Annotated in this window: 57 protein-coding genes and 1 riboswitch (2 of these 58 cut by a window edge); of the genes, 39 read left to right on the forward strand and 18 right to left on the reverse strand. The window is 60.2% G+C overall.

Going from position 1 to position 55,363, the window contains the following annotated elements:
• The 4 genes from ACIQWS_RS14560 to ACIQWS_RS14575 form a co-directional block, all read left to right on the forward strand.
• On the forward strand, positions 1-417 hold the 3' end of the coding sequence (locus tag ACIQWS_RS14560) for a branched-chain amino acid ABC transporter substrate-binding protein (protein ID WP_223613735.1). 699 nt of this gene lie to the left of the window's left edge; 417 of the gene's 1,116 nt are visible here — the last part of the coding sequence; its start codon lies off the left edge, out of view; it ends in the stop codon at positions 415-417.
• A 169-nt stretch (positions 418-586) separates the two neighbouring features.
• Complete coding sequence (gene pyc / locus ACIQWS_RS14565; protein ID WP_403180419.1) at positions 587-4,042, forward strand: pyruvate carboxylase; 3,456 nt, start codon at positions 587-589, stop codon at positions 4,040-4,042.
• A 203-nt stretch (positions 4,043-4,245) separates the two neighbouring features.
• Positions 4,246-5,028, forward strand: coding sequence for a DeoR/GlpR family DNA-binding transcription regulator (locus tag ACIQWS_RS14570; RefSeq protein WP_346307154.1), 783 nt, complete (start codon positions 4,246-4,248; stop codon positions 5,026-5,028).
• A gap of 38 nt (positions 5,029-5,066) precedes the next feature.
• Positions 5,067-6,245, forward strand: a complete 1,179-nt coding sequence (locus tag ACIQWS_RS14575) for an MFS transporter (protein WP_223613732.1) — start codon at positions 5,067-5,069, stop codon at positions 6,243-6,245.
• Between the two features lies 1 nt (position 6,246).
• Here the strand turns inward: ACIQWS_RS14575 and ACIQWS_RS14580 are convergent, their stop codons facing one another.
• Complete coding sequence (locus ACIQWS_RS14580) at positions 6,247-7,368, reverse strand: patatin-like phospholipase family protein (RefSeq protein ID WP_223613731.1); 1,122 nt, start codon at positions 7,366-7,368, stop codon at positions 6,247-6,249.
• Complete coding sequence (locus ACIQWS_RS14585) at positions 7,368-8,147, reverse strand: 3-hydroxybutyrate dehydrogenase (RefSeq protein WP_223613730.1); 780 nt, start codon at positions 8,145-8,147, stop codon at positions 7,368-7,370. Before ACIQWS_RS14585 ends, ACIQWS_RS14580 begins: the two co-directional genes overlap by 1 nt.
• 216 nt (positions 8,148-8,363) lie before the next feature.
• On the opposite strand from ACIQWS_RS14585, the gene ispG reads away from it, so the two are divergent.
• Positions 8,364-9,620, forward strand: a complete 1,257-nt coding sequence (gene ispG, locus ACIQWS_RS14590) for a flavodoxin-dependent (E)-4-hydroxy-3-methylbut-2-enyl-diphosphate synthase (RefSeq protein ID WP_403180426.1) — start codon at positions 8,364-8,366, stop codon at positions 9,618-9,620.
• 2 nt (positions 9,621-9,622) lie between these two features.
• Here the strand turns inward: ispG and ACIQWS_RS14595 are convergent, their stop codons facing one another.
• Positions 9,623-10,540 (reverse strand): polyprenyl synthetase family protein, encoded by a 918-nt coding sequence (locus tag ACIQWS_RS14595; protein ID WP_346307156.1) that lies wholly within the window; start codon positions 10,538-10,540, stop codon positions 9,623-9,625.
• Between the two features lie 170 nt (positions 10,541-10,710).
• Between ACIQWS_RS14595 and mtgA the strand changes: the two genes are divergently transcribed.
• The 3 genes from mtgA (at position 10,711) to ACIQWS_RS14610 (ending at position 12,298) form a co-directional block, all read left to right on the forward strand.
• Positions 10,711-11,448 carry a monofunctional biosynthetic peptidoglycan transglycosylase gene (gene mtgA / locus ACIQWS_RS14600; RefSeq protein ID WP_403181022.1) on the forward strand — a complete coding sequence of 246 codons (738 nt, stop codon included), beginning with the start codon at positions 10,711-10,713 and terminating at the stop codon, positions 11,446-11,448.
• Positions 11,449-11,626: 178 nt separating this feature from the next.
• Positions 11,627-11,809 (forward strand): 50S ribosomal protein L32, encoded by a 183-nt coding sequence (gene rpmF, locus ACIQWS_RS14605; protein ID WP_008121851.1) that lies wholly within the window; start codon positions 11,627-11,629, stop codon positions 11,807-11,809.
• A gap of 84 nt (positions 11,810-11,893) precedes the next feature.
• On the forward strand, positions 11,894-12,298 hold the full coding sequence (locus ACIQWS_RS14610; RefSeq protein WP_105734368.1) for a hypothetical protein: 405 nt from the start codon (positions 11,894-11,896) through the stop codon (positions 12,296-12,298).
• A 63-nt stretch (positions 12,299-12,361) separates the two neighbouring features.
• Here ACIQWS_RS14610 and ACIQWS_RS14615 read toward each other — a convergent pair whose 3' ends face one another.
• Both ACIQWS_RS14615 and phaR read right to left on the reverse strand, forming a co-directional pair.
• Entirely contained in the window at positions 12,362-12,799 is a 438-nt protein-coding gene (locus ACIQWS_RS14615) for a heme-binding protein (protein ID WP_223613726.1), read from the reverse strand.
• A gap of 90 nt (positions 12,800-12,889) precedes the next feature.
• Positions 12,890-13,501 carry a polyhydroxyalkanoate synthesis repressor PhaR gene (gene phaR / locus ACIQWS_RS14620; protein ID WP_105734372.1) on the reverse strand — a complete coding sequence of 204 codons (612 nt, stop codon included), beginning with the start codon at positions 13,499-13,501 and terminating at the stop codon, positions 12,890-12,892.
• Between the two features lie 273 nt (positions 13,502-13,774).
• Between phaR and ACIQWS_RS14625 the strand changes: the two genes are divergently transcribed.
• From ACIQWS_RS14625 to ACIQWS_RS14650, 6 genes are all read left to right on the forward strand, one after another.
• On the forward strand, positions 13,775-14,959 hold the full coding sequence (locus ACIQWS_RS14625) for an acetyl-CoA C-acetyltransferase (RefSeq protein WP_403180438.1): 1,185 nt from the start codon (positions 13,775-13,777) through the stop codon (positions 14,957-14,959).
• Between the two features lie 130 nt (positions 14,960-15,089).
• A complete protein-coding gene (gene phbB / locus ACIQWS_RS14630; RefSeq protein WP_105734374.1) occupies positions 15,090-15,815 on the forward strand; it encodes an acetoacetyl-CoA reductase in 726 nt (241 codons plus the stop codon).
• A 682-nt stretch (positions 15,816-16,497) separates the two neighbouring features.
• Positions 16,498-19,554, forward strand: a complete 3,057-nt coding sequence (locus tag ACIQWS_RS14635) for a helicase-related protein (RefSeq protein WP_346307842.1) — start codon at positions 16,498-16,500, stop codon at positions 19,552-19,554.
• Positions 19,555-19,568: 14 nt separating this feature from the next.
• A complete protein-coding gene (locus tag ACIQWS_RS14640; protein ID WP_223613723.1) occupies positions 19,569-19,973 on the forward strand; it encodes an RNA-binding S4 domain-containing protein in 405 nt (134 codons plus the stop codon).
• Between the two features lie 327 nt (positions 19,974-20,300).
• Positions 20,301-20,639 carry a ferredoxin FdxA gene (fdxA, locus tag ACIQWS_RS14645; protein WP_105734377.1) on the forward strand — a complete coding sequence of 113 codons (339 nt, stop codon included), beginning with the start codon at positions 20,301-20,303 and terminating at the stop codon, positions 20,637-20,639.
• 352 nt (positions 20,640-20,991) lie between these two features.
• A complete protein-coding gene (locus tag ACIQWS_RS14650) occupies positions 20,992-21,600 on the forward strand; it encodes a CarD family transcriptional regulator (protein WP_223613722.1) in 609 nt (202 codons plus the stop codon).
• A gap of 50 nt (positions 21,601-21,650) precedes the next feature.
• Here the strand turns inward: ACIQWS_RS14650 and ACIQWS_RS14655 are convergent, their stop codons facing one another.
• The 4 genes from ACIQWS_RS14655 to thiB all read right to left on the reverse strand — a co-directional run bounded on the left by ACIQWS_RS14655 (position 21,651) and on the right by thiB (position 26,724).
• Positions 21,651-23,078: a M48 family metalloprotease gene (locus ACIQWS_RS14655; RefSeq protein ID WP_346307849.1), complete on the reverse strand. Its 1,428-nt coding sequence runs from the start codon at positions 23,076-23,078 to the stop codon at positions 21,651-21,653.
• Between the two features lie 242 nt (positions 23,079-23,320).
• Positions 23,321-24,073, reverse strand: a complete 753-nt coding sequence (gene thiQ / locus ACIQWS_RS14660; protein ID WP_403180447.1) for a thiamine ABC transporter ATP-binding protein — start codon at positions 24,071-24,073, stop codon at positions 23,321-23,323.
• A complete protein-coding gene (gene thiP, locus ACIQWS_RS14665) occupies positions 24,066-25,700 on the reverse strand; it encodes a thiamine/thiamine pyrophosphate ABC transporter permease (RefSeq protein WP_403180450.1) in 1,635 nt (544 codons plus the stop codon). Before thiP ends, thiQ begins: the two co-directional genes overlap by 8 nt.
• Before the next feature lie 4 nt (positions 25,701-25,704).
• Entirely contained in the window at positions 25,705-26,724 is a 1,020-nt protein-coding gene (gene thiB, locus ACIQWS_RS14670) for a thiamine ABC transporter substrate binding subunit (RefSeq protein WP_403180453.1), read from the reverse strand.
• A 44-nt stretch (positions 26,725-26,768) separates the two neighbouring features.
• Positions 26,769-26,885: riboswitch (TPP riboswitch) on the reverse strand.
• Positions 26,886-27,042: 157 nt separating this feature from the next.
• On the opposite strand from thiB, the gene ACIQWS_RS14675 reads away from it, so the two are divergent.
• The 5 genes from ACIQWS_RS14675 (at position 27,043) to ACIQWS_RS14695 (ending at position 30,805) form a co-directional block, all read left to right on the forward strand.
• Positions 27,043-27,240 carry a hypothetical protein gene (locus ACIQWS_RS14675; RefSeq protein ID WP_223613719.1) on the forward strand — a complete coding sequence of 66 codons (198 nt, stop codon included), beginning with the start codon at positions 27,043-27,045 and terminating at the stop codon, positions 27,238-27,240.
• Positions 27,241-27,294: 54 nt separating this feature from the next.
• Positions 27,295-27,921, forward strand: coding sequence for a thiamine diphosphokinase (locus ACIQWS_RS14680; RefSeq protein ID WP_403180457.1), 627 nt, complete (start codon positions 27,295-27,297; stop codon positions 27,919-27,921).
• A 103-nt stretch (positions 27,922-28,024) separates the two neighbouring features.
• Positions 28,025-28,315, forward strand: a complete 291-nt coding sequence (locus tag ACIQWS_RS14685) for a hypothetical protein (protein ID WP_223613717.1) — start codon at positions 28,025-28,027, stop codon at positions 28,313-28,315.
• Between the two features lie 144 nt (positions 28,316-28,459).
• Positions 28,460-28,831: a YMGG-like glycine zipper-containing protein gene (locus tag ACIQWS_RS14690; protein WP_223613716.1), complete on the forward strand. Its 372-nt coding sequence runs from the start codon at positions 28,460-28,462 to the stop codon at positions 28,829-28,831.
• A gap of 156 nt (positions 28,832-28,987) precedes the next feature.
• Positions 28,988-30,805 (forward strand): ABC-F family ATP-binding cassette domain-containing protein, encoded by a 1,818-nt coding sequence (locus ACIQWS_RS14695; RefSeq protein ID WP_403180462.1) that lies wholly within the window; start codon positions 28,988-28,990, stop codon positions 30,803-30,805.
• Positions 30,806-30,835: 30 nt separating this feature from the next.
• Here the strand turns inward: ACIQWS_RS14695 and ACIQWS_RS14700 are convergent, their stop codons facing one another.
• Both ACIQWS_RS14700 and ACIQWS_RS14705 read right to left on the reverse strand, forming a co-directional pair.
• Positions 30,836-31,201, reverse strand: a complete 366-nt coding sequence (locus tag ACIQWS_RS14700; protein ID WP_223613714.1) for a cell division protein ZapA — start codon at positions 31,199-31,201, stop codon at positions 30,836-30,838.
• 27 nt (positions 31,202-31,228) lie between these two features.
• The gene (locus ACIQWS_RS14705) at positions 31,229-31,501 is read right to left on the reverse strand and encodes a DUF4164 domain-containing protein (RefSeq protein WP_223613713.1); all 273 of its coding nucleotides are present in this window, start codon (positions 31,499-31,501) and stop codon (positions 31,229-31,231) included.
• A 296-nt stretch (positions 31,502-31,797) separates the two neighbouring features.
• Between ACIQWS_RS14705 and tkt the strand changes: the two genes are divergently transcribed.
• The 6 genes from tkt (at position 31,798) to ACIQWS_RS14735 (ending at position 38,535) form a co-directional block, all read left to right on the forward strand.
• A complete protein-coding gene (gene tkt / locus ACIQWS_RS14710) occupies positions 31,798-33,783 on the forward strand; it encodes a transketolase (protein WP_403180469.1) in 1,986 nt (661 codons plus the stop codon).
• A gap of 67 nt (positions 33,784-33,850) precedes the next feature.
• Positions 33,851-34,858 (forward strand): type I glyceraldehyde-3-phosphate dehydrogenase, encoded by a 1,008-nt coding sequence (gene gap / locus ACIQWS_RS14715; protein WP_105734389.1) that lies wholly within the window; start codon positions 33,851-33,853, stop codon positions 34,856-34,858.
• A 226-nt stretch (positions 34,859-35,084) separates the two neighbouring features.
• On the forward strand, positions 35,085-36,278 hold the full coding sequence (locus ACIQWS_RS14720; RefSeq protein ID WP_346307244.1) for a phosphoglycerate kinase: 1,194 nt from the start codon (positions 35,085-35,087) through the stop codon (positions 36,276-36,278).
• 178 nt (positions 36,279-36,456) lie between these two features.
• Positions 36,457-37,482 (forward strand): class I fructose-bisphosphate aldolase, encoded by a 1,026-nt coding sequence (locus tag ACIQWS_RS14725; RefSeq protein WP_223613710.1) that lies wholly within the window; start codon positions 36,457-36,459, stop codon positions 37,480-37,482.
• 79 nt (positions 37,483-37,561) lie between these two features.
• On the forward strand, positions 37,562-38,320 hold the full coding sequence (locus ACIQWS_RS14730; RefSeq protein WP_403180477.1) for an SGNH/GDSL hydrolase family protein: 759 nt from the start codon (positions 37,562-37,564) through the stop codon (positions 38,318-38,320).
• A complete protein-coding gene (locus tag ACIQWS_RS14735) occupies positions 38,317-38,535 on the forward strand; it encodes a helix-turn-helix domain-containing protein (RefSeq protein ID WP_403180480.1) in 219 nt (72 codons plus the stop codon). Before ACIQWS_RS14730 ends, ACIQWS_RS14735 begins: the two co-directional genes overlap by 4 nt.
• A 252-nt stretch (positions 38,536-38,787) precedes the next feature.
• Here ACIQWS_RS14735 and ACIQWS_RS14740 read toward each other — a convergent pair whose 3' ends face one another.
• Positions 38,788-38,952: a hypothetical protein gene (locus ACIQWS_RS14740; protein WP_223613708.1), complete on the reverse strand. Its 165-nt coding sequence runs from the start codon at positions 38,950-38,952 to the stop codon at positions 38,788-38,790.
• A gap of 137 nt (positions 38,953-39,089) precedes the next feature.
• Between ACIQWS_RS14740 and ACIQWS_RS14745 the strand changes: the two genes are divergently transcribed.
• The 4 genes from ACIQWS_RS14745 (at position 39,090) to ACIQWS_RS14760 (ending at position 42,763) form a co-directional block, all read left to right on the forward strand.
• On the forward strand, positions 39,090-41,000 hold the full coding sequence (locus tag ACIQWS_RS14745; protein WP_403180484.1) for a propionyl-CoA synthetase: 1,911 nt from the start codon (positions 39,090-39,092) through the stop codon (positions 40,998-41,000).
• Between the two features lie 129 nt (positions 41,001-41,129).
• On the forward strand, positions 41,130-41,426 hold the full coding sequence (locus ACIQWS_RS14750) for a DUF1127 domain-containing protein (RefSeq protein ID WP_403180487.1): 297 nt from the start codon (positions 41,130-41,132) through the stop codon (positions 41,424-41,426).
• 27 nt (positions 41,427-41,453) lie between these two features.
• Positions 41,454-42,050, forward strand: coding sequence for a DJ-1/PfpI family protein (locus ACIQWS_RS14755; protein WP_403180490.1), 597 nt, complete (start codon positions 41,454-41,456; stop codon positions 42,048-42,050).
• A gap of 5 nt (positions 42,051-42,055) precedes the next feature.
• Positions 42,056-42,763, forward strand: a complete 708-nt coding sequence (locus tag ACIQWS_RS14760) for a YafY family protein (protein WP_223613704.1) — start codon at positions 42,056-42,058, stop codon at positions 42,761-42,763.
• Here the strand turns inward: ACIQWS_RS14760 and ACIQWS_RS14765 are convergent.
• Together ACIQWS_RS14765 and ACIQWS_RS14770 are read right to left on the reverse strand one after the other, a co-directional pair.
• Positions 42,760-43,296 carry a GNAT family N-acetyltransferase gene (locus ACIQWS_RS14765; RefSeq protein WP_403180495.1) on the reverse strand — a complete coding sequence of 179 codons (537 nt, stop codon included), beginning with the start codon at positions 43,294-43,296 and terminating at the stop codon, positions 42,760-42,762. The two genes, ACIQWS_RS14760 and ACIQWS_RS14765, sit on opposite strands and share 4 nt — an antisense overlap.
• Before the next feature lie 86 nt (positions 43,297-43,382).
• A complete protein-coding gene (locus ACIQWS_RS14770; RefSeq protein ID WP_223613702.1) occupies positions 43,383-44,078 on the reverse strand; it encodes a DUF1013 domain-containing protein in 696 nt (231 codons plus the stop codon).
• Positions 44,079-44,304: 226 nt separating this feature from the next.
• Here ACIQWS_RS14770 and ACIQWS_RS14775 point away from each other — a divergent pair, with 226 nt between their 5' ends.
• Positions 44,305-46,506, forward strand: a complete 2,202-nt coding sequence (locus ACIQWS_RS14775; protein WP_403180500.1) for an esterase-like activity of phytase family protein — start codon at positions 44,305-44,307, stop codon at positions 46,504-46,506.
• A gap of 59 nt (positions 46,507-46,565) precedes the next feature.
• On the opposite strand, the gene ACIQWS_RS14780 is transcribed toward ACIQWS_RS14775, so the two are convergent.
• A complete protein-coding gene (locus ACIQWS_RS14780) occupies positions 46,566-47,570 on the reverse strand; it encodes an NAD(P)H-quinone oxidoreductase (protein WP_403180503.1) in 1,005 nt (334 codons plus the stop codon).
• A gap of 93 nt (positions 47,571-47,663) precedes the next feature.
• Between ACIQWS_RS14780 and ACIQWS_RS14785 the strand changes: the two genes are divergently transcribed.
• The 3 genes from ACIQWS_RS14785 (at position 47,664) to ACIQWS_RS14795 (ending at position 49,524) form a co-directional block, all read left to right on the forward strand.
• Positions 47,664-47,849, forward strand: a complete 186-nt coding sequence (locus tag ACIQWS_RS14785) for a DUF1192 domain-containing protein (RefSeq protein ID WP_403180506.1) — start codon at positions 47,664-47,666, stop codon at positions 47,847-47,849.
• A 105-nt stretch (positions 47,850-47,954) separates the two neighbouring features.
• The gene (locus ACIQWS_RS14790; RefSeq protein WP_223613698.1) at positions 47,955-49,196 is read left to right on the forward strand and encodes an MFS transporter; all 1,242 of its coding nucleotides are present in this window, start codon (positions 47,955-47,957) and stop codon (positions 49,194-49,196) included.
• A 64-nt stretch (positions 49,197-49,260) separates the two neighbouring features.
• Positions 49,261-49,524, forward strand: coding sequence for a helix-turn-helix transcriptional regulator (locus tag ACIQWS_RS14795; protein ID WP_223613697.1), 264 nt, complete (start codon positions 49,261-49,263; stop codon positions 49,522-49,524).
• A gap of 119 nt (positions 49,525-49,643) precedes the next feature.
• Here ACIQWS_RS14795 and ACIQWS_RS14800 read toward each other — a convergent pair whose 3' ends face one another.
• Positions 49,644-49,823, reverse strand: coding sequence for a YdcH family protein (locus ACIQWS_RS14800; protein ID WP_105734402.1), 180 nt, complete (start codon positions 49,821-49,823; stop codon positions 49,644-49,646).
• A gap of 226 nt (positions 49,824-50,049) precedes the next feature.
• Here ACIQWS_RS14800 and ACIQWS_RS14805 point away from each other — a divergent pair, with 226 nt between their 5' ends.
• From ACIQWS_RS14805 to ACIQWS_RS14825, 5 genes are all read left to right on the forward strand, one after another.
• Positions 50,050-50,253 carry a YdcH family protein gene (locus ACIQWS_RS14805; protein WP_008128260.1) on the forward strand — a complete coding sequence of 68 codons (204 nt, stop codon included), beginning with the start codon at positions 50,050-50,052 and terminating at the stop codon, positions 50,251-50,253.
• A gap of 95 nt (positions 50,254-50,348) precedes the next feature.
• Positions 50,349-50,846: a 5-(carboxyamino)imidazole ribonucleotide mutase gene (purE, locus tag ACIQWS_RS14810; protein ID WP_223613696.1), complete on the forward strand. Its 498-nt coding sequence runs from the start codon at positions 50,349-50,351 to the stop codon at positions 50,844-50,846.
• Position 50,847: 1 nt separating this feature from the next.
• Positions 50,848-51,921: a 5-(carboxyamino)imidazole ribonucleotide synthase gene (locus tag ACIQWS_RS14815; RefSeq protein WP_346307256.1), complete on the forward strand. Its 1,074-nt coding sequence runs from the start codon at positions 50,848-50,850 to the stop codon at positions 51,919-51,921.
• 168 nt (positions 51,922-52,089) lie between these two features.
• Positions 52,090-52,215 carry a type B 50S ribosomal protein L36 gene (ykgO, locus tag ACIQWS_RS14820; RefSeq protein WP_091880250.1) on the forward strand — a complete coding sequence of 42 codons (126 nt, stop codon included), beginning with the start codon at positions 52,090-52,092 and terminating at the stop codon, positions 52,213-52,215.
• Positions 52,216-52,314: 99 nt separating this feature from the next.
• Positions 52,315-52,902, forward strand: a complete 588-nt coding sequence (locus ACIQWS_RS14825) for a hypothetical protein (RefSeq protein WP_403180514.1) — start codon at positions 52,315-52,317, stop codon at positions 52,900-52,902.
• 55 nt (positions 52,903-52,957) lie between these two features.
• Here ACIQWS_RS14825 and pyk read toward each other — a convergent pair whose 3' ends face one another.
• Together pyk and ACIQWS_RS14835 are read right to left on the reverse strand one after the other, a co-directional pair.
• Entirely contained in the window at positions 52,958-54,394 is a 1,437-nt protein-coding gene (gene pyk, locus ACIQWS_RS14830) for a pyruvate kinase (protein ID WP_223613694.1), read from the reverse strand.
• Positions 54,391-54,942 carry a DUF1036 domain-containing protein gene (locus tag ACIQWS_RS14835; RefSeq protein WP_403181027.1) on the reverse strand — a complete coding sequence of 184 codons (552 nt, stop codon included), beginning with the start codon at positions 54,940-54,942 and terminating at the stop codon, positions 54,391-54,393. The genes pyk and ACIQWS_RS14835 overlap by 4 nt, the downstream gene beginning before the upstream one ends.
• Positions 54,943-55,070: 128 nt before the next feature.
• On the opposite strand from ACIQWS_RS14835, the gene ACIQWS_RS14840 reads away from it, so the two are divergent.
• Positions 55,071-55,363, forward strand: partial view of an N-formylglutamate amidohydrolase gene (locus ACIQWS_RS14840; RefSeq protein ID WP_403180519.1) — the 5' portion only. It continues 502 nt past the right edge of the window; the window shows 293 of its 795 coding nt (coding positions 1-293); its start codon is at positions 55,071-55,073; its stop codon lies off the right edge, out of view.

Raw genomic sequence — 55,363 nt, forward strand, 5'->3', positions numbered from 1 at the left:
CAGCTGGCTGATCAGGGCCTGAAGGTCAAGTTCATCTCCGGCGACGGCATCGTTACCAACGAGCTCGCAGCGATTGCCGGCGACGCCGTGGTTGGTACACTCAACACGTTCGGTCCCGATCCGCGCAACAACCCGGCCAACAAGGAACTGGTCGAGAAGTTCCGCAAGGCCGGTTTTGAGCCGGAAGCCTACACCCTCTACGCCTATGCAGCCGTGCAGGCCATCGTCGAAGCAGCAACCGCTGCCAAGTCGAATGATCCTGAAACCGTTGCCAAGGCTCTGAAGGGAAAAGGCCCGTTCAAGTCGGTTCTCGGCGATATCTCCTTTGACGAAAAGGGCGATCCGAAGCTTCCAGGCTACGTCATGTACGAATGGAAGAAGGACAAGGACGGCAAGTACACCTACATCCAGCAGTAAGCCTTTCCGCTTGCTATCTCATGCGAAATGCCCGGCTCTCATGCCGGGCATTTTGCCGTTGGACATTTCACCGTCTTGTGATCAAATGCATTGTTTGCAGTGCAGCAATCGCCCCGCCAATAGGGTTTTACCACTCATATTGCCTGTATGAGATTTCGGAGTTTTCGCCTTGCCTATCAAGAAAATCCTCGTCGCCAATCGATCAGAAATCGCCATCCGTGTTTTCCGCGCCGCCAACGAGCTTGGCATGAAAACCGTGGCGATATGGGCGGAGGAAGACAAGCTGGCGCTGCACCGTTTCAAGGCGGATGAGTCCTATCAGGTCGGGCGCGGGCCGCATCTGGCCAAAGACATGGGGCCGATCGAAAGCTATCTGTCGATCGAGGAAATCATCCGCGTGGCAAAGCTGTCGGGCGCCGACGCCATCCATCCGGGCTATGGCCTCTTGTCCGAAAGCCCGGAATTTGCCGAGGCCTGCGGTGAAGCCGGAATTATCTTCATCGGACCGAAGCCGGAAACCATGCGCCGTCTCGGTAACAAGGTTGCTGCCCGCAATCTCGCCATCGAGATCGGCGTTCCGGTCGTGCCGGCAACCGACCCGCTGCCCGACGACATGGACGAGGTGAAGAAGCTTGCCGAGACGATCGGCTACCCCGTCATGCTGAAGGCATCCTGGGGCGGTGGCGGGCGCGGCATGCGCGCCATCTTCTCGCCGGATGATATTGCCCGTGAGGTTACCGAGGGCAAGCGCGAAGCCAAGGCCGCCTTCGGCAAGGATGAAGTCTACCTTGAAAAGCTGGTGCAGCGTGCGCGCCACGTCGAGGTGCAGATTCTTGGCGATACGCACGGCAATGCGGTGCATCTGTTCGAGCGCGATTGTTCGATCCAGCGCCGCAACCAGAAGGTAGTCGAGCGCGCGCCGGCGCCTTACCTCAACGAGGCGCAGCGCAAGGAGATTGCCGATTACGGCCTGAAGATTGCCGCGAAAACCGCTTATATCGGTGCGGGCACCATCGAATTCCTGATGGATGCCGACACAAACCAGTTCTATTTCATCGAGGTCAATCCGCGTATTCAGGTGGAACACACGGTGACCGAGGAAGTCACCGGCATCGATATCGTCAAGGCGCAGATCCGCATTCTGGAAGGCGCGACGATCGGAACGCCGGAATCCGGCGTTCCCGCGCAAAAGGATATCAAGCTGAACGGCCACGCGTTGCAGTGCCGCATCACCACGGAAGATCCCGAACAGAACTTCATTCCGGATTACGGCCGTATCACCGCCTATCGCGGCGCAACCGGTTTTGGCATCCGGCTGGACGGCGGCACCGCCTATTCGGGCGCGGTCATCACCCGCTATTACGATCCGCTTCTGGAAAAGATCACGGCGTGGTCGCCGACGGCCGACGAGACGATCCAGCGTATGCACCGCGCCTTGCGCGAGTTCCGTATCCGCGGTGTTGCCACCAACCTGACCTTCCTTGAAGCCATCATCACCCATCCGAAGTTTGCCGATAACAGCTACACGACGAAGTTCATCGATACGACGCCGGAGCTGTTCGCACAGGTGAAGCGCCAGGATCGCGCCACCAAGCTTCTGACCTATCTGGCCGACGTCACCGTCAATGGCCATCCGGAAACCAAGGGCCGTGCCACGCCACCGGCTGAAGCGGCGCTGCCGCGGGTGCCGTTCATTGAGACACCGATCCCGGATGGCACCAAGCAGCTGCTGGATCAGTTGGGGCCGAAGAAGTTCGGCGAATGGATGCGCAATGAAAAGCGTGCCCTGTTCACCGATACGACCATGCGCGACGGCCATCAGTCCCTGCTGGCAACGCGGATGCGCACCTTCGATATCGCCCGGGTGGCCGGCACCTATGCGCGTGCCTTGCCGCAGCTGTTCTCGCTGGAGTGCTGGGGCGGCGCGACGTTCGACGTGGCCATGCGCTTCCTGACGGAAGATCCATGGGAGCGGCTTGCGGAAGTGCGCGAAGCGGCACCGAACATCCTGTTGCAGATGCTTCTGCGCGGCGCCAATGGTGTGGGCTACAAGAGCTATCCCGACAATGTGGTCAAGTATTTCGTGCAGCAGGCCGCCCGCAACGGCGTCGATGTGTTCCGCGTGTTCGACAGCCTCAACTGGGTCGAGAACATGCGCGTCACCATGGATGCGGTGCTGGAAGAGGACAAGCTGTGTGAAGCCGCCATCTGCTACACCGGCGATATCCTGAATTCCGCCCGGCCGAAATACGACCTGAAATATTATGTCGATCTGGCGCAGGAAGTGGAAAAGGCCGGCGCGCATATCATCGCGGTCAAGGACATGGCCGGGCTGCTCAAGCCGGGCGCTGCGAAGGTGCTGTTCAAGGCATTGCGCGAGGCGACCGACCTGCCGCTGCATTTCCACACGCATGACACGTCGGGTATCTCAGCGGCAACCGTGCTTGCCGCCGTGGATGCGGGTGTCGACGTGGTCGATGCTGCCATGGATGCCCTGTCCGGCAATACCTCGCAGCCCTGTCTCGGTTCGATCGTCGAAGCCCTCAAGGGCACGGAGCGCGATCCCGGGCTTGATCCGGAATGGATCCGTCGCATCTCGTTCTATTGGGAGGCGGTCCGCACGCAATATGCGGCATTCGAAAGCGATCTGAAGGGGCCGGCATCGGAAGTCTATCTGCACGAGATGCCAGGCGGCCAGTTCACCAACCTGAAGGAACAGGCACGCTCGCTCGGCCTTGAAACACGCTGGCACGAAGTGGCGCAGGCCTATGCCGACGTCAACCAGATGTTCGGGGATATCGTCAAGGTCACGCCGTCATCCAAGGTCGTGGGCGATATGGCGCTGATGATGGTCAGCCAGGATTTGTCCGTCGCCGACGTGAAGAACCCGGACAAGGATATTTCCTTCCCGGATTCGGTGGTTTCGATGATGCGCGGCGATCTCGGCCAACCGCCGAAGGGCTGGCCCAAAGATATTCAGAAGAAGATCCTGAAAGCAGAGAAGCCATTCACCGATCGGCCCGGCTCACTGCTGGCACCGGCCGATCTCGTGGCCGAGCGCAAGGACATTGAGGAAAAGCTGGAGCGCAAGGTCAGCGACCAGGAATTTGCCTCCTATCTGATGTATCCAAAAGTGTTCACCGATTTTGCCGTGACGCACGGCACTTACGGTCCGACGAGTGTGCTGCCGACACATGTCTATTTCTACGGGCTGGCGCAGGAAGAGGAAGTTTTCCTCGATATCGAGCGTGGCAAAACCCTGGTTGTACGCAATCAGGCGGTGGGTGAACCGGATGAGAAGGGCATGGTTACCGTGTTCTTCGAAATGAACGGCCAGCCGCGCCGCGTGAAGGTGCCTGACCGCACCCGTGCGGGCAGCGTCGGTGTCCGCCGCAAGGCAGAGCTTGGCAATGACAAGCATGTCGGTGCGCCGATGCCGGGCATTGTGTCCACGGTCGGCGTCTCGGTTGGCCAGAAGGTCAATGCGGGTGACGTGCTCCTTTCCATCGAGGCGATGAAGATGGAAACGGCGTTGCGTGCCGAACGCGACGGGACGCTGGCTGAAATTCTGGTCCGTGCCGGTGACCAGATCGATGCCAAGGATCTGCTCGCCGTCTACGAGTAAGCGCCATCCGGTCCGCATAGCCCGCCGCGTCGTGCCCTTGAGTTCAATCTTGGGCACGGCGGGATGGATTTGTGCTGATGCCTGTTTGTGCGCATATCGGCATAAACAGGCATTGAATAGTGCGCATATACGAAGTATGGTCGGGTCGTTGAATTCCGCAGCCGATGCGGAATGCGAGCGCGCACGTGCAGGGTATTCCTACAATGACCAAAGACCTGTCGCCGGAAGAGCGGAAGAGCATGATCCTCAAACGGGTCAATGAATCCGGCCGCGTCCTGGCGAATGCCGTTGCGACGGAATTCGGTGTGTCGGAAGATTCCATACGCCGGGATTTGCGCGAATTATCCGAAGCAGGGCTTGTCCAGCGCTTCCATGGCGGTGCAGCGCGCAGCAGTTCGAGCTTTCGCAGCTTTCAGCAGCGCGCCAAGGATGAAACGGCCGGGAAAAAGGCGGTTGCCGCTGTTGCCGCTGAACGAATTGCCCCGAATGCCACCATGCTTCTCGATTCGAGCACGACGGTGCTTGAGTTTGTGCGCGCCCTTCCGGTCAACCTGCAGATGCGCATCATCACCAGTTCGCCGGATATTGCCTCGGCCGCTCTCGACCATCCCCTGTGCGAGGTTATCCTTCTTGGTGGCACGCTGAATCGTTTCACCCGCAGCGTCATCGGGCAGTCGCCGCTTGCCGAAGTGCAGCTCATGCACGTCGATTACTGTGTGCTCGGCGCCTGCGCCATCGACGAGAGCCTGACGCTACGCGCCGAGAACTACGAGGACGCGCATCTGAAACTGGCCATGAGCAAGGCGAGCAATGAAGTGATGCTGCTAGCCACGGCTGAAAAGCTGCTGAAGCAGGCGCCCTTTGCCATTGCGCCCATCTCGGCCATATCGACGCTGATTACCGACAGAACCGCCGACCCGTCGATTGTTGAGCGGATTCGCAGCGTGGGTGTCGAAGTCGTCATCGCCGACAGACGCGGTGCGTGATGTCCATCCTGTCCGAAATTCAAGCTGGTGATAAAACTATGGATGCCTCCCTCTACAGGAAGAAAGCCGTCTATGGCCGCTGGGCCGTTGCCAGCGCTTTCTTTTTCAATGGATTTCTGATCGGCAGCTGGGCGCCGCAGATCCCCGTCTTCATGACGCGCCTGCACATCAGCGAGTTCACGCTCGGCCTGATGATCCTGGTGTTTGGCCTTGGTGCCCTGGCGGCGATGCCCTGGTGCGGCTACCTCATCGGCCGGTATGGGTCGCGCGCGGTGGTCAAGGGCTTTGCCGTCTTCTGCAGTTTTTCCCTGCTCCTGGTGGCGCTGGCTCCGAATGTTTACATCGCGGCGCCCGCGCTTTTTCTCTTTGGCGCCGTCATCGGCGGCATGGATGTGGCCATGAACGCCAATGCCGTCGAGGTGGAGAAAAAACTGTCCCGCGCCGTCATGTCATCCTCACACGGGTTCTGGAGCCTTGGCGGCTTCGCCGGCGGCGCCCTCGGCGGCTTGCTGATCGAAGCACAGGGTCATCTGGTTCACGCGGCGGTGGTCACCGCCATTGCGGTTGTTCTGGGGCTTGCCGCGTTCCGCTACATGATCACTGAAGATGCGCCGGTGGTGCATGAGAAAAAGGGCAAGCTGGCTTTCCCCACCAATCCGCTGATTTACCTGATCGGCATCATGGCGCTTTTCTCCATGGTTCCCGAAGGCTCTGTGCTTGATTGGGCGGCTCTCTACCTCAAGCAGGAGCGCGGTGCCGATATTGCCACGGCCGGATTTGCCTTCGCCGCATTTTCGGGAACGATGTCCGTCATGCGCTTTCTCGGCGACGGCGTGCGCAACCGCTTCGGTGCAGTTAAGACATTGCGCATTTCCGCGCTCATTGGTGCATCGGGCATGCTGGTTGCAAGCCTTGCGCCAAGCCCCTGGATCGCCATTCTGGCCTTTGCGTTTGCAGGGCTGGGCATCGCCAATATGGTGCCCATCGCCTTCTCGGCTGCGGGCAACCAGAAGGGAACGTCTTCGGGCGTTGCCCTCAGCCTCGTCACGCTGATGGGCTATTCGGGCATTCTGGTCGCGCCCTCGGCCATCGGCTTTGTCGGCGGGCGCACGGGTTTCGGTCCGGTCTATATGGTGCTCGCCTGCCTGCTCGTGGTGGTGTTCCTGATGGCCAATCTTGCCGCCAGCGCCGACCGCAACGAAAACCCGGGCACCTGATCTATGCCCGGCGGCTTGCCGCAACCGCCGGTTTCTTGCGCTGCAGCAGAAAGTCGGTCACCCTCCGTCCGGCCTTGTGGGCTTTCAATCCGACATTCATTTCGGGAGAAAGTTCACCGGAGAGATCGAGTGTCGCGTGTTCGCCCACCGCATCGAAATGCTCTTCCAGCCAGTCATCGGCTGCGGCCTGGCCGAGGTCGCGCAGATATTCGAGGAAGGCCCATTCCGCGTTGATTTTCGATGAGGCCGCAAGGCCGGCCAACGCCACATCGGCATCGATACGGTGCATGCGGATATGCTTGTATTCGCCGTGTTCGATCCGGCCTGCATCGATCAGCGAATTGACGAAGGCAATCGAACGGAACTCACGCAGCAGCGCCGCATTGAAGGTGATCTCGTCGATACGGTCGGTGATTTCGCGGGCGGTCTTCGGCGCGCCGCGCCGTTCGATCGGGTTGATCTGGATAAGCAGCAGATCTTCGCTCTTGGTCGAATAGAAGAAGGGATAGAGCGCCGGGTTGCCGCCATAGCCGCCATCCCAATAGGGTTCACCTTCAATCTCCACGGCCTGGAAAATATAGGGCAGGCACGCGGATGCCATCACCACATCGGCATTGAGCTCCGACTGGGAAAAGACCCGCAGGCGGCCGCTTTCCACATTGGTCGCCGAGATGAACAGCTTGAGCGCCGAGCAGGCTTTCACCCGGTCGAAATCAATCTCACGCTCGACCACATCCCGCAGGGGGTTGAGGTTGAACGGGTTGAACTCGTAGGGGGAAAACATGCGCGAGAACTGCTCGAACAGATTGTACCCGACGCCGTTCTCGACGGACCAGTTGCCGAAAAAGCGGTCCCACGGCGTGCGCTGAACCGGGCTGAACTGCCCGGTGCGGCCCACCGCCCGCCAGAACTCATAGAGCTTTTCGCGGGCGCCATCGGGTCCGTTGCGGCTCCAGCCATCAGCCAGCGCGACAGCATTCATGGCACCGGCGCTGGTGCCGGATATGCCCTCGATGGTCAACCGGCCATCTTCCAGAATGCGGTCGAGAACACCCCAGGTGAAGGCGCCGTGCGAGCCGCCGCCCTGCAGCGCGATGTTGATGACTTTGGGTTTGTGGTTCATCACTGCGCCGTCCAGCCGCCATCGACGGAGATGGATGTACCGGTGATCTGCGCCGCCGCATCGCTGGCGAGAAACACCACCGTTGCGCCGATCTGGTCGACCGTGGCGAATTCCTTGGTCGCCTGCCTGTCCAGCATGACTTCGCGGATGACGGTTTCGCGGTCCATGTTGTGCGCTTTCATCTGGTCGGGGATCTGAGCCTCGACGAGCGGTGTCAGCACATAACCGGGGCAGATGGCGTTGCTGGTGATGTGTTTTTCCGCCACCTCAAGCGCTACGGTTTTGGTCAGCCCGAGAATGCCGTGCTTGGCCGCCACATAGGCCGACTTGAACGGCGATGCGCGCAGGCCATGGGCCGAGGCGATATTGATGATGCGGCCCCATCCGGCCTTCTTCATATAGGGAAGCGCCGCAGCGGTGGTGTGGAACGCCGAGGTCAGGTTGATGGCGATGATCGCATCCCATTTTTCCGTCGGGAATTCGTCGACCGGCGCGACAAACTGGATGCCGGCATTGTTGACCAGCACATCGACGCTGCCGAATGCGGCGGCTGCCTGGTCGATCAGGGCACGGCATTCGTCACCCTTGGACATGTCGGCCTTGATATAGGCGACGCCGGTGGAATGCTGTGCGGCGATCTCCTTGGCAAGATCGTGGTCTTCCGGGCGGTCCGTGAAGGAATTGATCACCACATTGTAACCCGCCGCTGCGAGGGCGTGGGCGGAACCCAGTCCGATGCCGGAGTTGGAACCTGTGACGACTGCGGTCTTCTTGGCCATGAGAAACTTCCTTTGGTTTAACAACCGTGTTGAAGGCGTCTGGAATATATTGCATTGCAGCAAGATTACCAGCTTTGGAACGTGAACACTTTGTCATACGGTTCACTGTGGCGTGATCGCGAAGAGCATTTGCTTTGAATTTGCCGCGTTCATGTCACATGGTGTTGACACAAGGCGTTCCCTGCGCCACGTGAAGGGAATATCTGGAGTTTGACAATGTCTGACTATTATTCGCAGCCCTTTGCCCGCCGCGCCTCCGTTGGCGTCGATGTGGGCGGGGTCATGGTTGGCGGAGGCGCACCCGTCGTCGTGCAGTCGATGACCAATACGGATACAGCCGATGTGGACGGCACCGTTGCACAGGTGGCAGCGCTTTCCCGCGCGGGATCGCAGATCGTCCGTATCACCGTTGACCGGGATGAATCCGCTGCCGCCGTGCCGAAAATCCGCGAAAGGCTGGACCGGCTTGGCCTGAACGTGCCGCTGGTTGGCGATTTCCATTATATCGGTCACAAACTGCTGGCGGACCATCCGGCCTGCGCCGAAGCGCTGGCGAAATACCGCATCAATCCGGGCAATGTCGGCTTCAAGGACAAAAAGGATGCGCAGTTCGGCGCCATCATCGAAATGGCGATCCGCTATGACAAGCCGGTGCGCATCGGCGTCAACTGGGGCTCGCTCGATCAGGAACTGCTGACGGCACTGATGGACCAGAACCATGCGGCGGGCGCGCCCCTGACGGCGGAACAGGTCACCCGGGAAGCCATTGTCCAGTCGGCGCTGATTTCCGCGCAGCTGGCCGAAGAAATCGGCCTGCCGCGCTCCAAGATTATCCTTTCGGCCAAGGTCAGCCAGGTGCAGGACCTGATCGCGGTTTATGCGGAGCTGGCGCGGCGCTGCGATCATGCGCTGCATCTCGGCCTTACCGAAGCCGGCATGGGCTCCAAGGGCATTGTCGCTTCCTCGGCAGCGCTCGGCATCCTCCTGCAGCAGGGTATCGGGGATACGATCCGCATATCGCTGACACCGGAACCGAACGGTGACCGGACACGGGAAGTGCAGGTGGCGCAGGAATTGCTGCAGACCATGGGCTTTCGCCAGTTCATTCCGATTGTCGCGGCCTGTCCCGGTTGCGGGCGGACCACATCCACCGTGTTTCAGGAATTGGCGCAATCGATCCAGAGCGATATTCGCGACAACATGCCGGTCTGGCGCGAGAAATATCCCGGTGTCGAAGCGCTCAATGTCGCGGTGATGGGCTGCATCGTCAACGGGCCGGGCGAATCCAAGATGGCGGATATCGGCATTTCACTGCCGGGAACCGGCGAAACGCCGACGGCTCCGGTCTTTGTCGACGGCAAGAAAGTGGCGACCCTGCGCGGTGCGGGCATTGCCAAGGAATTCCAGAAGATGGTTGCCGATTATATCGAAAACCGCTTCGGCCAGGGTGCAGGCTCGCACGCGGCCGAATGATTCTAGCTCTGCCGCTCGGCGATGAACCGTGCGGCCTGCTTGAGCAGGGCAGCCTTTTCGCCGAAGGGCGCAAGCAATTCCTCGGCCTGTGCCACCAGCCCGCTCAACTGGCGCTTGGTCCAGTCGATCCCGTGCAGTGAAACCAGCGTGGCCTTGCCCGCCGCCGCATCCTTGCCGGTGGCTTTGCCCATATGGGCAGCATCGGCGGTAACGTCGAGCAGATCGTCGGCCAGCTGAAAGGCAAGACCAATGGCCGAGCCATATTCCGCCAGCCGTTCGCGATCCCGGGAATTGGCATTGCCGATCATGGCACCGGCCTCGCAGGCGAAACGGATCAGCGCGCCGGTTTTCATGGCCTGCAGGCGGATGATGCCGGCCTCGTCAGGCTTGACCTTTTCCGCTTCCAGATCGAGCGCCTGGCCGCCGGTCATGCCGCCGATACCGGCAGCGCGTGCCAGTGCCGTCACCAGTGCAACCTTGGCGCTAGGATCAAGTTCCGTCGCCTCGGCAGCAATCAGTTCGAACGCGTAGGTCAGGAGGCTGTCCCCCGCAAGGATGGCGGCCGCCTCGTCGAACTTGCGATGCACCGTCGGCTGGCCGCGGCGCATATCGTCATTGTCCATGGCCGGAAGATCGTCATGCACGAGCGAATAGCTGTGGATGCATTCCAGCGCCGCCGCTACCCGCAAAGCCGCGGGGGTGTCGGCACCGAAGAGAGCGGCGCTTTCCAGGACGAGGAAGGGGCGTAGACGCTTGCCGCCATTGAGAACGCCGTGCCGCATGGCTGCCATGAGGCGGGGCGGACGGCTGATCTCACCGTCTTGCGGCTGATCCGAGAGCAGGCCCGTCAGCAACGTTTCCACCGAGGCGGCGCGATGCAGCAATGTCATCTGAAACAGGGAAGTGTCTTGATCTGTCATCATGATCTGGCAATGAACGAAAAATCGGCGCCCGGTCAATGATTAGATGCGCTGCTTTTGCATTTTTGCCTTGTTGTCATTGTGAACATGGCCGGAATGGCATGGAAATGGTTCCCTTTGGCGGATGGTTGCTCTATGTCCATGATGGGCTTTCAACGCAGGCGGCGGGTGTGACACGGGTTCTGGTCAGAAACAAAAGAGGCGGAGGCTATCTGGTCAGTCCGGGCGGCTCGCCTTTGGGGCGCATCGTGCGCTACCTGATTCTGACGGGCATCCTCCTGATGATGATCCCCATCATCCTGCTCAGCCTGTACCGGCTGCCGTTCGTGCATCCCGTTTCCACCTTGATGGTGAAGGACCTCGTGACTTTTTCCGGTTATGACCGGCGCTGGGTGTCACTGGACGAGATTTCCCCGGTGCTGGTGCATTCCGTCATGATGTCAGAGGATGCGCGGTTCTGCTTTCATTCCGGCGTCGACTGGGATGCGATGAACCTGGTTGTGTCCGATGCGATGGATGGCGAGCAGACGCGCGGTGCGTCGACGATCACGATGCAGACCGCCAAGAACCTGTTCCTGTGGAACAGCCGGTCTTTCATCCGCAAGGGCCTGGAAATGCCGCTGGCGATGATGACCGATCTGATCCTGACCAAACGGCGGGTGATGGAAATCTACCTGAATATTGCCGAGTGGGGCCCGGGCATCTACGGCATCGAGGCGGCGGCGCAGCATCATTTCAAGGTGAGTGCGGCAAGGCTGACACCGCGGCAGGCAGCCTTTCTCGCGGTGACCCTGCCCAACCCGATCGCGCGCAATCCGGCGCGGCCGGGGCAGGGGTTGCAAACGCTGGCAAGGCTCAATGAACGGCGTGCGCGGGGCGCCGGTGCGTATATTGGTTGTGTCAAATAGACCCTCTATCGGCGCAAATCCCGGCATATCGGCATTTGCGACAAAAAATATGCGACTCATGCTGGTCAAAAGCTCTCAAGCCGTGTATAGCCCCAGCCGAACTTTCCGGAATTTTGTCCATTGTGACAGGCTCGATCGGGCCAGCGCCGGATTTTGACTGATTACTGGAGCAGGAACAATGGCTGTACCTAAAAGAAAAACTTCTCCGTCGAAGCGCGGCATGCGCCGTTCCGCCGACGCGTTGAAGGCCCCGACTTACGTCGAAGACAAGAATTCAGGCGAACTGCGCCGTCCGCACCATGTCGATCTGAAGACCGGCATGTATCGCGGCCGTCAGGTTCTGACGCCGAAAGAAGGCTGATCCCTTCCTGGATTTCGTGATAAAGAGGACCGGCCTTGTGCCGGTCTTTTTTTGTTTATGACATGCTGATGGGAGACAGATGCCGTGATTTCCAATATTCCATTGATGATCGTGCCGCTTGTCGTGTTCAATCTGGTGGTTGCCGGATTGACGGGTATCGGCGGCGCCGATCCGTGGGCAACGCAGCTCTATTCCATGCAGATGCTGTCGGGCGGCGTATGGCGGATGACACTGGGCGACCTGATGATCGTGCTGTCGCTGGCGTTGCTGTTCTTCGAGATCATGAAGTCAACGCGCACGAGCAATGCCTCGGTGGTTGACCATCTCCTTTCGACCTTCGTGTTCGTGGCATTTCTGGTGGAATTCCTGCTGGTTCCCAGCGCCTCGCATTCGCTGTTCTTCATTCTGATGGCGATGGCTTTTTTCGATATTCTGGCGGGATTCACCGTTTCGCTGCGCTCTGCCGGGCGCGACGTCAACTTCCGCTGACATCATGCAAAACCCCCGGCAGAGGAGGCCATCTGCCGGGGTTTGATGTTGCTGGGCCGATGATCAGCTCTGGCCGCCGTCGGCGATGAAACCGGCCGCCTGAATACCGGCGATCGCTGCAATCTCGTCATTGTCGGAAGTGTCGCCGGTGATGCCGACCGCGCCGAGAAGCTCCCCCTTGGCATTCTTGATGAGAACGCCGCCTGCCACCGGGATGACGCGCCCGCCCGACGCCGCCACCAGCCCTTCGACGAAGTGCGGGCGTTCCTTGGCGAATTTTTCAACGGTGCGCGAGCCGGTGCCGATGGTCAGGCCGCCGAACGCCTTGCCGAAGGCGATCTCGAAGCGCAGCAGGGAAGCGCCGTCCTGTTTCTGGAAGGCCTTGAGGTGGCCGCCGGCATCGAGCACGGCCACCGAGAGCGGACGCATGCCGGCCTCGGTGCCCTTGGCAAGCGCTGCCTTGATGATGGTGTTGGCTTTGGAAAGTGAGAGTTGGGCCATGGTGTCCTCTTGGGTTCGTATGGTCATGGAATGCAAAAGCCGATCCGCCGCGCGAGCCGGATATTCAGTCAAAAACGGATGTGGCCTGGATTATTTGTCGAGGGAGTCCAGCTTGCGCTGCATGGCGGCGATCTGCTCTTTCAGTTCGTCCAGCCCGGTATCCTTCTTGGCGGTTTCGGCGGCGGGTGTTTCGTCGGCCTCGGCCGCTCCGGCCGTCTTGTTCAGCGGGAATGGCGTGAACATGCGCATGGCGTGCTGCAGCATTTCGGTGTTGCGGCGAACCTGCTCCTCGACGAGCTTGACCGGCGCACTGATGTTCATCATGTCGATCGGCGATTTGCCGAAGGCGGCCGAAAGCTGCTCGCGCATGCGCTCCTGTTCCTTGGCAAAGGCACTCATGGACTGTTCGAGGAATGTTGGCAGCACCACCTGCATCTGGTCGCCGTAATAGGCGATGAGCTGGCGCAGGAACGGAATCGGCAGCATGTTCTGCCCATCCTTGTTTTCCAGCTCGAAGATGATCTGGGTCAGGACGGAATGGGTGATGTCTTCTCCGGTCTTGGCGTCCTGAACGGTGAAATCCTCATTGCGCTTCACCATCTCGGCGAGATCTTCCAGCGTCACATAGGTGCTTGTGCCGGTATTGTAGAGGCGCCGGTTGGCATATTTTTTAATGACGACGTCGCCGGTTTTTGCTGCCATCAGAGAACTCCCCAACTCATGTCATCAGACTCAAATGGTCTGAATTTGCGTGCCCGCTTACTGATATATCCACGAGGATAGGGGGAAAGCGGCACAAATCAAAGTGATTTGTGCGCCGCATCCATCGCGCAGATCATTCTCGCCTTTCTCTGCCTTGCAGGCGATAAATTTGGCTTCGCGGCGAATGCCCCTTGTCAAACTGCCGCAGGGAGGGAATTCTGTTCGGGAAGCCAAGCTGAATGAATTCAGCATCTCAATGATAAGGAGACGTCTATGACCCAATCCATCGTTATCGCCAGTGCAGCGCGAACCCCCGTGGGGTCGTTCAACGGTGCTTTTGCCAACGTCCCGGCCCACGAACTCGGCGCTGCGGTGATCAAGGAAGTGCTGAGCCGCGCCGGTGTCGATGGTGCCGATGTCGATGAAGTGATCATGGGCCAGGTGCTCAGCGCCGGCGAAGGGCAGAACCCGGCCCGCCAGGCCGCCATGGAGGCAGGCATTCCGCAGGAGGCGACAGCCTGGGGGCTCAACCAGCTTTGCGGCTCCGGTCTGCGCGCCGTGGCCCTCGGCATGCAGCAGATCGCAACCGGTGATGCCGATATCATCGTGGCGGGCGGACAGGAATCCATGTCGATGGCGCCGCATTGCGCGCATCTGCGCGGCGGCGTGAAGATGGGCGATTTCAAGATGATCGATACGATGATCAAGGATGGCCTGACCGACGCTTTCCATGGCTACCACATGGGCAATACGGCCGAGAACATCGCCCGCAAGTGGCAGTTCACCCGCGAAGACCAGGACAAGTTCGCCCTTGGCTCCCAGAACAAGGCGGAAGCCGCGCAGAAGGCGGGCAAGTTCAAGGATGAAATCGTGCCGTTCACGGTCAAGACCCGCAAGGGCGACGTGATCGTTGCGGATGACGAGTATATCCGTCACGGCGCGACACTCGACTCCCTAGCCAAGCTGAAGCCTGCTTTCGACAAGGAAGGCACCGTTACCGCAGGCAATGCCTCCGGCCTCAATGATGGTGCGGCTGCCGTGGTGCTCATGAGCGAGGACGAGGCCAAGCGCCGCAACGTCAAGCCGCTGGCCCGCATCGTTTCCTGGGCAACGGCCGGTGTCGACCCTGCCATCATGGGCACGGGTCCAATCCCCGCGTCACGCAAGGCGCTGGAGCGGGCCGGATGGAAGGTGGAGGACCTTGATCTGGTCGAAGCCAACGAAGCCTTCGCGGCGCAGGCGCTTTCCGTCAACAAGGATCTCGGGCTCAATCCCGACATCGTCAATGTCAATGGCGGTGCCATCGCCATCGGTCATCCCATCGGCGCATCCGGTGCCCGGGTGCTCAACACGCTGCTTTATGAATTGAAGCGCCGCAACGGCACAAAGGGCCTTGCCACGCTGTGCATTGGCGGCGGCATGGGCATTGCCCTGTGCGTTGAGCGCGTCAAGGACTGATCTGCAAGAATGAGCACGGGTTCGGCGTTTGTCGAACCCGTGTTCCGGCAGCACTAAATTTCCAGGCTGCTGCCACGTCTCTTTTTCAACAACACTAACTTTGATCCAACATGAATTAGGGAGGGGAAATATGACCAAAACGGCAATCGTTACGGGCGGAACACGTGGTATCGGCGCAGCCATATCCGTGGCCCTGAAAGCGGCAGGGTACAAGGTCGCGGCAAATTACGCGGGCAATGACGACGCGGCGAAGAAATTCACGGAAAAGACCGGTATTGCCACCTACAAGTGGGATGTTTCCAACTATGAAGAGTGCGCTGCCGGTATTGCCAGGATCGAGGCCGATCATGGTCCCGTCGCCGTGCTGGTCAACAATGCGGGCATCACCCGTGACGCCATGTTTCACAAGATGACCCCAGGCCAATGGGGCGAAGTGATCAACACCAATCTGACCGGCCTGTTCAACATGACCCATCCGGTATGGACGGGGATGCGTGACCGCAAATTCGGCCGCGTGATCAATATTTCCTCGATCAACGGACAAAAGGGCCAGGCCGGGCAAGCCAATTATTCCGCGGCCAAGGCCGGGGATATCGGCTTTACCAAGGCGCTGGCGCAGGAGGGCGCGCGCGCCGGCATTACGGTCAATGCCATCTGTCCCGGTTATATCGGCACGGAAATGGTGCGGGCCATCGACGAGAAGGTGCTCAACGAGCGCATCATTCCGCAAATCCCGGTCGGACGTCTGGGCGAACCGGAAGAAATCGCGCGCTGCGTGGTGTTCCTCGCTTCTGACGATGCCGGCTTCATCACCGGCTCGACGCTGACAGCCAATGGCGGGCAGTATTTCAGCTGATCCGAAGCAAATCAAAAGACGCCGCGGGCTGGAAACAGCCGGCGGCGTTTTCGTTTTGTGCGGCGGCGCTTCCCGATATTCGCGGCCAAAGGTTAACGGCGTTTCCTGAATCTTGTCCTATTTCCTGCCCATGCGTTCGGGGATTGGTGCGACTCCCGCGCCTTCAGCACAAGATGTAGCCGTGAACAAAACAGGAAAGTGGACAAAGCGCTGATTCGTCGCTGATTCGTTCTTCCTTTGATCGGAGTGTTAATGAAACGGCGCCCCCGAGCCTTGGATTCCTTAACTAACTATAAGGAAATATTGCGATTTTCTTAACAGAGAAAAAAATCGTTGACGGCGGACTGCCCGCTTTTGCGCGGAAAAGCCAAAGGTTAACGGCGGTGGACCGATTCGTTGAAATCCTGTTCCCGCTGATTCAGCATCTTGTGCGACTCGAACCCGGGAAAGCTAGATGTGGCCGTGAACAAAGCAGGAATCTGATCCTATAGCTGATTCGTCGCTGATTCGTTCTGCTCGCGTTCTGTTTCTTAATGGAACACTCCGTGAATCGGTTCGCAATTGTTTATCTTGAGGTCGCCGCATACTTTCTGTCTGATGCCGATAATGCTATCGGATAGTGCATGCCCGGCATGCCTTGCTGGTTCTGGTGAGGCCGTCGTGCCGGTGTTGGATATTTTTGATGAACCTTATGCCTACTCCCGAACTTCCCTTGATCCTGAGCGGTCGTGACGTCACCGCCGTTCTGGGGCCGACGAACACGGGGAAGACTCACCTCGCTATTGAGCGGATGCTGGCGCACCAGACGGGCATGATTGGCCTGCCGCTGCGCCTGCTGGCGCGTGAAGTCTACAACCGTGTTGCCGAACGGGTAGGGCTTGCCAATGTCGCGCTGATCACCGGTGAGGAAAAGATCATGCCGCCCGGCGCGCGCTATGCGGTGTGTACCGTCGAGGCGATGCCGCGCCAGACGGATATGGATTTCGTTGCCATCGACGAGGTCCAGCTTGCCAACGATCTGGAGCGTGGCCACATCTTTACTGACCGCATCCTGCATCTGCGGGGCCGTCAGGAAACCTTGCTGCTCGGTGCGGCCACCATGCGCGGCATACTGGAAAAGCTGCTGCGCGGCATCTCCGTCGTCACGCGTCCGCGCCTGTCCAATCTGACCTATGCCGGCTCGAAGAAGATCACGCGCCTGCCGCCGCGCACCGCCATCGTGGCCTTTGCTGCGGACGAGGTCTATTCCATCGCCGAACTGATCCGCCGCCAGAATGGCGGTGCCGCCGTGGTCATGGGGGCCTTGAGCCCGCGCACCCGCAATGCTCAGGTGGATCTCTACCAGTCGGGCGATGTGGATTATCTGGTCGCCACCGATGCCATCGGCATGGGGCTCAACCTCGATGTCGATCACGTGGCTTTTGCGCAGGATCGCAAGTTTGACGGCTATCAATTCCGCGATCTGTCGCCGGGCGAAATCGGCCAGATCGCCGGGCGCGCCGGGCGGCACCTGCGCGATGGCACGTTTGGCGTGACAGGTCAGGTCTCCGGTTTTTCAGAAGAACTGGTGCAGCGCGTGGAATCTCATGCCTTCGATTCCGTCAAGATTTTGCAATGGCGCACCGCCCGGTTTGATTTCTCCAGCCTTGATGCGTTGAGACGGTCGATCGACACGCCCGCACCGGTAGAGGGATTGACCCGCGCGCTGCCTGCGGTGGATCAGCAGGCGCTTGAATATCTGTCGAAAGACCCGGATATCGCGCCGCTGGCCAACACGCCGGAACGGGTGGCCCTCCTGTGGGATGCCTGTGCGTTGCCGGACTACCGCAAAATTGCGCCGGCGCAGCATGCGGATATTATTGCATCGATCTATACAGATCTCGTCGAACATGGTCATGTTAACGAAACATACATGGGCGAACAGGTGCACCGGGCTGATACGACCGACGGCGATATCGATGCTTTGTCACGGCGGATTGCCCAGATCAGAACTTGGACTTTTGTGTCGCATCGGCCGGGATGGCTGGCAGATCAGGCACATTGGCAAGAAAAGACGCGTGAAATTGAGGACAGATTATCAGATGCACTGCATGAACGGTTGACGAAACGCTTCGTAGACCGCAGGACAAGCGTGCTTATGAGGCGCCTGAGAGAGAATACAATGCTAGAAGCCGAAATTAGCCCTGCCGGGGACGTTGTTGTCGAAGGGCACCATGTTGGACGTTTGGATGGATTCCGTTTCACCACGGACAGCCAGATCGATGGAACCGATGCAAAAGCCGTGAAGGCCGCTGCACAAAAAGCCTTGGCGACAGAGTTCGACAATCGCGCCGAGCGCTTTGCCGCTTCCGCGAACGGCGACTTTGCCCTGGGATCGGACGGGACGCTGCGCTGGATTGGCGCTCCGGTCGCCTCGGTCGTCTCGGGTGAGCAGCCATTGAAGCCCCGAGCGGTGTTGCTGGCCGACGAGCAGCTGACGGGACCGGCACGCGACAAGGTCGCTGCGCGGGTTGACCGCTTCCTCGCCCATCATGTGGATACGGTGCTCAAGCCGCTGGTTGATCTTGCCAACGCGGATGCGCTGGTCGGGATCACGCGGGGACTGGCGTTCCAGCTCGTCGAAAACTTTGGCGTGCTGCAGCGCCGCGATGTGGCTGAAGATGTCCGCGGCCTCGATCAGGATTCGCGCGCGGCCCTGCGTCGTCTGGGCGTGCGCTTCGGCGCCTACCATGTCTTCCTGCCTGCATTGCTCAAACCAGCGCCTGCAGGTCTGCTGACGCTGCTATGGGCGCTCAAGGAAGATGCCAAGGATCGTCCCGGCTATGGCGATGTGGTGCAGGTTCTTTCCGCAGGCCGCACGTCGGTTGTTACCGATCCGGCCTTCGATCCGGCCTTCTATCGCCTCGCGGGCTACCGGCTGCTCGGACGCCGTGCCGTGCGCATCGATATTCTCGAGCGTCTGGCCGATCTCATCCGTCCGGCACTGGCATGGAAGCCGGGAAGCGGAACACGGCCCGACGGTGCCTATGACGGCACGCGTTTCGTCGTCACCCCGGCCATGATGTCCATTCTCGGCGCAACAGCCGACGATATGGAAGAAATCCTGAAGAATCTCGGCTACCGCTCGGAAGCAACCGATGCAGCCGTTGTGTCGGCCAAGGTTGCCGAACTCGATGCGGTTGCTCAGGCACCTGCCCTGCAGGAAACGGCTGCCGCTGCGCCGGAAGGTACCAAATCGGTGCCGGCGGCCGAACCGGTTGGTGATCCGATCGTCAAACCGGTTGTCGAGGCTGTGGCAGCCGTTGCGGTTGCCGAAGAAGCGCCTGCGGCTGCTGCTGAAACCGCAACTGCTCCAGCGGCGGAAGAAGCACCCAAGCCGGTGCTGCTCTGGCGCCAGGCTCCCCGCTTCGAAGGCCGCAACAACAACCGCCGTCCACAGGGCGGACGCGAGAATCAGCGTGAACCGCAGGCCCGCAATGGCAACAGCCAGGGCGAGGAGCGTCAAAGCCGTCCGAACCGCAATGCCGGTCCGCAGGGCGAGCGCGGTGAGCGCAAGGATTTCCGCGGCAAGGGCGGCAAGCCCGGCGGAGGCGACCGCTCCCGGCAGGAAGGCGGCAAGCCCTCCGGCAAGCCGCAGAACCACGGCAAGCGTCCGGAGCGGGAAGAACGCCCGGTCAAGATCGACATGGACTCCCCCTTCGCCAAGTTGCTGGCGTTGAAGGAGCAGATGAAGAAGTGAGGGTTTGACCCTAAATGACGGGAACCGACAGGCAGCGCATCGACAAGTGGCTGTTTTTCGCGCGAGTGGTCAAATCCCGTTCCCTCGCTGCAAAGCTGGCATCGGGCGGCAACGTCCGGGTCAATAAGGACAAGATCGACCAGCCATCACACGGGGTCAAACCCGGTGATGTGCTGACGATCACGCTGGACCGGCGCATTCTCATTTACAAAGTTCTGTCCGGCGGCACCCGGCGCGGACCCGCCGAGGAAGCGCGGACACTGTATGAGGACATTTCGCCGCCGCCACCGCCGAAGGATGCCATGAGCCGCTTCGACATGCTGCCCAGACGCGATGCGGGCAGCGGCCGTCCCACCAAGCGCGAACGGCGGGACGTCGACCGGCTGATGAAGGGCCGGGACAACGGCTCGGATGATTGACGCATCCGCGTTGTGGTTTGCCGGGCAAAACGCCGAAACATCGAAATTATCTCCAAATTCGTCGGCGGGACTAAAATATTATTTCCGCAACACCTATATTAGAGGACAATGGTTGCTTGTCGGCAGGTCATCGCGATGCGATGAATGGCACGCTGCGGACTTGGACAATAGCTCGGTCCTGATGTGATGAAGACAATCCTTTTGCACGTCGAGATTTTTCGGGCCGCGTTCTGGTGCCGCAGTCCGTTTTCCCCTCTTGTCAGGCCGGTGCCAAATCGTTACCTCAACCGCTGACACGCTGACTATGGTGTCTTCAGGAGCCAGTAAATGACATATGTTGTGACCGACAATTGCATCCGCTGCAAATATATGGATTGCGTTGAGGTCTGTCCGGTCGATTGTTTTTACGAAGGTGAGAACATGCTCGTCATCCACCCGGATGAGTGCATCGATTGCGGCGTGTGTGAACCGGAATGCCCTGCGGAGGCCATCAAGCCGGACACCGAGCCGGGCCTCGACAGCTGGTTGCAGCTGAATTCGGAATATGCGGAAAAATGGCCGAATATTTCGGCGAAGAAAGATGCGCCCAGCGATGCCAAGGAAATGGACGGCGTCACCGGTAAACTCGAGAAATACTTCTCCCCGGAACCGGGCGAAGGCGACTAAACTTATTCGGGGTGCCGCAGTTGCCCGCAAGACTGATTTGCCCTGAAAATCAAGTCTTGCAATGCGTTTAGTTTGCGCTTGTGCAGCAAAAAGTTGATTCTGATCACTTTTCGTGTTATGGTGCTGCGATATGTTGATCATTGGACGTCAATTTCGTGGCGCTAAAGCATAAATCACCAATCGGCTAGATTTTTTCCGGACTTAACAGTTCAGGTTGAGGTTCTTTGATTGTGACCCGTCCTGCTGTTTGGTCCGGATTGCTTTGCGTGAAAATATTGGCGGCCGACAAACCGGGTTCCGGTTTCCAGTGATTGGTTTAACCGGTGCGTTTTGCCGGGCGCAGCAGGGAGTAATGAAGCGCATGACAGCAGTTCCGCAGAAAAAGACCGCCCAGCGTATCGGATTCAAGACGGGTGAGTTTATTGTATATCCGGCTCACGGCGTAGGCCAGATCGTCAATATCGAAGAACAGGAAGTTGCGGGCCACAAGCTCGAACTTTTCGTGATTGACTTTCAGAAGGACAAGATGCGCTTGAAGGTACCGGTTGCAAAGGCAACCGCCATTGGTATGCGCAAACTCTCAGAAACAGATTACGTCGACCGTGCGCTGAAGGTAGTTCAGGGACGGGCCCGTATCAAGCGCACCATGTGGTCCCGCCGGGCGCAGGAATATGATGCCAAGATCAACTCGGGCGATCTGATTTCCATTTCGGAAGTTGTCCGCGATCTTTTCCGTGCCGACAATCAGCCGGAACAGTCCTATTCCGAACGCCAGCTCTATGAAGCAGCACTCGACCGCATGGCCCGTGAAATTTCCGCCGTCAATAAGATGTCGGAAACCGAAGCCGTCCGTCTGATCGAAGTCAATCTCGCCAAAGGTCCCAAGCGCGGCGCGAAGACTGAAGAAACCGAAGCTGATGCGGACATTTCCGTTGAAGACGAACAGGAAGAAGCCGCGTAACAGCGGGTTCATCCCTTTCAACAAAAAGCCCGGTTTTACCGGGCTTTTTGTTATTCGCTGATGATCTTCACCTTGTCGCCGACGGAAACCGTGCCGCCGGGCGGCAGGGCGTTGATCAGCCGGAAGAGATCCAGCTTGCGGTCCGTGCCCATGATCTGGCTGGAGAGACTGGCGAGCGTATCGCCCGCCTTGACCGTCACGACGCGGATCCGCAGCGGCTTGATGTTGGCCTTTTCCTGCGCCGTCAGCAAATGGAAGCTCTGCGTCACCGTTTGCGCTGCCGGCATCAGTGCCGTGCTGCCCGTGGGCGCTGCCGTCAGGAAGCGATAGATGCGGTCGCCCGAATTCACGACGAAAATATCGAATTCCCAGCGGTCCGCCTTGGCTTTTGCCGTGGCGGCGGGCATGCCGTTGAATGTCGTCGCCTTGACGCTGGCATTGTCCAGGCCGGTAACCCAGCCGCTGCGCATGTAGTCGACCATCGATGTCTTGCCGGAAACCTGGGTTCCGTCAAAGCGGATCGCGACTTCGCCGGGTCCGGTTGCCATGACGGCGGCTGCGGAATTGTCGATGACAAAACCATCCGGCACGGTGAAGCTGACACCGAGCAGCGGGTGCACGAAGGTGCGGCCGCGGACATAGCCTTCTTCCGGCGTGTCGCCATAGAGCAGCCCATCGATCCCTTGCAGGAAGGAATCGCGGTCCGTCGTGCCGACACCGGGTGCACCGATCTTGCGGGCATGGCCGCGCGCCAGCTCGATGCGCTGCGGCGCGGAAGGATGGCTCGCCAGGAAGTCGAGGCTGGCATCGGTGGCGCCGGAGACGTTGCGGAAGTCCGCATAGGCGGCCATTGACTGCAGGAAGCGCGCAGCCGCAAACGGATCATACCCGGCTTCGCCGATCATCTTGATGCCGATGGCATCCGCCTGCAATTCCTGATTGCGCGAGAACTGCGCCATGCGCAGCTTGCCGCGAATGAGCGCCTCGCGGCCCGCCTGGTCGTCCTGCAGCACTTCCGACACAACGCGGCCGGCGATGACGGCTTCCGCTTCGCGCTGCTGGCGTTCGATGCCGTGATTGGCGATGACATGGCCCATTTCATGGGCAATGACGGCGGCAAGCTCCGCGCTGTCATTGGCCAGCGCAAGCAGGCCGCGGGTCACATAGAGATAGCCGCCCGGCAGTGCGAAGGCATTGATGTTGGGCGAATTGAGGATGGTGATGCGATAGGTATGGGTCGGATTGTCCGATACGGTGGTCAGATTGCCGACGACCTTGGCAACCATGCGTTCGAGCCTCGCGTCCTTGTACTCGCCGCCATAGGTGGCCAGGATGCGGGGATGCTGTTCGGCGCTCAGTTTGGCCAGCCGGTCATTCTTCGAGACATTGTCGACGATGACAGGGCTTGATGACGGGCCGAGCGCATCTTCCTTGGTGACGTTGAGCACCTGGCAGCCCGACAGAAAGGCGAGCAGCAGCGTCGTCGAAACCACGGTCGTGCTTCGTACTGCCGGATGGAACCGTCGATTGCCGATGGGGAGAATGTGCGAACCCAGAATCATGTCCTCATGTCGTGCGGCGCCAGTGCAAACGCTAAAGCCAAGTTCTCACTCGTCTTTTGCCTGCGGAATCGGTGTGCTTACTTTCTAGCTAGCCCGTTGAGCAGGCTGGGGCAAGAATTACATTGATTTCTTATGAGACCCATTGAGTACAAAATATGTCAAAGTGATAACTCTTGCGAGCCGAGATATTTTCGCAACAGGGAGGGGCCTTTGGCCGAGAGCAATTCGCCCGCGGGCCCCGATGCTGCCACATGGCCATTTTCGAGAAAGAACAGCGTTGATGGTAAACGCAAAGCATCGTCTGGATGGTGGGTGACCATCACCACAGTCATTCCAGTATCTTTTTGCAGTTGTCCGACCAGATCAAGCATTTCATGGCGCAATGCTGGACCAAGTGAAGCAAAGGCTTCATCGAGCAACAGTACAGGCCGGTTGCGCACCAGCGCCCGGGCGATGGCAACGCGTTGGCGTTCCCCGCCCGACAGTGCCGCCGGTTTGCGCGTCTCCTTGCCCGCAAGCCCGACCTTGGCGATGGCGTCGTGGACCGCCTGCTGATCCGCCGCGTCGAGGTGCAGGCCCGGCCTGCGGCCAAGACCGACATTGGCGGCAACATCGAGATGGGCAAAAAGATTGTTGTCCTGAAACACCATGGAAACCGGGCGCCGGGATGGTTCGACATGCGTGACATCGGCATCGCCGATCAGCACGCGGCCGGAGAGCGGTGCCTCAAAACCGGCAATGAGATTGAGAACCGTGGATTTGCCCGCGCCGCTCGGCCCGATGATGGCGGCAATGGACGACGGTGCGATGGCAAGGTCGAAACGCATGGCCATGTCGCCGTAATCGAAGCGCACAGCATCCAGCCGGATCGCGGCGCCGCCGGTTGTGATCTTTTCCGTTTGTTCAGCCATCTCTTGCATTGTCCTGTCGGGCGAGGCTGGCCGCACCGCGGTCTGCTGCGAACATCAAGAGCAGACACAGGACCCCAAGGATCAGCGCCAGTCCCGCTGCATCCTGTGTGCGATAACTTCCCATGCGCTGCAAGAGCAGGAAAGGCAGGGTCTGGATGGAATCATTGCCGAACAGCGCGATGGTTCCAAGATCGCCCAGCGACAGGGCCATGGCGAACGCGAAGGCAACACCCATGGGCAGGCGCAAAGCCGGCCAGTCGATCAGGCGCAGCCGATCCCAGCCGGTGATGCCGAGCTGGAGGCAAAGCCGGTTGTGGCGGCTTGCAGCCGTATCCCAGGCCGGGCGCAGGATGCGGAAGGCAAAGGGCACGGCCATGGCGGCATTGACGCCGATGACCATGACGGGTGCAAGGCTGAACGGGTTGATGGCGTGGCGCGAGAGGATGAACCAGCCGGCGCCGATGACAATGGGCGGCACCACCATGATCAGGCTCGCCCCCAGATCCAGTGACCGTTCGAACAGACCCGGCGAAACCGTTCGCCGTCGGCTCTGTTGATACTCCCGGGCGATGACAAGCGACAGCGACAGCGCGAGGGAGAGCAGGGCTGCAGCCGCGCCAAGCACGATGCTTGTGGCAATGGCGCGCCAGACGATGGATTCGCTCATCAGGCGCGCCAGGTCGGTGCCAAGCCCGGAGACAACGGTTCCGCCCATGGGCAGGCCGACAAAGAGCAGTCCGAGGAGAATGATCGCTGTATTGACGCATTGCGCTGCACGGCCCGGCCGCTCGAAGCGCCGCGTGGTCGTCTGGAGACTGAAGCCTTCATCCGCCGGTTTGCCCGTCAGGCCGAGCAGCAGCAGCACGGCGATGGTCAGGCCCAGTTGCAGCAGTGTGAGCGAGACCGCGCGGGCAATATCGAAATCGAAATGCAGGGACTGGTAGATCGCCACTTCCAGCGTGGTGGCACGCGGTCCGCCGCCCAGGGTCAGCACAATCGTGAACGAGGTGATGCAGAGCATGAAGATCAGCCCGGCAATACCGGACAGATTGCGGCGGATGACCGGCCATTCGATCAGGCGGAAGCGTGCCCAGCCGCCCATGCCGAGCTGCGCGGCGAGTTTCCAGTAATCCGACGGAATGGAATCAAGGCTTGCAAGCACCAGCCGCGTCGCCAGCGGCAGGTTGAAAAAGACGTGGGCGAGAAGGATGCCGGGAAGCCCGTAAATATTGGGTATGGTGTCTATGCCGAGGCTGCTGAAAGCAAAGGCCAGCAGGCCGTTGCGGCCATAGATGCTGGTGATGCCGAGCACCGCGACAAGCGCGGGTAAGGCCAGAGGCAGGGCAAACAGGCGCAGAATCAGCGCGCGGCCGGGAAAGGCGGGATGTTCATGCAAGGCGCGCGCGAGTGGAATGGCAAAGGCAACCGCAAGCAGCATGGACAGGAGCGCCTGCACCAGCGTGAACCGCGCCACCCGCCACAGATAGCTGTCGAATGCGGCAAAACCTTCCACGCCGCCGCGCAGCGCTTCGGATGCGAGACTGAGAAGTGCGCCACCCGCAAGTGCCGCCAGAAAGGCGAGGGCGTATGCCCCCGCCCAAGGTCTGAAACTGCGGATGGCAATCACAATGCTACAGGCTCATGGCCGCGAGCCACTCATCGATCCAGGCTTTGCGGTTCTTGGCGACCTCCTCGGACGGGAAGGCCAGGGTCTTGACGGGTTGAACAAGGGTTTCGAAGGCCGGGTTCAGCGCGTCGGTGGTTTTCGCAGCCGGATACATCCAGTTGTTTTCAGGAATCGCATCCTGAAACGCCGGGCTGGTCATGAAGGCAAGAAACTGCGCCGATAGCGGGTTTTTCACCCCGTTGACGGTCTGGGCCGCGACTTCTACCTGCAGGTAATGGCCTTCGCTGAACGAAATGGCCTTATAGCGGTCCACGCGCTCGGCGATCAGGTGATAGGCCGGGGACGTCGTGTAGGACAGCACCAGCGGTGCTTCGCCCTTGGTGAAGAGGCCATAGGCCTCCGACCAGCCGGGCGTGACGGTCAGCACGCGGTCTTTCAGCTTCGCCCAGGCTTCTCCCGCCTTGTCGCCATAGACCGACTTGACCCAGAGCAGCAGGCCGAGACCGGGCGTCGAGGTGCGGGGGTCTTCGATGACGATCTTCTGCTTCGGGTCGCCTTCGGCCAGTTCCTTCAGGCTTTCCGGCGGGGTCTTCAGCTTCTCCGAATCATAGATGACGGCGAAATAGCCGTAATCGTAGGGAACGAAGGTATCATCCTTGTAGCCGCCGGGGATGTTAACAGCGGAGGTGTCGATGCCATGGGGGGCAAACAGGCCGGTTTGCCTGGCCTCGTAGGTCAGGTTGGTGTCGAGGCCGAGCACCACATCCGCCTTGGTTGACTCGCCTTCCAGCTTGACCCGGTTGAGCAGGGCAACGCCATCGGCAACCGCCACGAATTCGACCGTGCAGGCACATTGCTTTTCGAAGGCTTGCTTGACCTTCGGGCCGGGACCCCATTCGGCGGTGAAGCTTTCATAGGTGTAGACGGTGAGTTTGCCTTCGGCATGGGCGGTGCCAAGGGGAATGACGGCGAACAGAGCGGTCACAATGGCCGCTGTTTTTACAATAGTCTCGAATGGCCGCATCGGCGCCTCCTATCAGCAGTGTTCAAAAGGATTGGTGCGCCGGCAAATCTGCCGCGTCTAATCCCTCCGCCGGTACAAACCGGATCAGGTTCCGCGGGTTGGCAGGGTCTCCCCGTGCGCCTCTCAGCCGGTCCATGCGACCGGCACCCCGTTAGAGCGTGACAAGGATAGAGGTTCGGCCGGAGCCGTGCAAGCGGTCGATGCTTATGAAATCTTTATGTTTTGCCGGTTCTGCCAAATCGAAAGCTGATACTGGCGCGCCTATTGTCGCTAGCGAAAACATCCCGTGCGGCTGTTTTCCGATGGAAAGGGTCAATCATGTTTCGTGGTCACGGTTTTTATCATTCCCATGTCAGGGTACAGCAGAACCCGGCTTCCCAAAACGCCCGCCGCAAGGCGATTCTCCTGCGTCCGCGTCGGCAGAAATTCATCCCGGAGCTTTATCCGAGCCTGTTTCTGGCCATCGGCGTGGCGATTGCCGGCATGGCCGCGATTGCACTCGGGCGCTTCGTTTAACCTCGAATCACGGATGCCCTGTGCGACCGGCTTGTGCCATGCTATGGCCGGTGCATGAGCAAATTCGTCCTTCTTCTTGGTGGAACCGTTCACGTCACCGACCGTCTCCGGCATCTCATTGCCGGGGCGCGCGTTCTTGCCGCCGATGGCGGCATTGCCCATGCGCAGGCGCTGGGCGTTGAACCCGAGTTGTGGCTGGGCGATTTCGATTCGACATCGCCTGAACTTGCCGAACGCTATGCGCATGTGCCGCGTTCGGTTTTTCCGGCCGCCAAGGACATGACCGACGGCGAACTGGCACTCAACGAAGCCTACCGGCTGGGCGCCACCGAAGTGATCCTGTGCGGCGCCTTTGGCGGTGAACGCACCGACCACACCCTGCTGCACCTGACCATGGCCACCCGCCATGCGGCGGAAGGCCGGAAGATCATTCTCTCCAGCGGAAGCGAGGAAGCGCATCCCCTGGTTGCAGGAGAATATGCGTTCGATTTTGCCGATGGAACGGTATTCAGCATTGTGGCCTTTACGTCCCTGCGCGGATTATTTATCCATGGTGCGCGATGGCCGCTGGAAAATATGGAACTTTCTTTCGGTTCATCGCTTACAGTGTCGAATGCCGTGTGTGGAAATCTCCACGTATCGCTTCGTTCAGGCAATGCAGTCCTGATTGCTGCGCCGTGAAATTGCGAACCGCTTGTAAAACAACGCGGAAAGTGCAATTCTTGCGGCACAGCATTGGGGACGCAAGCTGGTTAGTTTAGTTTTGAAACGGGAGAGGTCTTCCATGTTGAAAAGTTTGTCGACAGTAGCAGTTGCCGCGCTTCTGGCATTTTCGGTAGCCGGTTGCACAACAAGTGAACAGCGTACAGCGGGTTATGGCGTTGGCGGTGCAGCACTTGGTGCTTTGGCTGGTGGTGCAATCGGTGGTGGCCGTGGCGCACTGGCTGGTGCTGCCATCGGTGGTGTTGGTGGTGTGGCTGTTGGTGCCGCAACGGCCAACAATGATGGCCGCCGTTACTGCACATATGAAAACCGTTACGGCGAGCGTTATCGCGCGCCTTGCCGCGGTTACTAATCCTTCCCCATCAGGGAAAGCGGAACAGGCCGGGAAACCGGCCTGTTTTTGTTTGAGGCTGCCGGGGTGCATGGGCTGATCTTTGTTCTGCCGCATTAAGCCCGCACGATATGGCCGCTATATTCATGTTGAGAGGATTGACTAATGAGTTTTCGTTTGACCGCCATTGCGGTTTCCGCGCTTCTGGCCATGTCATTGGCCGGTTGTGAAACGAGCGAACAGAACCAGCGGGCCGGGACGGGCGCGTTGATCGGAGGCGGTGTCGGCGCACTCGCCGGACAGGCACTCGGGCACAATACCAAGAGCACTGTGATCGGTGCGGCCGGCGGCGCGCTTCTCGGTGCGGCTGTCGGTACGGCAACGACGCCAAGCGGCGGCGGCAATGGCAATCAGAATCTTTGCCGTTATCAGCGGCCCGATGGCAGCATCTACAATGCCCCCTGCGAAGGCAATGGCGGCCGCGGCGCTGCCTATGGCGGATACAACAACAACGGTTACAACAACGGCGGCTACTGAGCGGCGCGTTGCTGAACGGATCCAGACAGGCCGGTTTTCCGGCCTGTTCTGTTTTACGCCATAAAGATATTTGACAGCGGCGCCAATCTCGCCGACAAGCGCCCGTCGGCACTGATGTCCGGCAATTGCGCTCCTTTTCCAGAACTGAAAAACGCCATGGCTCCACCCCTTCTTCGTCTTGACCGGATTGCATTGACGTTTGGCGGCACGCCGCTCCTCAGCGATGCGGCGATTTCCGTCAGCGAGGGCGATCGCATCGCCCTTGTCGGCCGCAACGGGTCCGGCAAGTCGACGCTGCTCAAGATCGCGGCGGGTTTTATCACGCCGACCGACGGCGAAGTGTTCCGTCATCCCGGCGTCACCGTCCGCTATCTCGCCCAGGCGCCCGATATGGAAGGTTTTGCCAATGTCCGCGACTATGTCGAGGCGGGTCTGGGACCAGCGGACGATCTCTACCGCGTCAGCTACATTCTTGAACATCTCGGCCTGACCGGCGAGGAAAAGCCGGACAATCTGTCGGGCGGCGAGGCGCGGCGTGCGGCGCTGGCCAAGGTTCTCGCCCCCCAGCCCGATATCCTGCTCCTCGACGAGCCGACCAACCATCTGGATCTGACAACGATCGAATGGCTGGAAGGTGAATTGCGGCAGATCCGCTCCAGCATCGTGGTGATCTCCCATGACCGGCGGTTTCTGGAAAACATCAGCCGCTCGACGGTCTGGCTTGACCGCGGCGTTACGAAACGGCTCGATCAGGGCTTTGGTGCCTTCGAGGAATGGCGTGACAAGGTGCTGGAGGAGGAAGAGCGCGATCTGCACAAGCTCGGCCGCCAGATCGTGCGCGAGGAACATTGGTTACGCTACGGCGTTACGGCACGGCGCAAACGCAACATGCGGCGTCTCGGCGAACTCCAGTCTATGCGCGGGGAGTTCCGCAATCATCGCCGTGCGCAGGGAACCGCCGTCCTGAAGGCCAGCGATGCCAGGGAATCCGGCAAGCTGGTGATCGAGGCCGAGCATCTGGTCAAGGCCTATGGCGAGCGCGTGCTGGTCAAGGATTTCTCCACGCGCATCCAGCGCGGCAACTGCGTCGGCTTTGTCGGTCCGAACGGTGTCGGCAAGACCACGCTTCTCTCCATGCTGACGGGCCTGCTTGCCCCGGACAGCGGTTTCGTGCGCCTTGGCACCAATCTCGAAATCGCCGTGCTGGACCAGAAGCGCGACAGTCTCAACCTTGACCAGACCCTGTCCGATTACCTGACCGACGGGCGCGGCGAGAATGTCATCGTCAACGGCGAACAGCGCCATGTGGCGTCCTACATGAAGGACTTCCTGTTCCAGCCGGAGCAGTTGCGCACGCCGATCCGCGAACTGTCGGGCGGCGAGCGGGCGCGGCTCATGCTGGCGCGCGTCCTGGCCCGTCCGGCCAATCTGCTGGTGCTCGACGAGCCGACCAACGATCTCGACATGGAAACGCTCGACCTCCTGCAGGAGCTGGTGTCCGGCTTTGCCGGAACCGTGCTCCTGGTCAGCCATGACCGCGATTTCCTCGACCGTACCGTAACATCGGTGATTGCGCCGGAAGGTGACGGGCGCTGGCTCGAATATGCCGGCGGCTATACGGACATGCTGGCGCAGCGCAAGGAAGCGCTGGCGACGCGCAAGGAGCTGAAGACGGCCAGGTCACCGGCCGCAACCGAGGCCGCCGGAGAGAAAACCGCAGTGCAGCGCGAGGAAAAGCGCAAACTGTCGTACAAGCAGAAATTCGCGCTGGAAAACCTGCCGGGCAAGATGGAAGCGCTGCACGCCGACATCCACAAGCTCGAAGCAAAACTTGCCGATCCGAACCTCTTTGCCAAAAACCCGCAGGTCTTCAACAAGACCGTCGAGGAGATCGGCAAGAAGCGGCACGATCTCGAGCGCTTTGAGGAAGAGTGGCTCGAGCTGGAAATGCTGCGCGAGGAAATCGAGGGCTAGAGCCTCACCTGTTCGGTCAACGCGGCAGGATCAGGTCGCCTTGGGCGCGATCTTGGCAGCGAGGTTTTCGATCCGCGTGGTGACTTCGGAAAGAACGCCGGTGATGGCCGTGTCGTTCTTGTCCGCCCTCTGCAAGGCTTCATCGCGGCTCTTGCGCAGGGCGTCCGCCTCGTTTTCAAGCCCTTTCACCCGCATCTGCAATTCATGCAGCTCGTCCGTGATCATGATGCCGGCCATGACGGTCAGGCGCAGGTCGCCGATCTCACCAAACGACGATTTGAGGTGCGTCACGTAACGGTCGAACCGCTCGGCCAGGCCGGTCAGATGCTGTTCCTGGCCCTCGTCACAGGCCATCCGGTAGGCTTTGCCGTCAATCGTAACTGTTACAGTGGCCATGGGCGTCTCTTTCAGCTGATAGCGGTATTAGCGGTCCAGTACGGTGCGAATGGATTCCATCGCCGTTACGAGACGGCGGGAGACTTCCTTGTTGGCGGCTTCCAGACGTTCCGCACGTCCTTCCGATGCGTCCAGCTCTTGGGCCAGCCTGCGCCGGTCCATGTTCATGCGCTGGACCTCTTCCTCGGCTTCGGCAAAATCGCCCTCCTGCTCAAGACGCATGTCAACAGCGTCCTCGAGATGAGCCAAGGCTTTTGCCAATCGTTCCAGAACCTGCTTGAGGGTGGCTTCCGGTGCCATTTTCGCGTTTCCCCTGTGTGTCGCTCTTTTACGCGAATCGCAAAAAGAAGAACAGCTTATGCGCCGAAGTCTAGAGGGCACATCAACGTCGCGTCAATCAATCCGCGTTGTCACAGTCCAGTCATGCACCGATAATAAGCGTCTGCGACGAAAGAGCCTGCTTTCCGAACGCCTCAATTTGACTTAGGTTTTATTGACTCCCTGATGACACCTGCTATGTGTCGCGTGCCTTTTGGATCTTGTCTGAACCGGCGTCCAGAAACGGCATTTCCTATCCTCTTCGAAAGACGGTACACATGACCAATTCTGATAAATCCAACCAAATGGCCAATGCAATCCGCTTTCTGTCGGCAGATGCAGTGGAGAAGGCCAATTCCGGCCATCCCGGCCTTCCTATGGGCGCAGCTGATATTGCGACCGTTCTTTATACCCGTTTTCTCAAGCACGATCCGAAGGCGCCGCATTGGCCCGACCGCGATCGCTTTGTCCTTTCCGCCGGACATGGCTCGATGCTGCTCTATTCGGTGCTTTACCTCTCGGGTTACCAAGACATCACCATCGACCAGATCAAGAATTTCCGCCAGCTCGGCTCGCGCACGGCCGGTCATCCCGAATATGGCCACGCCGCCGGCATCGAAACCACCACGGGCCCACTCGGCCAGGGCCTGGCCAATGCCGTGGGCATGGCACTGTCCGAACGCATCATGAATGCCCATTACGGCGACAAGCTCGTCGATCACCATACCTATGTGATTGCCGGTGACGGCTGCCTCATGGAAGGCATCAGCCAGGAAGCCCTCGCGCTTGCCGGTCATCTCAAGCTGAACAAGCTCATCGTTTTCTGGGACCACAACAACATTTCCATCGACGGCCCGGTGTCGCTGGCCGACAATACGGATCAGTGCGCCCGCTTCGAGGCTTCCGGCTGGAACTCGATCAATGTCGACGGTCATGACCAGGATGCGATTGCTGCCGCGATTGAAAAGGCCCACAAGTCCGACAAGCCGACCCTGATCGCCTGCAAGACGACCATCGGTTTCGGTGCGCCGACCAAGGCCGGTACCAACAAGGTGCATGGTTCGCCGCTCGGTGCGGAAGAACTCGCCGGTGCACGCAAGGCACTCGGCTGGACATCCGAGCCATTTGTCGTTCCTGCCGATATTCTGGATACCTGGCGCGCCTCCGGTCTGCGCTCCGCCAAGGAGCATGCGGCATGGGAACAGCGCCTTGCGGCGACCGATGCGGAAACCCGCTCGGAGTTCGAGCGCCGTATCCGCGGCGATCTGCCCGGCAATTTCGAAGCCACGATCACGGCCTACAAGAAGAAGCTTTCGGAAGACAAGCCGAAGGTCGCGACCCGCAAGTCATCGGAAATGGCGCTTGAGGTCATCAACGGTGTCATCCCCGAAACCATCGGCGGTTCTGCCGATCTGACCGGTTCCAACAACACCAAGACCAGCCAGACCCAGAACATCAGCCCCGATGATTACGGCCAGCGTTATGTGCATTACGGTATCCGCGAGCACGGCATGGCCGCTGCGATGAACGGCATGGCGCTGCATGGCGGCCTCATTCCCTATTCCGGCACATTCCTGACCTTCTCGGACTACGCCCGCGGCGCCATGCGCCTTTCCAGCCTCATGGGCATCCGCGTCATCTATGTGATGACGCACGATTCCATCGGTCTTGGTGAAGATGGCCCGACGCACCAGCCGGTCGAACATCTGGCAGCCCTGCGCGCCATTCCGAACAATTACGTGTTCCGTCCGGCGGATGCCGTTGAGACGGTGGAATGCTGGGAACTGGCGCTGAAATCCCGCAAGACGCCGTCGACATTGGCGCTGACACGCCAGAACCTGCCGACGGTCCGTACCGACCACGTCGACGAAAACAAGTGCGCCTACGGTGCCTATGAACTGGCTCCGGCCAGCGGCAAGGCTGCGGTGACGATTTTCGCGACCGGTTCGGAAGTCGAAATCGCTCTGGCGGCCCGTGCGCAGCTGGAAAAGGATGGCCATCCGGCCCGCGTCGTTTCCGTGCCCTGCTTTGAACTCTTCGAGCAGCAGAGCGAAGACTACAAGCGCGCGCTGATCGGCGATGCTCCGGTCAAGGTTGCGGTGGAAGCTGCGATCCGTCTCGGCTGGGACCGTTTCATCGGCCTCGATGGTATCTTTGTCGGCATGACCGGTTTTGGCGCCAGCGGCCCGATCGAAGAGCTCTACAAGCATTTCGGCATCACCGCGGAAGCCATCGTCGCGGCGGCGGAAGGCAAGTTGAAATAATCGGCGGGTTTACCGCTTCATCACATTCATCAAGGGCTCCTCACTACCCCCAAGGAGAAACTAAAAAATGACAGTTCGCGTTGCAATCAACGGGTTTGGCCGCATTGGCCGCAATGTTCTTCGCGCCATTATCGAATCCGGCCGCACCGACATCAAGGTTGTCGGCATCAACGATCTGGGCCCGGTCGAGACCAATGCCCACCTGATGCGTTACGACTCCGTGCACGGCCGTTTCCCCGGCACTGTAACGGTTTCCGGCGATACAATCGACGTCGGCCAGGGCCCGATCAAGGTCACTGCCGTGCGCAACCCGGCAGAATTGCCGTGGAAAGAGCTCAACGTTGATATCGCGCTGGAATGCACCGGCATTTTCACGGCGCGTGACAAGGCGGCAGCCCATCTTGAAGCCGGCGCCAAGCGCGTCATCGTGTCGGCGCCTGCCGACGGTGCCGACCTGACGGTTGTGTTCGGTGTGAACCATCACAAGCTGACCAAGGAACACCTGGTCATTTCCAATGCGTCCTGCACCACCAACTGCCTTGCCCCGGTTGCATTTGTGCTCAACGAAGCCGTTGGTATCGATCATGGTTTCATGACCACGATCCACAGCTACACCGGCGACCAGCCGACGCTCGACACCATGCACAAGGATCTCTATCGCGGCCGTGCGGCTGCGCTGTCGATGATCCCGACATCGACCGGTGCCGCCAAGGCTGTCGGTCTCGTCCTGCCGGAACTCAACGGCAAGCTCGACGGCAGCTCGATCCGCGTCCCGACGCCCAATGTCTCGGTTGTGGATTTCAAGTTCGTTGCCAAGCGCGCGACGACCGTCGCCGAAATCAACGACGCCATCAAGTCCGCCGCCAACGGCAAGCTGAAGGGTATCCTCGGCTATACCGATGCGCCGAATGTCTCGATCGACTTCAACCACGACCCGCATTCATCCGTGTTCCATCTCGACCAGACCAAGGTCATGGAAGGAACATTCGTGCGCGTCCTGTCGTGGTACGACAATGAATGGGGCTTCTCGAACCGCATGGCCGATACGGCCGTCGCGTTCAGCAAGGTCATCTGAGACGCTTGCTCCGATATGAGTTGAACGGCAGGCGTTTACACCCCCCTCTGTCCTGCCGGACATCTCCCCCACAAGGGGGGAGATCAGCTTTCAGATTTGTTGATGCACATCATCGAATGTGACGATGAGCGATAACACCAATGCCAATGTGATCTCCCCCCTTGTGGGGGAGATGGGCGGTAGCCCAGAGGGGGGTGCTGGCAAATTCAGATGAGGGGTAATCACCATGCCAGCTTTCAAGACACTCGATGATGCCGATGTTGCGGGAAAACGCGTTCTTCTGCGCGTCGACCTCAATGTACCGGTTGCCAATGGCCACGTGACCGATGCCACCCGGATCGAGCGTGTCGCTCCCACCATCCTTGAATTGTCGAAAAAGGGTGCCAAGGTCATCCTGCTCGCGCATTTCGGCCGTCCGAAGGATGGGCCCACGCCGGAATTCAGCCTGAAGCCCATTGCGCATGCGGTTGCCAAGGTGATCGGCCAGAACGTGCATTTCGCCGAGGACAGCATCGGCCAAAAGGCGGCCGAAGCCGTCGCCAAGCTCGGGAACGGCGATATCCTGCTTTTGGAAAACACGCGTTTCCACAAGGGCGAGGAAAAGAACGACCCGGCCTATGTCAAGGCATTGGCCGCCAATGGCGATATCTACGTCAATGACGCGTTTTCTGCCGCGCACCGCGCCCATGCCTCGACCGAAGGTCTGGCGCATGTGCTGCCGGCCTATGCGGGCCGCACCATGCAGGCGGAGCTCGAAGCGCTGGAAAGCGGTCTCGGCAATCCGAAGCGTCCGGTGGTTGCGGTTGTCGGTGGTGCCAAGGTGTCGTCCAAGCTCGATCTCCTCGGCAATCTCGTCGAGAAGGTCGATGCGCTGGTGATCGGCGGCGGCATGGCCAATACATTCCTGGCCGCGCAGGGCGTCAAGGTCGGCAAGTCGCTGTGCGAGCATGACCTTGCCGACACGGCCCGCGCGATCATGGCCAAGGCGCAGGCGGCCAACTGCACCATCATCCTGCCGGTCGACGCCATCGTTGCCTGGCATTTCGAAGCCAATGCACCGTTCCATGCCTACGGTCTGGATGCCATCCCAGAGGATGGCATGATCCTCGATGTCGGGCCGCAGTCGATCGAGCGCATCAAGGGTGCCATCGACGACGCGGCAACGCTGGTGTGGAACGGTCCGCTGGGCGCATTCGAGCTGACACCGTTCGACAAGGCAACCGTAGCAGCGGCGCGGCATGTGGCCGAGCGCACCAAGTCGGGCCATCTGGTTTCGGTTGCCGGCGGCGGCGACACGGTGGCGGCGCTCAACCATGCGGGCATTGCCGATGACCTGACCTATGTATCGACCGCAGGCGGCGCCTTCCTCGAATGGATGGAAGGCAAGCCGCTTCCGGGCGTCGACGTCCTCAAGCGCTGATGGCCTGTTCAAGGCGTGATCCGGGGTCTTTGCGGGCTCCGGATTAACGAAGAACAGAAAATGTTATCCTGTTAAATCGGTTGAAAAAATTTCAATCGTTTCAAAGGCTTGAACTGCCATTCCGTTTGATATGAGCTTCTGGTATGGGCCAGACCACTAGAAACGGAGTGCATGATCTATGAGCGAACGCCTGGAAGATATCGCGATTGCAATGGTTGCCAGCGGCAAGGGCCTGCTTGCTGCGGATGAAAGTACCGCAACAATCAAGAAGCGGTTCGATACGATTGGGCTGGAATCGACAGCCGATAGCCGCCGCGACTATCGCGAAATGCTGTTCCGCTCGGACGATGCCATGAAGAACTACATCTCCGGCGTCATTCTCTATGATGAAACCCTGCGTCAGAATGCCAAGGACGGCACGCCGTTCGTGCAGATCCTGAAAGCGGCCGGCAGCATTCCGGGCATCAAGGTCGATGCCGGTGCCAAGAACCTCGCCGGTTTTGCCGACGAGACCATCACGGAAGGCCTTGATGGCCTGCGTGAGCGGCTGGCTGAATACTACAAGCTGGGCGCGCGCTTTGCCAAATGGCGCGGCGTCATCAATATTTCCGATGCCCTGCCGAGCTGGGGTGCGGTCAAGCAGAATGCACAGGCTCTGGCCCGTTATGCCGCCCTTTGCCAGGAAGCCGGCATCGTGCCGATCGTCGAACCGGAAGTGCTGATGGACGGCAAGCCGGGGACACATACCATCGAGCGCTGCTACGACGTGACCGAATGGGTATTGAAGACCGTTTTCACGGAACTCTACGATGCCCGCGTCGTGCTGGAAGGCATGATCCTCAAGCCGAACATGGTCATTGACGGCAAGAATGCCCGCAAGGCGTCGGTTGAACAGGTTGCCGAGCAGACCCTGCGTGTCTTGAAGTCGACGGTTCCATCCGCCGTGCCCGGCATTGCCTTCCTGTCCGGCGGTCAGTCGGATGAAGAAGCAACGGCGCATCTCTCGGCGATGAATGCCGCCCATGGCCTGCCGTGGAAGCTGACATTCTCCTATGGCCGCGCCCTGCAGGCTGCTGCGTTGAGCGCCTGGAACGGCAAGTCGGAAAATGTTGCAGCCGGTCAGCGTGCCTTCACGCATCGCGCCAAAATGAACAGCCTTGCCGCCACCGGCGGTTGGAAAAAGGACCTGGAAAAGGCCGCTTAAGCGTTTTTTATACAAAAACAGCTCTCATAGAACCCGGGCCGGAATCAGGTCCGGGTTTTTTGTGTGCTGTGAGGACCGTTTGACCAAACCATCGGCTTTCCATCCGCTTGTCAGCTGGCTGCTGTTTCCGGTCTATGCGTGGCAGGGCATTGCCGTGCGGCTGAAGACCGAACGCATGCTGCCGCCGCCAGCCTTCCCGGTGGGCGAGATCGCGGGCAAAGAGCCGGCCATTCGCCTGCTGGTGCTGGGCGATTCCTCGGCGGCCGGTGTCGGGGTGAGCGATGTCTGGCAAAGTCTCTGCGTGCGGCTCGCCGTGCACCTGCAGGGCCGGACGGGACGCAAGATCATCTGGCGCGCCGCCGGGTTCAATTCGGCGACGTCAGGCCAGCTGCGCGATCACGTGGTGCCCAATATCGAGCGGGGCATGTGGACCCATATCGTTCTGACGACCGGCACCAACGACACCAAGAATTTCCACTCTGTCGCCCGTTTCAAAAGGGAATTCGGCGGGCTGCTCTATGCACTGAAGGCAAAGTGGCCGGAGACCTCGGTCGTCTGGTCGCCGGTCATCGATTTCCGCGACGTGCCGGCCATGCCGCCGCTGCTCGGGCGCATTCTGGAAGGGCGGGCCGGTGCCATCAACGCCATGGGCGAACGGCTCTGCCGCGAACGTTCGGCAATAGCGGCGCCGCGCCTGCCGGTGGAGGGGCCGGAAGGCTTTTCCAGTGACGGTTTCCATGCCTCGGCGCATGGCTACGACGCCTGGGCGAAACATCTCGTGCCCTATGTGCTTAATCTTTCGAATGGTGAGAAGGCGGCGGGTCCATTGATGCAATGAATCTTGAGAAGAAATTTGGCCAAAACGTACGATACTGGCGTAAAAAACGCGGACTCTCACAGGAAGAGTTTGCCGATCGGGCACATCTGCATCCCACCTATGTGAGCGGGATCGAGTCCGGACACAGGAATCCGACCATAAAGGTTATTGAACGCATTGCCGATGCGCTTGACGTCGAGCCCGCAGCGCTGCTGTCTCTTCTCTTGGATGAGTGACCTGACGGACTCGAGGCTTACCATTGGCAAACATACTGGAAGCTGGCATTCCCATCGTGCGTGGTTCGACAAGCTCACCATGAGGGATGAGGTGGGCCGCAGAGCACATCTTGTACGTTGCAGAGTATAACTCTCTGCAATCTCCAACCTCCCTCATGGTGAGCCTGTCGAACCACGGCATGACAGTTTTGCAGAGTGAAGAAGCAAACCCAGTTTGAATGGGCGTGGTGTTGTCATGCGAGGGAACAAAACTCATAACCCGCTGTGGCTCAGCACCACGACCACCAGCATCGCAAATATCGCTCCGGCGGCGATTTTCCAGAAATCCCCGCGCTTCTTCATGCCGGGCCAGCCCAATGGCTTGATCAGATGCAGCGCCATCAGGAGGATCAGCAGCAGCGGCAGAATCTTGAGCATCGTCGTTACAAAGCCTGCGGCCTGAGGGGAACGGGTGAGTGGGGATTCGACAAGTGTGTGATCCCGCGCCAATTGTCAAATCGGCCTTTGACTCCGGGGCGTACATTGGGGAAGGTACGCCATCTGGGAGGATATTCATGACATCACGCTATGCACAGGTCTACCGGGATTGGCAGTCCGATCCGGAAGGATTTTGGGCCCGGGCCGCCGAGGCCATCGACTGGTCGCGGCCGTGGGAACAGGTCTTCGATGCCACGCATCAGCCCTATGGCCGCTGGTATCCGGGTGCGGAGTGCAACACCTGCTACAACGCCGTCGACCGTCACGTGGAGCGCGGCCGGGGTGATCAGGTCGCCCTGATCTATGACAGCGCGGTGACCGGCACGGGACGCAAGATCACCTATGCCGCCTTGCTCGACGAGGTGAACGCGCTCGCAGCGGTGCTGACCGACAGGGGCGTCGCCAGGGGCGACCGGGTGATCATCTATATGGCGATGGTGCCCGAAGCCGTGGTGGCGATGCTGGCCTGCGCGCGCATTGGCGCGGTGCATTCCGTTGTTTTCGGCGGGTTTGCCGCCCACGAACTGGCCACGCGCATCGACGATGCCAAGCCGGTGATGATCATTGCCACCTCCTGCGGCCTCGAACCGGGGCGGGTGGTGGCCTACAAGCCGATGCTGGACAAGGCCATCGAGCAGGCGGCGCACAAGGTTACCTCGTGCCTCATTCTCGTGCGTCCGCAACAGCCGCACGAACTGGTGGCCGGTCGCGATATCGACTACGCCGCGGCCGTTGCCGCCGCCAGCGGGCGGAAAGTCCCCTGCGCGGGCGTCAAGGCAACGGACCCGCTTTATATCCTCTATACCTCGGGCACCACGGGCCAGCCCAAGGGCGTGGTGCGCGACAATGGCGGCCATCTCGTCGCGCTGGCGTGGTCAATGGGCGCGGTCTACGACACGGCTGCGGGCGAGGTGTTCTGGGCCGCCTCCGATATCGGCTGGGCGGTCGGCCACTCCTATATCGCCTATGCGCCGCTGTTCATCGGCGCGACAAGCGTCCTGTTCGAAGGCAAGCCGGTGGGAACACCCGATGCCGGCACATTCTGGCGGGTGATTGCCGACCACAAGGTCAAGGTGCTGTTCACCGCGCCGACAGCGTTCCGCGCCATCAAGAAGGAAGATCCGAAGGGCGAGTTCATCGGCAAATATGATCTGTCCTCGCTGCAATATCTGTTTCTGGCTGGTGAGCGCGCGGATACGGATACGATCAAATGGGCCGAGGAAAAGCTTGGCGTCCCCGTCATCGATCATTGGTGGCAGACGGAGAGCGGCTGGCCCATGGCCGCCAATCCGGCGGGTCTCGGCATGCTGCCGGTCAAATACGGGTCGCCGACCGTGCCCATGCCCGGCTATGACGTGCAGGTGCTGGATGATGCCGGGCACCCGGTCAAGCGCGGCGAGCTGGGCAATATCGTGGTCAAGCTGCCCCTGCCGCCCGCCTGCCTGCCGACGCTGTGGAACGCCGACCAGCGGTTTTGCGAGGCCTATATGGCGGAATTCCCCGGCTATTACAAAACCGCCGATGCGGGGATCATCGATGACGACGGTTACATCTACATCATGAGCCGGACTGACGACATCATCAATGTCGCCGGACACCGCCTGTCGACGGGGTCGATGGAGGAGGTGCTGTCAAGCCATCCGGATGTGGCGGAATGCGCGGTTATCGGCATTGCCGATCATCTGAAGGGCCAGGTTCCCTGCGGGTTCATCGTGCTCAAATCGGGTGTCACCCGGGCGGCGGCGGATATCGAGCAGGAATGCGTCGCCCTGATCCGTGACCGGATCGGCCCGGTCGCCGCCTTCAAGATCGCGGTGACGGCCAAGCGGCTGCCGAAAACCCGGTCGGGCAAGATCCTGCGCGGGACGATGCAGAAGATTGCCGATCAGGAGCCGTGGAACATGCCGGCCACCATCGACGACCCCGCCATCCTCGACGAGATCAAGGCCGTGCTCAACGCCAGGGGCATCGGCATTCCCGCCGGTTGACCGCCCCCAAACGATCCTGTTTCGGTCAAATCCATGCCCGCATCTTTCCTGCCCTGCTGACAGGCTCCTGACAGAAGGTTGTCAGGAGGGGTGTGCGATAGTGTCTTCCTAAGCAAAGGAGACAGGGTCATGAATATGGTTGATTTTGGAATCGTCGGAACAGTCAGGCGCCTGTGGTCGCGGTATGCACATCTGCGTGACGAAATGCGCACTGAACGCTCCGTCAGCGCACTCCCGGACTATCTGCTGAAAGACATCGGCTGGCCCGATGCCTATGCGGAACGTCTGGCACGGCGCAATTCAATGAAGGACGTCGCCGGCAGCGAAAATGCCGGCGCCGTTCGCCAATCCGGCCGTTCACGGCGTCCGGCCCGTGCGGCAACCGGAAAAACAAGCCAAAACGGACATTTCAAGCTAGAATACTGAACAGTGACGCCGAAAGGGAGCATCGCGATGGACCAGAAAAAGATGATCGGCCTCGTATTCATCGACGCGTTTGCCGATTGGGAATTCGGTCTGCTTTCCGGATCAGCCGTCGAATGGTTTGGTGCGCGGGCGGTTGCTCTGGCCCCGACGGCAGGTCCCCTCAGATCCATTGGCGGATTGCATCTCGTGCCGGACCGCGGACTTGATCCGCAGGAGAACGCGGATCTGGATGCGGTTGCGGTGATCGGCGCCAACACCTGGCCGTCGGAAGATGCTCCTGACATTGCACCCCTGCTGCATTCGGTTTTGTCACGCGGCGGCATTGTGGGCGGCATCTGCGGCGGCACGCTGGCTCTTGCCCGCGCGGGTGTCTTCGATGGGCGCAGGCACACCAGCAACGGTGCAGGCTGGATACAGTCCCAGATCGGCGACTATGCCGGTTCCTCCCTGTATCAGGACGTGCCCCATGCGGTGCGCGACGCGCAGATTGTCAGCGCGGCCGGATCGGCGCCGGGCACTTTTGCCACGGAATTTCTCGAAGCGTTCCTGCCGGAGCAGGCGGAACAGATTGCCGGGATGCGCAGCTTTATTGCGCGCGAGTACCAGGCAGGCTTGAAGGATTAAGCAGCATGCGACGTGCAGACCGTCTCTTTCAGATCGTACAGAAACTCCGGGGCGGACGGCTGGTTACCGCGCGCCAGCTGGCGGAAAAGCTCGAAGTGTCCGAGCGCACCATCTATCGCGATATTGCCGACCTCCAGTCCACCGGCGTGCCGATCGACGGCGAGGCGGGGGTGGGCTATATCCTGCGGGAAGGCTTTGACCTGCCGCCGCTGATGTTCACGCGCGATGAGGTGGTCGCGCTGGTTGCCGGCGCCCGGCTGATAACGGCCTGGGGCGGCGCCTCCATGGCGCGTGCAGCGGAAGAAGCCATCATCAAGATCGGGGCTGTCCTGCCCAAGGATGATCGCCCGCGCATTGCCAACACGCATATTCATTCCTCCGGAACCAATATCAGCAGCCATGACCGGGCGATGATCGATCTTGCCGAGAATGCAGCGGACCAGTGCCAGGTGCTGTCGGTGGCCTACAAGGACATGGACGGCAAGGAAAGCATGCGGGACATCAGGCCGCTCGGACTGTGGTTCTGGGGCAAGGTCTGGACCGTCATCAGCTGGTGCGAATTGCGCAATGATTTCCGCACGTTCCGCATCGACCGGATCACCAGGGCCGAGAAGGCCCAGCGCATCTTCCGGCAGGAGCGCGGCAAGACGCTGGCCGATTTCTACCGGCGGATGGAACTCAGCGAAGCGCCCGATGCCAAGAAGGCGTCTTAAACAGCCGTTTGGCCCGTCATGAGCGCGGCGGCAAAATCCACCCGGTTCAAGGCAAAGTATCTGTATGGGGCGCCGTCATGCGTGGCTGTGAGGCCGATCTTTTGCGCCACACGAATGGACGCCGCATTGTCCGGATGGATTGCGGCAACGATGCGCTTTATGCCAGCCTGCCCGAAGGCGTGCACGACGAGCGGCCGGGCAGCCTCCGTCGCATAGCCCTTGCCCCAGGCGTGGCGATTGAGCCGCCAGCCGATTTCAATGTCCGGCCCCACCGCATCGTCCGGGATCAGCAGGACCCAGCCGAGAAACCGTTGCGGCTGGTCGCGCGCAAAGATCGACCAATAACCGAGATCCGGGCCGAAATCCGCCTCCATGCGCGCGGTGATGAAACGGCGATGCGCATCGGGATTCGTCCAGGGCCCCGGTATGAACCGGGTCACGTCCGGATCGCGGTCCATGGCCATGCAGTCTTCCAGATCAGCCATGGTGCGCGGGCGCAGGAAAAGCCGTTCCGTCTCGAATGTCGGCAGCAAGGCTGTATCTCCCGTAAAAGAAAAAAGCTCCACCGGAGGTGAAGCTTTCTCGATTCAGGGACTACCCGTCAAGGCAATCAAATGGCTTATTCTTCCTCGTCTTCGTCCGTATTGCGGCCCTTGAGCGAGGAAAGCTTGGCGAAAACCTTGTCCGCATCGAGCTCTTCGTCCTCTTCGCGGACGGCTGGCTGGATATCCAGGTTTTCCGTGGCCGATGCCGGCAGCAATGTATCGCCGCCTTCGCCGGGCTGGACCGGGCGGTTGCGGGAAGAACGCTCGACCTCAAGGTCAAGGTCGATCTGCGAGCACAGGCCAAGGGTGACTGGGTCCATCGGCTGGAGATTGTTGGAATTCCAGTGGGTGCGGTTGCGGATCTGCTCGATGGTCGACTTCGTCGTGCCGATGAGGCGCGAAACCTGCGCATCCTTCAGTTCCGGATGGTTGCGCACCAGCCACAGGATGGCGTTGGGACGATCCTGGCGCTTGGACAGCGGCGTGTAGCGCGGTCCCTTGCGCTTGGCTTCCGGCACGCGCACCTTCGGCTCGAGAATCTTCAATTTGTGATTGATGTCGGCTTCGCCCCTGGCGATTTCCTCACGCGACAGCTGGCCGGTCATCAGCGGATCCAGTCCCTTGATGCCCTGGGCGGATTCACCGTCGGCAATCGCTTTCACCTCAAGCGGGTGCAGTTTGCAGAAGGCGGCAATCTGGTCAAAAGACAGAGCGGTATTGTCGACAAGCCAGACGGCCGTTGCCTTTGGCATGAGAAGCTGGGTGGCCATTGAATATAGTCCTCTCGTTCGTCCGCTCCGGTGAGGCGGGACGTGGGTTCAACCACAATTTCCGGGAATTCGAGGCGTTATATAGCGGTAAATTCTCGATTGGGCAAGAATCGGTTTTCGTAGCAACCGAATGCAATTACCGGTTTCACCAAACTGTCATGAAATTGTCATGCCGCTGCAACGCCCGCGGGCAACTGATCCCTTGTAAACAAGAGGAGATTCAACAATGCCGCGCAAAACCCTTTGCATCGGACTGTGGACCGCCCTGGTCGCTTCCGTCGCCCTGCCAGCCGCTGCCGAACCGGTTTTCAACCGGATCGCCAGCTTCCCGGTTGCTGACAATCTGCCCAAGGATGCAGACAAGTCAAAGCCGACATCGTCGGAAATCATCACGGCCTCGGAAGACGGCAAGACGCTGGTCTATTCCGACAGTCCCTACGGTGCCATCGGCTTCATCGATATCAGCGATGCCGCCAAGCCCAAGGCCGCCGGCCTGCTGAAGGTCGAAGGTGAGCCAACCTCCGTTGCGGTTGCCGGCGCCATGGTGCTGGCTGCGGTCAACACCTCCAAGGATCACAAGAATCCCTCCGGCCGGCTTGACGTGATCGACCTCGCATCGCGCACGGTGCTGACGAGCTGCGATCTCGGCGGTCAGTCGGACTCGGTCGCCGTCTCGCCCGACAGGACCTTTGCCGCCGTTGCCATCGAAAACGAGCGCGACGAAAAGCTCAATGATGGCGAGCTGCCGCAGCTTCCTTCCGGCGATCTCAAGATTTTCTCGCTGAAGAACGGCGCGCCGGATTGCACGAGCATGAGGACCGTCGTTCTGACCGGCCTTGCCGACATCGCCCCGGAGGATACCGAGCCGGAATTCGTGTCGATCAACGCGAACAACCAGATCGCTGTTACCCTGCAGGAAAACAACCATATCGCGATCATCGATGCGGCCAACGGCAAGATCACCTCGCATTTCTCCGCCGGCACGGTCGATCTCGACAAGATCGACGTCAAGAACGACGGTGCACTGAAGTTCGACGGCAGCATGAAGGGTGTCCTGCGTGAGCCGGATACCGTGAAATGGCTAGGCAATGACCGCATTCTCACAGCCAATGAAGGCGACTACAAGGGCGGTTCGCGCAGCTTCACGATCTTCTCCACGGACGGCAAGGTTCTCTATGAATCCGGCCCCTCGCTGGAGCATAGGATTGCGGCAGCCGGTCACTATCCCGACAAGCGCAACAAGAAGGGCGTGGAACTCGAAGGCGCCGAAGTCGCGCAGTACGGCGATACCAACTATATCTTCGTTGCCAGCGAGCGCGCTTCCGTCGTCGGCGTCTACAAGGATACCGGCAAGGACCCGGAATTCGTGCAGCTGCTGCCATCGGGCATCGCCCCGGAAGGCATTCTTGCCATTCCCTCGCGCAATCTGTTTGTCACCGCCAATGAATCCGATCTGGTTGCGGATGGCGGCGCGCGCTCCCATGTCATGATCTATGAGCTGAAGGACCAGGAACCGGCCTATCCGAAGATCGTGTCGGCATCGAAGGATGATGGCACGCCGCTGGGCTGGGGTGCCCTTTCGGGCCTGGTTGCAGATCTGAAGGAGCCGGGCAAGCTCTATGCGGTCTCGGACTCGTTCTATTCGGCCGCGCCCACCATCTTCACCATCGATGCCAAGCAGACACCGGCGAAGATCACCCGGGCGCTGGTGGTCACGCGCGGCGGCCAGCCGGCCCAGAAGCTCGATCTCGAGGGCATCACCACCGATGGCGCGGGCGGCTTCTGGCTTGCCAATGAGGGCGACCAGTCCAAGCTGGTGCCGCATGCGATCTTCAACGTCAATGAGAAGGGCGAGATCAAGAAGGAAATCGCGCTTCCCGAAGAGCTGCTGCCGCATCAGACCCGTTTCGGGCTGGAAGGGATCACCCGTGTCGGCGAAGGCGATGCCACCGTTCTGTGGATGGCCGTGCAGCGGGAATGGAAGGATGACGAAAAAGGCTTCGTCAAGCTCCTGAGCTACAACGTCAAGGACAAGAGCTGGGGTGCCGTCTCCTATCCGCTGGACAAGAAGAGCGGTGACGGCTGGGTCGGTCTTTCCGAAATCACCGCCCATGACGGCCAGCTCTACATCGTTGAACGCGACAATCTGATCGGTGACAAGGCGGTCAACAAGAAGCTCTATCGCGTGGCGCTGGACGGCCTGAAACCGGCAAAGCTCGGCGAAAAGCTGCCGGTTGTCGAGAAGACGCTGGCCCGCGACTTCATCGCCGACCTGAAGAGCACGAATGGTTATGTCGTCGACAAGCTGGAAGGCTTTACCGTCGATGTCGCCGGCAATGGCTTTGCGGTCACCGACAATGACGGCGTCGACGGCTCATCCGGCGAAACGCTGTTCTTCGGCATCGGCAAGGTCAGCGCGGCAAACTGAACCCTCCGCAACGTTTGCAGGAGGCCGCGCTTGCCGCGCGGCCTTTTGCTTGAGGCATGTCAGCTGACGTCGAGAACGATCTTGCCGACATGCTTGCCTTCTTCCATGCGCTCATGCGCCCGCCACGCCTCGTGGAACGGATAGACCATGTCGATGACCGGCGCGACGCGGCGCTGCACCAGGAGAGGCCAGACTTTCAGCTCCAGTTCCCGGGCAATACCGGCCTTGAACTCGACCGGCCGTGCCCGCAGGGTCGATCCCGTATGGGTCAGCCGCTTGATCATGATTTTGGATATGTCGACCGTGACCTTCGCGCCATTGAGATGGGCGATCTGCACGATCCGCCCGTCGATGGCGGCAGCGTCGTAATTGCGCCCGGTGTAATCGCCGCCAACCATATCGAGTGTCAGGTTGACGCCCTTGCCGCCGGTGGCTTCCTTCACCGCTTCGACAAAATCATGCGTGCGGTAGTTGATCGCCCGGTCGGCGCCAAGCTTCAGGCAGGCTTCGCATTTGTCGTCGGAACCGGCCGTGGTGATGACATAGGCGCCGAACGCGCTGGCAAGCTGGATCGCCGTGGTGCCGATGCCGGATGTACCGCCATGCACGAGGAATGTCTCGCCGCTCTTCAGGCCGCCCCGTTCGAACACATTGTGCCAGACGGTGAAAAAGGTCTCGGGCAGGGCGGCGGCTTCGATGAACCCGTATCCCGCCGGGATCGGCAGGGCCGTGGTCTCATGCACGGTGCAATACTGCGCATAGCCGCCGCCTGCCACCAGTGCCGTCACCCGGTCGCCCACGCGGAAGCGCGTGACGCCGCTGCCCACGGCAACGACGTCGCCGGCAATTTCAAGGCCGGGAATGTCCGATGCGCCTGATGGCGGCGGATAATGACCCTGGCGCTGCAGCACGTCAGGCCGGTTGACGCCGGCCGCATGCACCTGAACCAGAAGTTCGTTCGGCCCTGCTTCCGGAACGCCGCGCTTTCCCGGCTTGAGGACCAGCGGACCGCCCGGCTGGGTGATCTCGACCGCGGTCATCGTCGTCGGAATTTTACTGGCCATGGGTAGCTCCTTCAGTTGATTCGCTTGAATGATTTGCAATTCGAAGCGGGTGGACTGTATCCTTTCAGGATAAAGCGGCAAGTGGAGGACATGATGTCACTTTTCGACGAGGAACCGAAACGCAGGGTTGCCCACGAGATCGGGCAGGAACTTTCTCTGCTTTCCGTCGCCGAGCTGGACGAGCGCATCGGCATCCTGCGGGCGGAAATCACCCGGCTTGAGGAAGAGCGCACGCACAAGGGCAGCAGCAAGCTGGCGGCGGAAGCACTTTTTCGCTGAAACGGAACGTAAATGATGCGGATGTCATGATGTCTCCGCATTGCTGATCGAGACGGGCCTGTATCGGCTTGTTGCCGGCATCCGTCCAAGCATTGGGGTATCGCTGTGTTCCGTTCGTTCGTACAGGTCTTTGCCCTCTTGTGTGGCACGTCATTCCTGGTCATGGCCTCGGGCCTGCACGGGCTCCTGCTGCCGTTGCGCGGCGGGGCGGAAGGTTTTTCCACCACCTCCCTCGGTCTTCTCGGTACTGCCTGGGCCGGCGGGTTCATAACCGCCTGCCTGCTGGCGCCGCGCCTGGTGCGCCGCGTCGGCCACGTCCGGGCATTCAGCGCCTTTGCCGCCATTGCCGCCATTGTCGCGCTGATGACCGGTATCCTGGTGCATGCCACCGCCTGGATTGCGCTGCGGGCGCTGACCGGCTTTGCCATGGCCGGCGCCTACATGGTGATCGAAAGCTGGCTGAACGAGCGGGCGACCAATGCCAATCGCGGTCAGATCTTCGGCCTCTACATGGTGGTGAACTTTGCCTCCATCACGGCGGGCCAGATGATGATCGGCTTCGGCGACGTGCACAACGGCACGTTTTTCATGCTGACCGGCATCCTGTTCTGTCTGGCGCTGATTCCGACGGCCATTTCCACCGCCAGCAGCCCGAAACCGCTGACGGAAGTGCAGCTCGACCTCAAGGCGCTCTACCGCAATTCGCCGGTTGCCTTTGTCGGCTGCATGCTGATCGGCGTTGCCAATGGCGCGTTCGGCACGCTGGGCGCCGTCTACGGCGCGGCGACGGGCATCACCACCACGGAAATCGCGCTGATGATGAGCGCCTCCGTCATGGGCGGCGCCTTGATGCAGATACCGGTGGGGCGCATGTCCGACCGTACCGACCGGCGCTATGTCCTGGCGTTCGTCGCCGGTGCTGCGGCCATCATCGGCATCCTGATTTTCCTGATCGGCTCGCGTCAGGCAACGGTCATCCTGTTCATGACGGCGATCTATGGCGGACTGGCCTATACGCTCTATCCGGTGGCCGTGGCCCATGCCAACGACTATTCGGACTCGCAGAATTTCGTCAAGGTAACCGGCGGCCTGCTGCTGCTCTATGGCTTCGGCACCATGGTCGGGCCGATCCTCGGCGCCTGGGCCATGGAATATGTTGCGCCCGAAGGCCTGTTTGCGATCACCGCGCTGGCGCATGTCTCGATCATGACCCATGCCATCATCCGCTCGCGCATGCGGGCAGCCATGCCGATTGCCATGCGGGACAATTTCCAGACCGTTCCCTCGGAGCGGGCAACGCCCGAGGGCATCAAGCTCGATCCCCGGGCGGAAGCCCAGCCGGACTGAGGTTCGCAACGTTTTTCGTACAAAATGCGTTGACATTGACGGCAGTTTAAAACGACTATTCGGCATGGCCGAAACCGATGCATTTGCCGCCATTTCCGATCCGAACCGCCGCTATCTGCTGGAAGAGTTGCGGCGCGGTCCCAAGACCGTGAATGAACTGGCGCTTGGCCTGCCCATTTCGCGCCCGGCGGTATCCCAGCACCTGAAGGCGTTGCTGGATGCGCAACTGGTCAAGGTCAAGTCCGAGGGGACACGCCGGATTTACGCCGTCGACGACAGCGGCTTCTTTCACCTGAATTTATGGCTGGATCAATTCTGGAGCGAATGATGGCCGCGCGGCGTCCGGCCAATAAAAAAACCCGGTCGCAGACCGGGTTTTTGTTTTAGTGCCAGCCCAGCCGCCTCTCCGGCAACCGGCTGAAATTCTTCTTCTGTCGGCCAAAGGCTCTAATGGCGCGTGGCGGTCGATCTCAGTTTTTCGATTTGCTCTTTCAGCATGAGCTTGCGACGTTTCATATCGGTAATCTTCAGGTCGTCGGTGGCAGGACTTGCCAGCGCTTCGGAGATTTCCTTCTCGAGTGCACCATGCTTACGTTCAAGCGTTTCAAGATGAGACTCAATGGCCATCCGGCTTCTCCCTTGGTTGGTTTCCTACTCGTTCATGCTCTGCCGGCCAAAGGGCGAGATTATGACAGAGCCGTGACACTCTGCCACCACTTGAAGCAATTGTCGAATTTGTTTCGTAGGATTTTCTTGTCATGTAAAATATGGTATTGCCACGTGCTGATCCGGTATTCTCGAACGCCGGACCAGACATTGGATTCTTCTAAAGCAAAATACCGGGAATCACTGCATGTCCGACCAGGATCAGGCTGACATTCGATTGGCAGTCGCACGATTGAAACAGGAGCATCTGGATTTTGATGCCGCCATACAAGCGATGATCCAGGTTGGTTGTGACCAGCTTCGAATCCAGCGGATGAAAAAGAAGAAGCTCATCATCAAAGACAAGCTCATCGAGCTTGAAGACAAGATCATCCCGGACATTATTGCCTGATTTTCAACAGCTTGTGACCGGCGGGCTGCCGATAACTTGCAGCGTCCCCACTTTTCCGTTAATCCCTGCACGCTCCGCTGATCAGAGGATGTTCAATGGCCGATAAACGCGCTGACGTCGCAATCATCATGGGTAGCCAGTCCGATTGGGCAACCATGCGCCACGCCGCCGAGACGCTCGATGCGCTCGGCATTTCCCACGATGACCGCATCGTTTCCGCCCACCGCACGCCGGACCGTTTGGTTGCTTTTGCCAAGGGCGCGCGCGATGCCGGTCTCAAGGTTGTGATCGCCGGTGCCGGCGGTGCTGCCCATCTTCCCGGGATGGCCGCTTCCATGACGCCGCTGCCGGTGTTCGGCGTGCCGGTGGAATCGAAAGCTCTTTCCGGACAGGATTCCCTCCTGTCCATTGTCCAGATGCCGGCTGGTATTCCCGTCGGCACCCTGGCGATCGGCCGTGCCGGTGCGGTCAATGCCGCCCTTTTGGCTGCGGCTGTTCTGGCACTGAACGATGCCGCACTGGCAAAACGGCTTGACGACTGGCGCACGGCGCAGAGCGAAAAGGTCGCCGAACGGCCATCTGACGAGGCATGAGATGATTGCAGCAGGATCGACTATCGGCATTATCGGCGGGGGACAGCTCGGCCGTATGCTTGCCATGGCAGCGGCGCGTCTCGGCTATCGCACCGTCATTCTCGAACCGCAGGCGGACTGTCCGGCCGCGCAGGTTGCCAATGAGCAGATCGTGGCGGCCTATGACGATCCCGATGCGCTGGAGCGTCTGGCAGAGCTGAGCGATGTCATCACCTACGAATTCGAAAACGTGCCGGTCGATGCGGCCGAGACATTGAATGAAGCCACGCCGGTCTTTCCGCCGCCCGAGGCGCTGAAAGTGTCGCAGGACCGGGTGACCGAAAAGCGCTTCCTCAACAAGGCCGGCATCCCGACAGCGCAATGGCGCATTGTCGAGAATGAGGGCGATCTGGAAGCGGCGCTTCTTGCCTTCGAGGGCAAGGGCATCCTCAAGACCCGCCGCTTCGGCTATGACGGCAAGGGCCAGGTCAAGTTTTCCGGCGCCAAGGGCGAAGACGCCAAGGCGGGCTTTGCCGCCATCGGCAGCGTCCCGGCCATTCTGGAAGGTCTGGTCGATTTCACCCGTGAGATTTCGGTGATCGCGGCGCGCGACGAGGCAGGCAATATCCGCATCTACGACATTGCCGAGAACGTGCACAGGGACGGCATTCTGGCGACGTCGACCGTACCGGTGTCCGTATCGTCGACGATCGCAGGGCTTGCGGCCGATTCGGCGCGCAAGCTGCTCGAGGCTCTCAATTATGTCGGTGTTCTTGGCATGGAGTTCTTCGTGCTGGCCAACGGAACGCTGCTGGCCAATGAATTTGCCCCGCGCGTGCACAATTCAGGTCACTGGACGGAAGCCGCCTGCGCGGTCTCGCAGTTCGAGCAGCATATCCGTGCGGTTGCCGGGCTGCCGCTGGGCGATACGCGGCGCCATTCCGATTGCGTGATGGAAAATCTCATCGGCGACGACGTGGCCAAACTCCCGGCGATTCTGGCGGAAAGCGGGGCCGTCGTGCATCTCTACGGCAAGGCCGATGCACGTCCCGGCCGCAAGATGGGCCACGTCACGCGCATTACAAAGCGGCTGTAGGGGCAAATAAATTCACTCCCGATGCATGAATCGCCATATGAATCATGAGTCGGGAGTTGACAATCGGGGCAATCCTTGGCTATTTCCCCGCAACGTGTTTCCGGCGCGCTCCAGAGGCGCGCTTTATTATTGGTGCCCGGTTTCGGGCGTAAAGATACCGGTGCTGAAATGAAGATCAAGAATTCGCTCAAGGCTCTCAAAGGCCGTCATCGTGACAATCAGCTGGTGCGCCGCAAGGGCCGCATCTACATCATCAACAAGACTGCGCCGCGTTTCAAAGCGCGCCAGGGCTGATTTACCGTTTCACGGTTATTTGCATTTGACGTTTCGCTGATACGGGCTACGATCCGTATCATGCGGAACGTTTTTGCGTTTTTTATCGGATCTGTCCTGATGATGTCGCCGGCGCTGGCACTGGCGCAGGAAACGTCCGGGACTGACGCTCCCGCGCCTGCACCGCAGGCATCCGCGCTGCCGGGCAAGACCCTGGCCGAAAAGCGCTCCGCCCGCCTCGACGAGCTGTTCTTTGCCCTGAAGCGCGAGCGCAATGAAGCCAAAGCCACCCGCATCGCCGAACAGATCCAGGCGCAGTGGCAGAATTCCGGCAGTGCGACCGTCGATCTGATGATGCAGTGGGCGGCCCTCGCCATGACGGAAAAGAAATATGCCGTCGCGCTGGATTTTCTCGATCAGGTCACCGTGATGAAACCGGATTTTGCCGAGGGCTGGAACCGGCGTGCCACGGTCAATTTCCTGATGAATGATTACGGACGGTCGATGGCCGATATCCAGAAGACGCTGTCGCTGGAGCCGCGTCATTTCGGGGCGCTGGCGGGGCTGGCGGCCATCCTGAAGGATACCGGCAACAAGGAAGGCGCCCTGCATGCCTTCGAGCAGGTTCTTGCGGTCTATCCGATGATGCGCGAGGCGCAGAAGCAGGCGGGCCAACTGGCCGAGGAGCTGACCGGTCAGCGTACCTGATTTTTTGGGTATTTCCGGGCCGGCGGCCTGTTGCCGCCAGCCCGAATGATGCTTTTTAGATCCCCGTCAGCCCGTCCGAGCCGATATAGGCAATGCGCAGCATGTTGGTCGAGCCCGGCGTGCGCAGCGGCACACCGGCCGAGATGATGATGCGGTCACCCGGATTGCCGAATTCTTCCTGATAGGCGATGTGGCAGGCGCGGTCGACCATGTCGTCAAGATCGGTTGCATCTTCCGTGACAACGCAGTGCAGGCCCCAGACGAGCGAGAGCTTGCGCGCCGTCTCGACAACCGGCGACAGGGCGATGATCGGCAGCAATGGCCGTTCACGCGCCGCGCGCAGGCCCGTGGTGCCCGATGCCGTATAGGTGACGATGGCGGACAGGTTGAGCGTTTCGGCGATCTGCCGGGCAGCAAGCGAAATGGCGTCCGCGCCGGTGGCATTCGGCTCGGGGCGCTGCGCATGGATGATGCCGGGATAGTTCGGGTCGCGCTCGACCTCTTCGGCGATGCGGGCCATGGTGGAGACCGCTTCGACCGGGTAGTCACCGGCGGCCGATTCGGCTGATAGCATCACGGCATCGGCGCCTTCGAACACGGCGGTTGCCACGTCGGACACTTCGGCGCGGGTCGGGACCGGCGCGGTGATCATCGATTCCAGCATCTGCGTGGCGACGACGACCGGCTTGCCGGCGCGGCGGCAGGCGCGGATGATCTGTTTCTGGATGCCGGGAACGGATTCCAGCGGCATTTCAACGCCAAGATCGCCACGGGCAACCATCAGCGCATCGGAGAGCTCGATGATCTCAGCAAGGCGGGTGACGGCCTGCGGCTTCTCGATCTTCGAGAGCAGGGCAACGCGGCCGCGCGAGATCTTGCGCACTTCGGCAAGATCCTCCGGCCGCTGGATAAACGACAGGGCCACCCAGTCGACCTCTTCCTGCAGCACGGCATCGAGATCGCGGCGGTCCTTTTCCGTCAGGGCGCCGACGCCCAGCGTGGTATCGGGCAGGCTGACGCCCTTCTTGTCGGAAATCTTGGTGCCGGACACGACGCGGCAGGTGATCGACTTGCCATCGGACGATTCGGCGACCAGCGCCAGCTTGCCGTCATCGATCAGCAGGCGGTGGCCCGCTTCGACCGCTTCGAGAATTTCCGGATGCGGCAGGAACACGCGGGTGTTGTCGCCCAGCGCTTCATTGTTGTCGAGGGTGAATATCTGGCCGGGAACGAGGTCGACCTTGCCCTCGGCGAACTTGCCGACGCGCAGCTTTGGTCCCTGCAGATCGGCGAGAATGCCGATCGGGCGGCCCACTTCCTTTTCGACATTGCGCAGGCGGCGCACGAGTTCGCGCATGAGATCATGGCTGGCATGGCTCATGTTGATGCGGAACACGTCGGCACCGGCTTCGAACAATTTGCGAATCATCGCTTCGTCGGATGAAGCGGGACCCAGTGTGGCGAGGATTTTGACCTTACGGCGGCGTCTCATCGAGGAGGGGTATCCGTTACAATTGGAGCTGAGGGAGGATTTTCTTCCGTAAGCTGGACCATCCAGCTTGATTGTTCGCCGGTATCATACTCCTGAAATCCCGCCCGCTGAAACCCGCGTGCAAAACAGTCATTGATACCGGTAATCTTGAATTGGTTTTCCGCCACGCACATGTTGACCTTGCCATCCCAGCGGCCGCCGCTCTGGGCGTCCTCGGCATAGAGGTAGTAATAGCGCGACGTCAGCGGACCGACGACCAGCGTGGTGCAGGAGGATGCGTTGACATGCCACCAGCCTTCGGTGATCCAGCCGGTCTTCGCCCGGTAGCCAAGCGCGACACCCACCAGATTTTGCGTGGTGTTGCACACGCGAAAATCCGCATGGGCCTCCTCCGGCGCAAAGACACTGCCTGCTACGAAAATGAATAAAAAAGCCGCTAGAAAGCTGCTCCATCGCGTCCGCTGATGCTGGTCAGCGCGGAAAATGATGCCCCTGCGCAATATTGCCTCCGTCCGTCTTAGACTCCTTTTCCGCAGTTTCACATGCATTGTCAACGCGCTAATGGGCGGAACATGCCGTTCCTGCTGACCTGTGACAAAAGATTGATGGTTGCATTCCCGATCAGGGCATGAAACACAAAAAATTCTCCCGAATAATCGCGCAAGAGAACGTTCCAATGCCGTTTTCCCCCTTTCATCTCGTCCATGGCAGCAATGACAGAGGGCTGGTGCTTCTGGCCGATCATGCCCACCGGGATCTGCCGGAGGAATACGGCTCCCTCGGGCTGCCGCCGCAGCAGTTCGAGCGGCATATCGCCTATGATATCGGCGTCGAGCCGTTGACGCGCAAACTGGCGGCAATGCTCGGCGTTCCGGCTGTGCTGGGCGGGTTTTCCCGCCTGCTGATCGATCCGAACCGCGGCGAAGACGATCCCACGCTGATCATGCGCCTGTCCGACGGGGCGATCAT

The sequence above is a fragment of the Phyllobacterium sp. NPDC097923 genome (assembly GCF_044760925.1).
GTDB classification, from domain to species: Bacteria; Pseudomonadota; Alphaproteobacteria; order Rhizobiales; family Rhizobiaceae; genus Phyllobacterium; species Phyllobacterium calauticae.

Coding starts and splice junctions, on each gene's coding strand:
- ACIQWS_RS14570 (WP_346307154.1), top strand. CDS start 4,246: ATGACCAAAGACCTGTCGCCGGAAGAGCGGAAGAGCATGATCCTCAAA.
- ACIQWS_RS14575 (WP_223613732.1), top strand. CDS start 5,067: ATGGATGCCTCCCTCTACAGGAAGAAAGCCGTCTATGGCCGCTGGGCC.
- ACIQWS_RS14580 (WP_223613731.1), bottom strand. CDS start 7,368: ATGAACCACAAACCCAAAGTCATCAACATCGCGCTGCAGGGCGGCGGC.
- ACIQWS_RS14585 (WP_223613730.1), bottom strand. CDS start 8,147: ATGGCCAAGAAGACCGCAGTCGTCACAGGTTCCAACTCCGGCATCGGA.
- ispG (WP_403180426.1), top strand. CDS start 8,364: ATGTCTGACTATTATTCGCAGCCCTTTGCCCGCCGCGCCTCCGTTGGC.
- ACIQWS_RS14595 (WP_346307156.1), bottom strand. CDS start 10,540: ATGACAGATCAAGACACTTCCCTGTTTCAGATGACATTGCTGCATCGC.
- rpmF (WP_008121851.1), top strand. CDS start 11,627: ATGGCTGTACCTAAAAGAAAAACTTCTCCGTCGAAGCGCGGCATGCGC.
- ACIQWS_RS14615 (WP_223613726.1), bottom strand. CDS start 12,799: ATGGCCCAACTCTCACTTTCCAAAGCCAACACCATCATCAAGGCAGCG.
- phaR (WP_105734372.1), bottom strand. CDS start 13,501: ATGGCAGCAAAAACCGGCGACGTCGTCATTAAAAAATATGCCAACCGG.
- ACIQWS_RS14625 (WP_403180438.1), top strand. CDS start 13,775: ATGACCCAATCCATCGTTATCGCCAGTGCAGCGCGAACCCCCGTGGGG.
- phbB (WP_105734374.1), top strand. CDS start 15,090: ATGACCAAAACGGCAATCGTTACGGGCGGAACACGTGGTATCGGCGCA.
- ACIQWS_RS14635 (WP_346307842.1), top strand. CDS start 16,498: ATGAACCTTATGCCTACTCCCGAACTTCCCTTGATCCTGAGCGGTCGT.
- ACIQWS_RS14640 (WP_223613723.1), top strand. CDS start 19,569: ATGACGGGAACCGACAGGCAGCGCATCGACAAGTGGCTGTTTTTCGCG.
- fdxA (WP_105734377.1), top strand. CDS start 20,301: ATGACATATGTTGTGACCGACAATTGCATCCGCTGCAAATATATGGAT.
- ACIQWS_RS14650 (WP_223613722.1), top strand. CDS start 20,992: ATGAAGCGCATGACAGCAGTTCCGCAGAAAAAGACCGCCCAGCGTATC.
- thiQ (WP_403180447.1), bottom strand. CDS start 24,073: ATGGCTGAACAAACGGAAAAGATCACAACCGGCGGCGCCGCGATCCGG.
- thiB (WP_403180453.1), bottom strand. CDS start 26,724: ATGCGGCCATTCGAGACTATTGTAAAAACAGCGGCCATTGTGACCGCT.
- ACIQWS_RS14675 (WP_223613719.1), top strand. CDS start 27,043: ATGTTTCGTGGTCACGGTTTTTATCATTCCCATGTCAGGGTACAGCAG.
- ACIQWS_RS14680 (WP_403180457.1), top strand. CDS start 27,295: ATGAGCAAATTCGTCCTTCTTCTTGGTGGAACCGTTCACGTCACCGAC.
- ACIQWS_RS14685 (WP_223613717.1), top strand. CDS start 28,025: ATGTTGAAAAGTTTGTCGACAGTAGCAGTTGCCGCGCTTCTGGCATTT.
- ACIQWS_RS14690 (WP_223613716.1), top strand. CDS start 28,460: ATGAGTTTTCGTTTGACCGCCATTGCGGTTTCCGCGCTTCTGGCCATG.
- ACIQWS_RS14695 (WP_403180462.1), top strand. CDS start 28,988: ATGGCTCCACCCCTTCTTCGTCTTGACCGGATTGCATTGACGTTTGGC.
- ACIQWS_RS14700 (WP_223613714.1), bottom strand. CDS start 31,201: ATGGCCACTGTAACAGTTACGATTGACGGCAAAGCCTACCGGATGGCC.
- ACIQWS_RS14705 (WP_223613713.1), bottom strand. CDS start 31,501: ATGGCACCGGAAGCCACCCTCAAGCAGGTTCTGGAACGATTGGCAAAA.
- tkt (WP_403180469.1), top strand. CDS start 31,798: ATGACCAATTCTGATAAATCCAACCAAATGGCCAATGCAATCCGCTTT.
- gap (WP_105734389.1), top strand. CDS start 33,851: ATGACAGTTCGCGTTGCAATCAACGGGTTTGGCCGCATTGGCCGCAAT.
- ACIQWS_RS14720 (WP_346307244.1), top strand. CDS start 35,085: ATGCCAGCTTTCAAGACACTCGATGATGCCGATGTTGCGGGAAAACGC.
- ACIQWS_RS14725 (WP_223613710.1), top strand. CDS start 36,457: ATGAGCGAACGCCTGGAAGATATCGCGATTGCAATGGTTGCCAGCGGC.
- ACIQWS_RS14735 (WP_403180480.1), top strand. CDS start 38,317: ATGAATCTTGAGAAGAAATTTGGCCAAAACGTACGATACTGGCGTAAA.
- ACIQWS_RS14740 (WP_223613708.1), bottom strand. CDS start 38,952: ATGCTCAAGATTCTGCCGCTGCTGCTGATCCTCCTGATGGCGCTGCAT.
- ACIQWS_RS14745 (WP_403180484.1), top strand. CDS start 39,090: ATGACATCACGCTATGCACAGGTCTACCGGGATTGGCAGTCCGATCCG.
- ACIQWS_RS14750 (WP_403180487.1), top strand. CDS start 41,130: ATGAATATGGTTGATTTTGGAATCGTCGGAACAGTCAGGCGCCTGTGG.
- ACIQWS_RS14755 (WP_403180490.1), top strand. CDS start 41,454: ATGGACCAGAAAAAGATGATCGGCCTCGTATTCATCGACGCGTTTGCC.
- ACIQWS_RS14760 (WP_223613704.1), top strand. CDS start 42,056: ATGCGACGTGCAGACCGTCTCTTTCAGATCGTACAGAAACTCCGGGGC.
- ACIQWS_RS14770 (WP_223613702.1), bottom strand. CDS start 44,078: ATGGCCACCCAGCTTCTCATGCCAAAGGCAACGGCCGTCTGGCTTGTC.
- ACIQWS_RS14775 (WP_403180500.1), top strand. CDS start 44,305: ATGCCGCGCAAAACCCTTTGCATCGGACTGTGGACCGCCCTGGTCGCT.
- ACIQWS_RS14780 (WP_403180503.1), bottom strand. CDS start 47,570: ATGGCCAGTAAAATTCCGACGACGATGACCGCGGTCGAGATCACCCAG.
- ACIQWS_RS14785 (WP_403180506.1), top strand. CDS start 47,664: ATGTCACTTTTCGACGAGGAACCGAAACGCAGGGTTGCCCACGAGATC.
- ACIQWS_RS14795 (WP_223613697.1), top strand. CDS start 49,261: ATGGCCGAAACCGATGCATTTGCCGCCATTTCCGATCCGAACCGCCGC.
- ACIQWS_RS14800 (WP_105734402.1), bottom strand. CDS start 49,823: ATGGCCATTGAGTCTCATCTTGAAACGCTTGAACGTAAGCATGGTGCA.
- ACIQWS_RS14805 (WP_008128260.1), top strand. CDS start 50,050: ATGTCCGACCAGGATCAGGCTGACATTCGATTGGCAGTCGCACGATTG.
- purE (WP_223613696.1), top strand. CDS start 50,349: ATGGCCGATAAACGCGCTGACGTCGCAATCATCATGGGTAGCCAGTCC.
- ACIQWS_RS14815 (WP_346307256.1), top strand. CDS start 50,848: ATGATTGCAGCAGGATCGACTATCGGCATTATCGGCGGGGGACAGCTC.
- ykgO (WP_091880250.1), top strand. CDS start 52,090: ATGAAGATCAAGAATTCGCTCAAGGCTCTCAAAGGCCGTCATCGTGAC.
- ACIQWS_RS14825 (WP_403180514.1), top strand. CDS start 52,315: ATGATGTCGCCGGCGCTGGCACTGGCGCAGGAAACGTCCGGGACTGAC.
- pyk (WP_223613694.1), bottom strand. CDS start 54,394: ATGAGACGCCGCCGTAAGGTCAAAATCCTCGCCACACTGGGTCCCGCT.
- ACIQWS_RS14835 (WP_403181027.1), bottom strand. CDS start 54,942: ATGCATGTGAAACTGCGGAAAAGGAGTCTAAGACGGACGGAGGCAATA.